We start from the raw sequence: 57,150 nt of genomic DNA, 5'->3' as shown, positions 1-57,150 counted from the left end.
CTGTTCTGAATCCCGTTGGCCAGCGAGTTTATGTCCTGGTGCTGCCCCTGGTAGGAGGCCTTGGACATGGTGCTTGCCGCCGTGTCGCATACGTCGATCACCAGTGGCCGCATGTCCTGCGTGCCGCCGGAGACACCGGGGGTGTCCTCCAAGAGCTGGTCCAGGAGCCGGTGAACACGCTGTTCCAGCGGGGTGAGCCCGGCGAGCGCGGGATCCTCCTCGTCCTCCTGCCTGGCCTGCTCGATGAGCGCCTCGAACTCCTCGACCTGTTCCTCGAAGCGCCCGGGCATCAGCCGGAGAATCTCCTCCAGTCGCTGAGAGAGCCTGGCGTACTTCTCCGGGTCCGCGCGCCGGACCCTCTCCTCCAGGTGGAACCGGAGGGCGTGCCCCATCTCGGCCGCCGCCTCGCGCGGGGGCAGCTCGCGGACCATGTCGTCGAAGGCGGGAGAGGTGAGCGATACGGGCGGGATGACCTGCTCGATCTCCGGTCCCTCCAGATGGTCGGCGATCATGGACCGCACCTTGCGCCCGTAGCGACGCAAGGTGAAAGTCCCGCCCGTGTCATCCCGGTACAGGCGCCGGATGCGCTTCTGCAGCATGCCCCAGCGCCGTGCGTCCGGCAGATGGTCCAGCGCATCTTCGTGCGGGAGCACACGCTCCAGTACGGCAAGGAACTCGTGGAGCGCTTCGTCGAATCCGATGCGGACGGTCTCGTCCTCGAAGGACAGCACAGCGTTGCGCAGCCGGGCGAGGTCGGTGAGATCCGCGTCCGTGATGCCGTGTCCAGCGAGGAAATCGCGGACCCGATCAGCGGCAGGCGTCAGCTCCGCGACCTCCTCGGACAGGCTGCGCATGGTGTCGTCGACGTCGGTCTTCCGGTAGTCGGCGAGAGCGCTGGAAAGGTGCTCGAACACGCCGTAGTAGTCCACGACATAGCCGACCTTCTTGCCCGGCGCGGGCCGGTTGACCCGGGCGACGGCTTGCAGCAGCTCGGCGTCGCGGATCGGCCGGTCGAGGTAGAGCACCTGCTCGCGCGGCGCGTCGAAGCCGGTGAGCAGCATCGACTTCACGATCAGGAAGGCGATGGGACTCTCGGGATGGACGGGGTCGGGGACTGCGGCCTTAGACGGCCCCTTTTGCTCTGGCTCACCGGTCGGAATGTCCGACCACGGGGTGTCGGCACCAAGGCCGTCCTCCGGGATGTCGGGCTCGGGAACGTTGAAGGGCGCCGCGGCGACCCAGTCGGGCTCAGGCGGCAGCTGTGGGAAGGCTTCGTGAAAACGCTCGATGTACACCTTCTGCCGACTGGGGTCGGTCCAGTGCAGCCACTTTCGGCGCTTGCGCTCCGCCCCCGGGGAAATGACGGGCACGAAGTCGATTCGACGCAGAAGGGCCCGGTATTCGTAAGCCTGGTAAAGGTACCGGAGGCGCTCTGGCAGGTCCTTGAGCGGGATCCCCTGGACAGACTCGGGCTTGAACTCCGACAGTTCCGACAGGAGTTCGTCACGCGCCCGGCGCAGCGCATGGTGGTACTCGACGGCGGCCTTCCGGCTGACGGCCGCGACCTGGGCCTTGAACCCGCCGCTGGGCAGCACCCAGCGCACCCAGTGCTCCAGCATGTCCTCGGCCTTGGCGCAGATCACCGGCCACGACTCGGCGACGTCCCGCTCGGTGGGCCACTTGTTGAGCAGAGTCGCCTTTTCGTCTTCCGTGCGGTCGCGGATCAGATCCTCGAACGCACGGTCCAGGCCTTGCTTGTCCCGAACCTTGCCCTCGCCGGTACGCCCCTCGTACCGGATCCGGACGACGACACCGTCCTGTTCGGCCTCCTCCATGCGGTACTCGTCGAGGAAGCCCCTGTCCGGCCCGCCGCTGAAGATCCGGCGTGTGTCGGCCGCCTCGCCGGTCATGATCGGCGTACCGGTGAACCCGATCTTCGCGGCGTTGGGAATGGCCTTGCGCAGGGCCGCGTGCAGCACGCTGGTGTGCGAGCGGTGCGCCTCGTCGACGAGGATGAGGATGTCAGACGAGGTGTTGCACTCGGGGAACTTCGGGACCGGCGCCGCCTCTTGACGCCGCTTGCGGCCTTTCCTGGCGCGCTCGGCGTCCTTGTACTCGGCTACGACGTCCCGGTCGTCGCCGTCCCCCTCGGCCTCGGCGGCGAAGGTGAAGCCTCCCCCGTACTTCTGGATCATCGCGAAGACGACCCGACGGCCACCGTCCCGCAGCAGCCCCTCCATCTGGGTACGGGTCTCGGCGGTCTCGACGTCCGACTCACTCAGTTTCAGCGTCTCGGAGAGCTGATCCTGAAGCTGAGTACGGTCGGTGACGATGACGACCATGAACTCACTGAGCACCGGGTGCAGATGGACTCGGCGCACCAGGAAGGTCATGGTGAGGCTCTTGCCGGATCCCTGGGTGTGCCAGATGACACCGCCGCGCTCGTCGTCGAGGACAGGTCCGCCGCGGGCACGACCGGTGAGCAGCTTCCGCACGGCCTTCTCGGCCGCCCGGTACTGCTGATGGCGTGCGACTGCCTTGACGGTCCGCACGGCGCCGGAGTCGGTCTCGACGGGGAGCGGGATCACATAGTGGCGTACGAAGGTGAGGAGCGAGGCCGGTCGCAGAACCACACCGACGAGCTTGTGCTGTTCGGTGAGCTTGCGGGTCTCATCCGGCAGTTCGGACAGAAGGGTGCTGTTGCTCTCCGGGCTCACGCTGCGCCACGGGTGGAAGTGGTCGGGCGAGGAGGTGATGGTGCCGAGCTGGGCGGTCTCGCCTGTGGCGGCGACGAGCAGTTGCACGGTCCGGAACAGCTCCGGCACACCGCCGGGCAGCGGCAGGTCCGTACCCGACCGCTCGTCGTCCTCGATCGGGTCGCCCGCATAGTGCCGCAGGTCGAGCACAGCGCTGCGGACGGGCTCGGCGAGGTCGGGGCTCTTGCACTCGACGGCGACGAGCGGGATGCCGTTCACGAACAGGACGATGTCGAGTATGGACACGTCCCCGGAACGGTTCTTGACGCGGAGCTGGTCGACGACGGTGAAGTCGTTGAGCCCCACGTGGTCCGGGTGCCACTCGATGTACTGGACGGTGGCGGAGGCACCACCGTGCGCGGCGGAGGGGGCGGTGAGGACAAGTCCGCTGAGCAGCAGGTCGGTGGCGGCGAAGTTGGCCTGGGCGATGCCCTGACCCAGCGGCACGGAGGCCAGCTCCGCGATGGAACGGGCGACGTCGGTGTCGTCCATCCACGGCATACGGTCGCCTGCGAGGAGGTTGATGCGTCGCAGGGCGGCGTCGAGCCGGTCGACGAGCAGAGGCGTACCGGCGTCGAGAGTGCCGACGTCCGCCCCCGGGACATGCGTCCACCCCATGGCCTTGAGCTGGTCGACGAACGGCCGCTCCGCCTCTTCGCGCTCCACCTGAACCACCATGCCCCGCCCGCGCCCTTCGCCCGCCGTCCACGTTGCCCGCTCAAGTGATCCATTGTGCGCGTTGAGCGGGGCGGAGGGGAGGGATTCGGCCGCGTCGGGCAGGGCGGGGCGGGTGGCTCAGGCTTCCCGCACGGGGGCGTCGAGGTCGGGCAGGTCGTCCGGGACCTCGTAGGCCGGCGCGGGGAGCCGGGCGCCGCGGCTCTCGGCGATCCGGTGCACGTCGGTCAGCGACTCGCTCATCCGGGCAAGCAGGAAGCGGAGTTGGGCGGGGGTGGCCCGCCGATCGTCGAGCATGTCGGCGGCGTGGCCGAGGAGGTCGGTGGCCATCTCCAACTGCACGCTCTCGACGTTGTCGGCGACGCGGGAGAGATAGCCGGTTCCGTCGGTCAGGAGATAGCAGCGCTTGCCTTCCGGGCCCGCCCAGGGCAGCAGCCGCACCCCGCTCGTCCCCTGCTTCACGCGGTCACCTCGACTCCGTGGATGACACGCGGCCCTACGTCGATGCCGTGGACGGCGAGCCACAGCGCACGCCGCCGGGCCCGCTGCCGCCGGGCCCGCTGCCGCCGGGCCTCCTCGCGCCGCTCGTGGGCGACGAGGTAGGGACGGACGAGAGCGTGATCCTCACCGCGGAGAGGGCGGGAGCCGGGGCGGTGGGCGGTCGGACCAGGTGCGTGACGGGTCAGTGCCTCTGTGGGCTTCGGGGTGGTCGTGGTACGCCGACGGCGCCCGGAGCCGGGGAGCAGGAGCCGGAGCAGCGGCTCGAAGAGACGGGCGATACGGTGATTCATGTCGTCAACTCCGTTGGGATGGTTGATGGCCACGCCCCCGGACCGGTCGCTCGGTCGCGGGGGTCTCGCGTTCTGTAGCGATCCGTTCACAGAGTGAGACGTCACGGTCTAGGCTCGCCAGGGGGTTGAGTGTGACCAGGCATTTGTCACAAGGGAGTTGGCCATGACCAACACGTACGGTGACTGGCTGAAGCATCAGCGCGAGGCGGCAGGGCTGACGCAACAGCAACTGGCCGACATGACGGTCATGACCCGTTCGCACATCGCCCACATCGAGGCGGGGCGCCGGGTGCCGTCGAAGGAGGATGCGCGGAGGCTCGACAAGGCCCTGAACACGGGGGATGTGCTGAGCAGCTTCCTGCCGCAGGAGGACGGCACGATTGCCGACTACTTCGAGTCGGCGCGCCAACTCGAACAGCAGGCAACGATGATCCGCGAGTTCGCGCTGAGTTTCGTGCCCGGCATCCTTCAGACAGAGCGGTACGCACGTGCGGTACTGGGCACGACGTTCCCTCCCCGGAGTGACGAGGAACGTGACAGGCACGTTGTCACACGGCTTGAGCGCGCGAAGATCCTCAGCAACCCAGTAACGCCCGTAGTGTGGGCACTGCTGGACGAGACGGTGCTACGCCGACCGGTCGGCGGCCCCGAGATCATGGCCGAACAGGTCGCGTACATCGTCAAGTTGGTCGAGACCAAGCGCGTGCGCGCTCACATCCTGCCGCTCGGCTTGGGAGTTCACCCGCTCATGCAGAGCATGCTGTCGTTGTGGTGGTTCGAGGATCAACCTCCGGCCGCGTACAGCGAGGGGCTGGCCATCGGCAAGGTGCACGACTCCCCAGCTGTGGTCCAGCGGCTGCAGGGCGCCTACGATCTCGCACTGAGCGACGCACTGCCGCTGCACGAGTCCCTTGTCCTGATGAGAGCAATTGCAAAGGAATACGGACACCATGGCTGAGCCCACCATCTCGGACTCCTCCGCGTTGAGCGGATGGCGCAAGTCGTCGTACAGCGGGAACGAGTCGGGGAGCTGCGTCGAAGTCCTGGACGGATATCCGTCCGGCGTCCCCGTCCGTGACTCCAAGGCCCCCGACGGCCCCGCGCTGATCTTCCCGGCCCCCGGCTGGTCATCGTTCGTGGCAGCCGTCAAGGGCGGCGAACTCTCGGCCTGACCATGCAGCAGCGGCACCAACTGGCACATTCGGGCCAGCTCCGAGAGCCGCGACCAACTGGGCTGGGGACCAGAGTGGCCCAAACCCGCCTATTACAAGGGCGCCCTCCCCAGCAGCACCCTCAGACTCGCCCCGTCAGCAAATCATCCACGAGTCCCGTCTTCAGGGCTCGCAGCTTCGCCAGTTCCGCCCGCTCACCCTCGATCTGCTCGTCACATGCGTATAGCGCGTCGACGATCCGTCGCTGCTCGGTTGGATCCGCCGGCATATCGATCTCCAGCTCGCACAACCGCGTGGGATTGACGTTTACCTGCTGGACTGCGACAGTCGAAATCGACCGGACGCGCTGGCGAATCAAGGGATGCATCAGCCACTCGACGAGATACTCAGGGATCAGCCGGGAGGGGTCCGGATTAATCCGCACTAGGTACGACGCGAACGTGGCACGCGGAATCTCGCTGCGCCACATCCCCGACTTACCGATGTGATCGATGCTGTTCGTGCGGTTGAACAGGACGTCTCCGTGCCGCAGTTCGAGTCTGTGCGGTACGAGCACTGGGCAGTACCGGAGTTCCGAGAGTTCCGGCTTACCGTCCTCAAGGTTGTTCATGCGCAGAACGGGAATGCCTTGCGAATCTCGACTGAGCGCTTCCGAAGTCCCGTATTCGACCTTGGGGACGACTTCCTTCAGACGCGTTCGGGTCCAGCCGGGTTGCACCTCCCTACCATCAGCCGAGGCCATCGAAGCGAACAAAACTCCTTGCCTCATGCCTCGTAGCTTCGCAATTGACGCCCCGATAGCACGTTCATGTACCGATACGACACGGACGACCTCAACGATTCGCCGCTGCTCATCAATCGGGACGTCCGGAATCAGCAAACTACCAAGCATTCCACCGGAGATCTTGACCATACTCTCAGACGTACCCTGCGCCATGATCGCAATGCGCTGCCGGATACGTGGAGCACGCAGCACCAGCTCCAGAAACTCGGGCAAGTAACGAGGGGAAGTCCGCAAACGCATCATCAGGTCGGGATAAATACAAGGTCCCCCCACGTCACGATAGATGCCCGCCAACCCCACTAGATTCCGCGTATTGGCCCGGCTGATCAGGAGATCACCGTCCCGCAAGAGGGCGGAATGCGAGCCGTACGTAGCGGACGGCGCGTTCTTGAGCTGGCTCGGCTGAAAACCTTCGCCAGTCAGGCAGCCCAGACCGAGCATCCTCACACCAGTCCAGGCCTGGCTTTCCACAGGAGAGACGCCGTTCCGGATTGGCTCCGCAAGCACTTCTGCCAGGGGGATCTGCCCCCAACCGTTAGAGCGCATAGCCAAGCTCCTCAAGGAACCGATCCAACGTCGCCGCCGCCTTCTCCCGCCCCTCCCGAATCTCCCTCAACGAAACCGCGTACTTCCCCTCCCAAACCCCATAGGTCTCCGACAACTCCCGCCGCCGCCGCACCACATGCCCATCGAGCTTCCCGGCAAGGTCACCCCGCAGCAGATCTAGCACCACCCGCCGCTCCCCCTCCGGCCCCAGCGCCTCTCGCGCCCGGAACAACCTCGGTGTGTCCTCCCCCAGCTTGGGCTGGTCACCCGGAGTCCGTTCGAACCAGAAGTCCGCCTCAAGCCGCCTGATCAGCGCGCCCACCTTCGCGCGCTCCTTCTTCACCGAGGCCAGCTCAGCCAACTGCTCGGCGTTCAGCGCGACTTCCTCGCGTGTGACAGCGGCCCCGTCACCTTCGTCGCTCTCACCGTCCTCCGAGGACTCCGGCTCGGCGTTCAGTTCCTTCCACCGCGCGTCCAGGTCTGCCTTCCGCGCATCCGCCGCCGCCAGCTCCTCCAGGAAGTCCGGGGCGATGGCCGCGACCACCTTGTGGTCGTACGCCTGCCGCCGCTCGGCCGCCGTCCGTTTCCGCAGCTTCCGCGTCTTCGGGTCCTGTTCCGGTGCCAGCATCGTCTCGACGTTCTCCACCCAGCCGTCGACGACCCCCGCGAACCCGTTCTCCGACAGCGCGAGCAGGTCGTACTTGGCCTCGTGCCACCAGCCGGCCACCGCGCCCGCCAAGGCGTACCGGTCCAGCAGCCCCACGCCGCCCAGGTCTTCCACGAACGACTTCATCAGCGCGCCGCGCAACTCCATCAGCGCAGCCTTCCGCTCCGACGGTGTCGTGTCGGCCAGGCGCTCCGGTGTAGCCGCGACCGCCTCCAACTGCCGGGCCTCCGCCGCCCACCACTTGTCGAACACCGTCCGCTGAGCTTCCTCACGCGGAAGTGCTAGCTCCGCCAGCCGCGTCGTGTCCGGCCGCTGCCCCTCCGGCAGGAAGTCCACGTACTTCTCGTCGACGGGGTCCCGCTCCGCGAACAGGTCGGTCAGAGCAATCCCGTACGAGTCGAGCAGTTCCTTCTTCGCCTCGATCTCCGCCCTGGGCATGCCGCCCACCAGATGCGCCCGCACGTCCTGCGGCTCCGGCGGCGGAGCATTGTCCACGTAGCGGCGGATGTTGAGGTTGTCGTGGTTCTCGCGCAGTTCCTCCCGGGTGACCACCCGGGAGAAGCCCGGTACCTCCGCGTACGAACGAAACGTCGTAACGATCTTCTCGGCGTGCTCCGGCAACAGGATGTTTTGCGCCCGCTCCGCGTGGAACTCACGGTCCGCGTTGATGAACAGCACCTTGCCCGCCCGCGCCGCATCCTTCTTGCCCGGTGGACGCAGGACCAGGATGCAGGCGGGGATGCCGGTGCCGTAGAAGAGGTTCGGGGCGAGGCCGATGACCGCCTCGATCGCGTCCTCCTCCAGGAGGGCCGTGCGGATCTCCTGTTCCCCACCCCCACGGAACAACACACCGTGCGGCATGACGGTGATGACCATGCCACCGCGACCCTCACGCTTCGTCTCCCACAGCATGTGCTGGAGGAACATCAGGTCGGCCTTGCCGCGCTCGCTGGTCGTCCCGTAGGTCGTGCGCTGTGTCCGGTGGGCGAGGTCCGTCAGAACGTAGTCCATGGAAAACGGCGGGTTGCTGAGCACCCCGTCGAAGCGGTCCGCGTCCGACTTCGGTACGTGCGTCGGTTCGGCGAGCGTGTCACCGGTGCTCAGGTCGAAGCGCCGTACTCCGTGCAGGACCATGTTCATCGTCGACATGATCCAGGAGCCGCTGTTGGCGTCCTGGCCCGCGAAGAACATGTCGCCGGTGTCGCCGCCGTGCTCCTCGACGTACTCCTTGGCGTGGATGAGCATGCCGCCCGAGCCGACGCAGGGGTCGTAGATCCGCATGCCCTGCCGGGGGCCGAGCAGCTCGACCATCATGCGGACGACCGCGCGGGGGGTGTAGAACTCGCCGCCCTTGCGTCCCGCCGAGTCCGCGAACTCCTTGATCAGGTATTCGTAGGCCGCACCGATCAGGTCGGGGAACTCGAAGTCGTCCGTACGCAAGCGGACACGGCCGAAGTGCGCGATCAGCAGCTTCAGCCGCTGGTCGGCGAGCTTAGCCGCACCTGCCGCCGCGCCGGAGCCACCAATGCGGTTGAAGTCGAGGTGGTCGAAGAGGCCTTTGAGCTTGGAGTTCTGGCCCTCCAGCGCCTGCAGGGCGGGGCGGAGCCGGTCCTCGGTGATGTTGTGCGTGGCCGACGAGACCCACTTCCAGCGGGCGTTCTTCGGCACGAACAGCACATCCCGTTCGCTGTACTCCGACTCCTGCTCCAGGTAGCCGGCCAGCATCTCACCGGTGAGGCCGAGTTCCCTCGCCGCCTGCTCCTCGATCTGCTCGCGCGCCGCCTCGAACTCGTCGTTAGCCCGCTTCAGAAAGAGCAGACCGAAGATGTAGTCCTTGTATTCAGAGGCGTCCATCGTGCCGCGGAGGATGTCCGCAGCGGCAAACAGGTGCCGCTCCAACTGCGCGAGCGTGAGCTTGGCCACGTACGACTCCCAACGTCCTGTGGTGACGTAGGAACCCTACGGCGAGTGCGTCCTCTGCTGAAATCCGCTTGCCGGTGTCGATCGCGATTCACGCCCGACGGACTCATGAGCGGTCCGAGGCGGTCAGTACGAGGCGATTCCGAGGCCCTGCTCCACGAATTCGTGGACGTCGGTGTATGGGTCCCGGTGCAGCAGCGACACGTGGTCGCCGTGCTGTGCGTTCATCTGAAGGGCGCGCTTCCTCGCGTCCTCGTAGCGGCCCGTGATCTGGTGCGGCAGGACCAGTTTGATGTTCGCGGAATCCTTCGAGGTCTTCGCGAAGGGCAGTCTTGTCGTCACCTGGCCGCACACCCCGCCGAACGTGCCGGTGACCGGCTTGTGGTGGAGCAGGCGCCACACCTCGAAACACGGATGCGAGAAGGCGACCCGGACATTCCCTTCCCGGGCCTGCTTCAACGCCGTCTCGATGCCTTCGTGCTCGTCCCGGTCGAAAATGCACCACACCTGCGGCAGGTACTTCTCGTCCAGTCCACTGCGCTTCGCCTGCCGTGTCTCGTCCCGCATCAGCCGGACGGCTGCCTCCACCAGCTTGAGCGGCTTGCGCTGGGACCCGGGAGCGGAGGTGTTCGCTATCCGGACCTCGACGGTCATCGTCGCGTCGGCCGGGACTCCATGCTGCTTGATGATCTCGATGTACGAGGGCTCGGTGACCAGCCCCTCGGTGAAGACGTGGACGACTCTCTTGCGCCGCCCGCGGCGCTGTGCCGGACCCAGCGAGTCCTTCCCCCTCGTCCTCGCCATCAGCTCTGCCCCACCTCGTGCTCGCCGTACTCGCGGGCGGCCAGGAGCCGCCTGGCGATCTGGCCCTCCACAAGCGAAGGGACGGCACCGAACGCGCCGGCCAGGTACGACTTCATCAGGTCCTCGTCCTTCCCCGGCTCCGCGGCTGTCAGCGGATAGAGCTCCGTCGCCCCGTCCTTGTCCTTCTCCGTGAGCCACACCTGACCGGGCTCCAGCAGACGTCCGCCGCTCGGGGTGGTGAGCACCGACGGGTCGTGCGAGGTGAACGCCAGCTGTGCGCCGTTCGGGTTGGCATAGGGGTCGTGGAAGAGGCGGACGACCTCGGCGGCGAAGCGGGGGTGCAGGCTCGCGTCCAGCTCGTCAACGAGCAGCACCGCACCCTCGTCGAGGGCCAGCAGCATGGGGCCCAGCAGCGCGAACCAGGAACGGGTGCCGAAGGACTCCTGCTGCCAGTCGAATGCCACCTCGCCAGCAGCTGAGCGATGGACGAGCTTCACTGTCGGCCGCCCTCGGCCGTCCTCGGCGACTTCGGTTCCTGTAATGCCGAGATCTGCCACGCGCAGCAGTTCCTCGATGCGCCGGGCTCTGGCCCCGGACAGCTCCTGCCTGGTGAACGCCTCCCGCTGAGTCCGCTCGTCCTCCGGGTTGATCAGCCATAGGTTGCGGCGGAACCAGTGGAAGAGGGGCGACAACTGCGGGTGGTTGTCAGTACCTGCTGTGGACAGCAAGAGGGCGTTCGGCCGGGTCCGCCGGACGAGCTGCGCCCGGTCCTTGACCCGGCTGCCGGGCCACTCGTACGCCTCCCCGCGGGACGCGTCCCGGTCAAGCCAAACCTGGCGGTGCCCACGCGGATAACTGTGCAGCCATTCGGCCTCGACACGTGCCCTACCCAGCTCGAACCCGTACGTCCAGCGCACCCCGTCCAGGACGAGGTCGACCTCGAAGAAGCTGGGTTCGTTCGCTGCCTTGGACTCCAAGGCGAAGACCGTTCGCGGAATCCCGTCGTACGAGGCCCAGCGGGCGTAGGAGTTAAGGACCGCGCTGCGCATGTCGACCAAGGCGGCCAGAACGTTCGACTTGCCCGAGGCGTTGGCGCCGAAGATGCCGATCAGTGGGAGCACACCTACGGACCTGCCTCCGGCCAGCTCCACCTGCCGGACGGCCGCGCGCGTCTCATCGTCGGACACGACGAAGGACAGCTCCTGCTCATCGCGCAAGGACCGTACGTTCGCCACGCGGAACCTCAGCAGCACACCGTCCTCCTCTCGCGGCTCAGACTAGTCGCCGGGACCGACAGTGCCGACCTGAGGTTGCCCGTGACCTCCGGGAACATACCCGCTTCGGAAAGTCTGCGTGGCCGAATGGGTGATCAACTCTCCGAGCCGTGAGACTCTCCCTCCCCGACGTAGTCGTCGTCCTTGCCAGATGGTGCTGATCGCGCCGGCGGCGATCCGGGGCGTCCGCGAAACGGGTGTGGGGCCACGGCGCGGCGACCGTGGCCGCCCTGGTCATCGCCCGCACTCCGGTCACGTGAGGTGTCAACTCGCGTAGACAACGGCTGATTTGCCGTTTCCCGTCACCCGATGGACACGCGCCATCCATTTACACGGCTACATGTGCATGTCACTCTCCCGGATGTCCCCCTCGTTCCACTCGCGTAGAACGGACACTCCCCGATGCCCGTGAGATCCATACGCCGTTGGAAGTCCCTGGCGCTGGCCGTGTCGGCCGTGATGGTCGGACTCACCGCCCCGGCGCTCACCGCGACCCCGGCCGCGGCCACCACGACCGCGTACGACAGCACGTACTACAAGAACGCGATCGGCAAGACCGGCACGAGCCTGAAGAGTTCGCTGCACACGATCATCAAGCCGCAGACGAAGATCTCGTACTCCGCCGTCTGGGAGGCGCTGAAGGTCACCGACCAGGACCCGAACAACAGCGGCAACGTCGTCCTGCTGTACTCGGGCATCTCACGCAGCAAGTCACTCAACGGCGGCGACGTCGGCGACTGGAACCGTGAGCACGTCTGGGCCAAGTCCCACGGCGACTTCGGCACCTCGACCGGTCCGGGCACCGACCTGCACCACCTGCGCCCCGAGGACGTCCAGGTCAACGCCATCCGCGGCAACAAGGACTTCGACAACGGCGGAAGCGGCTTCACCAACTCCGGCGGCAGCCTGACCGACTCCAACTCCTTCGAGCCGCGCGACGCCGTCAAGGGCGACGTGGCCCGCATGATCCTCTACATGGCCGTCCGCTACGAGGGCAACGACGGCTGGCCGAACCTGGAGCCCAACGAGTCGGTCAGCAACGGCAGCGTCCCCTTCCACGGCCGCCTCTCCGTCCTGAAGGCCTGGAACGACATGGACCCGCCGGACGCCTTCGAGGAGCGCCGCAACGACCTCATCTACTCGAACTACCAGGGCAACCGGAACCCGTTCATCGACCACCCGGAGTGGGTCGAGGCGATCTGGTAGGTCAGCCGTCGAGGTGCGTGGGCGCGAACATCCGCAGCACCGCCGGGAGGACGACCACCGAGGGGCCGGGCTCGCGCAGCGCCTTGGCCAGGTCGGCCTCCAGCGTCTCGGGGGTCGTACGTACCCCCGGGACGCCGAACGACTCGGCCAGCGCCACATAGTCCGGCCGGACCAGCTCGGTCCCCGCGGTCGTGCCGAAGGCGTCCGTCATGTACTCGCGGAGGATGCCGTAGCCGCCGTCGTCGACGATGAGCCACGTCACCGGAAGGTCGTACTGCTTCGCCGTCGCCAGTTCGGCGACGGAGTACAGCGCCCCGCCGTCGCCCGACACGGCCAGCACCGGCCGGGTCGGGTCCGCGGCCGCCGCGCCCAGCGCCGCCGGGAAGCCGTAGCCGAGGCCGCCGGCGCCCTGGGCCGAGTGCATGTGGTTGGGGCCCTTGGCGTCGAAGGCGGACCAGGCCCAGTAGGCCAGGATGGTCATGTCCCAGAAGGACGGGGAGTCGGCGGGCAGGGCCTTGCGGACCGACGCCAGCACCTGCTGTTCCAGGGTGAGTTCCTGGGCGGCGATGCGCTCACCGACTCGGGACAGCAGCTCCCGCACCCGTTCCGGCGCCGTCGGGTCCTCCCGGCGCGACGCCGTCTCCAGCAGCGCCTGGAGCGCCAGGCGGGCATCCGCGTGGATGCCGAGCGCCGGATGGTTGGACTCCAGTTTGCCCAGGTCCGCCTCGATCTGGACGACCCGGCCGCGCGGCTTGAACGTGTGGTAATTCGAGGAGAGTTCGCCGAGGCCGGAGCCGACCACCAGGAGTACGTCCGCGTCCTCCAGGAAGTCGGTGGTGTGCCGGTCCTCCAGCCACGACTGGAGGGACAGCGGGTGGGTCCACGGGAACGCGCCCTTGCCGCCGGGGGTGGTGACCACGGGGGCCTGCAGCAGTTCGGCGAGCTGCCGCAGCTTGCCGCTCGCGTCCGCCCGTACCACTCCCCCGCCCGCGATGATCGCCGGGCGGGAGGCCCTGGAGAGCAGATCGGCGGCGACCGCCGTCAGTTCGGGGCGCGGCGGCAGTTCCTCGGGGAAGGCGTCGCCGCCCGTCACCACCGGGAGCGAGGTCGGGGCCAGCAGCACGTCCTGCGGGATCTCCACCCACACCGGGCCGTGCGGGGCGCTCAGCGCCGACTTCCAGGCCGCCTCGATCGCGGACGGGATCTGGGACTGGGCGCGGACCGTGTGGACGGACTTCACCACGCCGCGGAACGAGGCCGCCTGGTCGGGGAGTTCGTGCAGGTAGCCGTGGCGGCCACCGCCGAGCCCTGCCGTGGGGATCTGGCTGCTGATCGCCAGCACCGGGGCCGAGGCGGCCGCCGCCTCCTGGAGCGCCGCCAGTGAGGTCAGCGCCCCCGGCCCCGTCGACAGGAGCAGGGGCGCGGCCTCGCCGGTGATCCGGCCGTACGCGTCCGCCGCGAACCCGGCGTTGTTCTCCACGCGCAGGCCGATGTACCTCAGATCGGAGCGGCGCAGCGCGTCGAACATGCCGAGGGCGTGCTGGCCGGGCAGGCCGAAGACGGTCGTCGCGCCGAGGCCCGCCAGCGTCTCCACGACCAGGTCTCCGCCGATGCGGCCCGGCGGAGGGTTCAGGGCGGCCTCCGTTTGGGCGGCGGTGGGGCGGAGCACCAGGTCGTGGTCGTGGGTCACTTCGCGCGTGCCTCTGCAATCTGACGGGACATGATCGTGGTCAGTTCGTACGCCGTGTGGGACGCGGCCACCGACGTGATCTCCGCGTGATCGTACGCGGGCGCGACCTCGACGACGTCAGCGGAGACCAGGTTGCAGGAGGCGAGGCCGCGGAGGATCTCCAGCAGCTCGCGGGAGGTCATGCCGCCCGCCTCGGGGGTGCCGGTGCCGGGGGCGTGGGCCGGGTCGAGGCAGTCGATGTCGATGGAGATGTAGAGCGGGCGGTCCCCGATGCGCTGGCGCAGCTGGTCGGCGATCTCGTCGGCGCCGCGGCGGTAGACGTCCGAGGAGGTGACGATGCCGAAGCCCATCTTCTCGTCGTCGGTGAGGTCCTGCTTGCCGTAGAGCGGGCCGCGGGTGCCGACGTGGGAGAGGGCGGAGGTGTCGAGGATGCCCTCCTCGACGGCGCGGCGGAAGGGGGTGCCATGGGTGTACTCGGCGCCGAAGTAGGTGTCCCAGGTGTCGAGGTGGGCGTCGAAGTGGAGCAGGGCGACCGGGCCGTGCTTCTTCGCCACCGAACGCAGCAGCGGCAGCGCGATGGTGTGGTCGCCGCCCAGGGTCATCAGGCGGGCGCCGGTGCCGAGGAGGTCGTCGGCGGCGGCTTCGATCGTCTCGACGGCCTCGTTGATGTTGAACGGGTTCACGGCGATGTCGCCGCCGTCCGCCACCTGGGCGAGGGCGAACGGGGAGGCGTCCTGCGCGGGGTTGTACGGGCGCAGCAGCCGGGAGGCCTCACGGATGGCGTTGCCGCCGAAGCGGGCGCCCGGCCGGTACGAGACGCCCGAGTCGAAGGGCACGCCGACCACGGCGACGTCCGCGGTGCCGACCTCGTCCAGGCGCGGCAGCCGGGCGAAGGTCGCGGGTCCGGCGTACCGCGGGATGCGGGAGGAGTCGACGGGGCCGCGGGGCGTCTCGTTGCTGCTCATGGTCGGATGCCTTTCTTGTTGGCCCTTGGGTGGTGGTCGGCCCTGGTGTGGCCTTGTGGTGATCGGCCCTTGCGGTTGGCCTTGTGGTGGTCGGCCCTTGGCGTGTGACCGTGGGTGTTCAGCCCTCGGCGTGTGACCGTGGGTGTTCAGCCCTCGGCTTGCCCTGGTCCGTGCCGTTCTACGCGGGTGACCAGCTTCGACCCTAGGTGGCCCGGCAGCCAGTGCGAAGTGTACGTTTCATCCATTCCCGCCGGGAAGAATGGAGGAACCGTCCAGCATGTCCACCGCGGCCGCCGCGCCGGCCCCCGCCGCTCCTCCCACACCCCCGGTGCCGCTCTCGGCGCTGCTGGCGCGTGAGGACCTCGCCCTGCGTCAGATCGCCGGGCCGACCGGCCCCGCCGTGGTGATCCACTGGGCGCACGCCTCGGAGATGGCGGACCCGTACCCGTACCTCCTGGGCGGCGAGCTGCTGCTGACCGCCGGGGTGCACATCGCCGGGACCGAGGGCTCGGACGCCTCCTTCGACGACTACGTCTCCCGGATCGTCGCGGCGGGCGGCGCGGCCCTCGGCTTCGGCCTTGCGCCGGTGCACGAGGCGGTGCCGCCGGCGCTGGTCGCGGCCTGCGAGGCGCAGGGCCTGCCGCTGCTGGAGGTGCCCCCGCAGACCCCCTTCGCGGGCGTCGCGCGGGCGGTCTGGCAGCTCATGGCACAGGCCCGGCACGCCGAACTGCGCCGCGTCACCGAGGCCCAGCAGAGCCTGGCCGCGGCGGCCTCCCGCCCGGACCCGGTGCCGTCGGTGCTGCGGCAGCTGGCCCGGCGGGTCGGGGGGCGGGCGGTGCTGTTCGGGCCGGACGGCGGGCTCCTCGCCGAGGCGGGGCGACAGCAGGGCGACGCGGTGAACGCGGGACGACAGCGGACCGACGCCGTAATCGCAGCACGCCAGCAGACCGACGCCGCAAACACAGCACACCAACAGACCAACGCCGCAAACACAGCACGCCAACAGACCGACACCGCAAACACAGCACACCACCAGACCGACGCCGTGAGCGCAGGGCTGGCCGCGCTCGCGCGGGTCGTGACCGGCCGTTCCTCCGCCACCGCGACCGACACCGTCGCCGGCAGCCACCTGGCCGCGTACGCCCTCGCCCCGGGCCACGGCAGCGGGTTCGTCCTCGCGGTGGCCGCACCCCGCCGGGACCCGTCCGACCACACGATCGCCTCCGTCGCCGCCGTCCTCCTCTCCCTGCTCACCGGCTCCCTCCTCGCCGGCGAGCAGGTCAGCGGCACGGACGCGGCCCGCTCCTCCGCGCTGGTGCGCATGCTCCTGGGCGCTGCCCCGCACGAGGTGGCGCCGCTCCTCGGTACCGGCGCCTGGCACGTGGTGCACGCCCACCCCGCCGCCCGTACCGCTCCCGACGCCGTCGCCGCCTCCGCCCTCGGTACGGCGCTCGGCTCCCCCCTCGTCGACCTGGCCGACGACGTCGTACGCGTCCTCGTCCCCGCCGAGCGCGAACCGGCCCCCCAACCCGGCTGGACCCTGGGGGTGAGCGACGCCGCGCAACCGGCGCAGTGGCCGGCCGCCGACCGGCAGGCCGCCCGCGCCCTGGCCCGCGCCCGGGCGACCCGCGCCCCGCTCGTCCGCCACCGCGTCCGGGCCGCCCTCACCGACCTGGTCCCGCGCGACGAGGCCGAGGCACACGCGCGTACCCTCCTCGCGCCGGTCGCCGATTCCCCCGCACTCGTCGACACCCTGCGCACCTGGCTCTCGCTGCACGGCAGTTGGGACCGCACCGCGGTCGCCCTGTCCGTGCACCGCAACACCGTCCGCCAGCGCATCGCGAAATGCGCGGCGCTGCTGGACACCGACCTCGACGACCCGGACGTACGCATGGAACTCTGGTTCGCGCTACGGAAATGACCGCGCGCGAGCGACCCGCGCGCGTCACCCCGCCCGAGTGACCCGCGTCCCAGCGGCCGGGACACCCGGCACGCCCACCGGCGTCTGCCTCACAATGGGACACATGCCGATACCCGGGACACCCAGCCGCGCCGAGCTCGTCGAACACCTCGTCAGGACCCGTATCGCGGGCGCCGTAGCCACGCCCCGCGAGAACAACCTCTCCCACTACCGCAAGCTCGCGAACGGCGACCGCAACTTCTGGCTCGGCCTGGAGCTCGGCGACCGCTGGACCGACGAGCAGGACGTGCTCGCGGTGATGGCGGAGCGGGTCGGTGTGAACGACGATCCCGAGTACCGCTTCGGCCAGGACACCATCGACCCCGAGCTGACGGTCGACGCCCTGCAGCGGCTGGCGGGCCGGCTGCGCAAGGCGGCCGACGGCGGTCAGCGGGTGCTGTTCGCCACCGGCCATCCCGGCGGCCTCCTCGACGTGCACCGCGCCACCGCCGCCGCCCTGCGCACGGCCGGCTGCGAGATCGTGGTCATCCCGGACGGGCTGCAGACGGACGAGGGGTACGTCATGCAGTTCGCGGACGTGGCGGTGCTGGAGCACGGCGCCACGCTGTGGCACACCCACTCGGGCGAGCCGATGAAGGCCATCCTCACGGCCCTGGAGCGGCTCGGCGCCCCGCTGCCCGACCTGGTCGTCGCCGACCACGGCTGGGCGGGCTACGCCGGTCAGCACGGCGTGGACTCCGTCGGGTACGCCGACTGCAACGACCCGGCCCTCTTCCTCGCCGAGTCCGAGGGCACCCTCCAGGTCGCGGTTCCGCTGGACGACCATGTCCTCAGCCCGCGCTACTACGACCCGATGACGGCGTATCTCCTGGCGGAGGCGGGGCTGGCGTAGGGCCGCTGCGGCCCCCTCAACGCTCCCGGGGGCTGCGGACCACGCCTTCCTGGATCACCGTGACGGCGAGCCGGCCGTCCTGCGTGTAGATGCGGGCCTGGCCGAGGCCGCGGCCCGCGGAGGCGGACGGGGACTCCTGGTCGTAGAGGAGCCACTCGTCGGCGCGGAAGGGGCGGTGGAACCACATCGCGTGGTCCAGGGAGGCCCCGACCACGTCGCCCACGGCCCATCCGCCGCGCCCGTGGGCGAGCAGGACCGAGTCGAGCAGGGTCATGTCGGAGACGTAGGTGGCGAGGACGACGTGCAGCAGGGGGTCGTCGCCGAGCTTGCCGTTGGCGCGGAACCAGACCTGGGAGTGCGGTTCGCGCGGCTCGCCGAAGCGGCCGTAGGGGGGTTCGTCGACATAGCGGAGGTCGACGGCGGCGCGTGCCTCCAGGAACCGTTCGACGACCTCGGGGGCGAGGTGTCCGTAGCCGCGCAGCCGCTCCTCGGAGGTGGGGAGCGTGACGGGGTCGGGGGCGTCCGGCATCGGGGTCTGGTGGTCGAAGCCCTCCTCGTACGTCTGGAAGGAGGCGGAGAGCGCGAAGATCGGCTGTCCGTGCTGGACCGCGACGACCCGGCGGGCCGTGAAGGAGCGGCCGTCGTTCATGCGGTCGACGGTGTAGACGATGGGCGCGCCCGGGTCCCCCATGCGCAGGAAGTACGCGTGCAGGGAGTGGGCGAGCCGGTCCTCGGGGACCGTGCGTCCGGCGGCGACGAGGGCCTGGGCCGCGACCTGCCCGCCGAAGACGCGGGGGACGACGGCGGACCGGGACCGGCCGCGGAAGATGTTCTCCTCGATCTGCTCCAGGTCGAGCAGATCGAGGAGATCCTGTAGTGCCTGGCTCATGGTGATGGTTGTACCGGCCAGTGTTTTCCGGGACCTTACAGACCCATGTCCTTGGCGATGATCGACTTCATGATCTCGCTGGTGCCGCCGTAGATGCGGTTGACGCGGTTGTCCGCGTACAGGCGGGCGATGGGGTACTCGTTCATGAAGCCGTAGCCGCCGTGCAGCTGGAGGCAGCGGTCGATGACGCGGTGCGCGACCTCGGTGCAGAACAGCTTGGCGCTGGCGGCCTCGGCTGCGGTGAGTTCACCGGCGTCCAGGGCCTCCAGGGCGCGGTCGGCGACGGCCTCGGCGGCGTCCACCTCGGCCTGGCAGGCGGCCAGCTCGAACTTGGTGTTCTGGAAGGAGGCGACGGACTTGCCGAAGACGGTGCGCTCCTGGACGTACTCCTTGGCGAACCGGACGGCGGCCTTGGCCTGCGCGTAGGCGCCGAAGGCGATGCCCCAGCGCTCGGAGGCGAGGTTCTGGCCGAGGTAGTAGAAGCCCTTGTTCTCCTCGCCGAGCAGGTCCTCGACCGGGACCTTGACGTCGACGAAGGCCAGCTCGGCGGTGTCGGAGGTGCGCAGGCCGAGCTTGTCGAGCTTGCGGCCGATGGAGTAGCCCTCGGACTTGGTGTCCACGGCGAACAGGGAGATGCCGTGGCGGCGGTCCTCGGCCGTGGGCGCGGCGGTGCGGGCGCAGACGATGACGCGGTCGGCGTGGACGCCGCCGGTGATGAAGGTCTTGGCGCCGTTGAGGACGTAGTGCGTGCCGTCCTCGGAGAGCTTGGCGGTGGTCTTCATGCCCGCGAGGTCGGAGCCGGTGCCCGGCTCGGTCATGGCGAGCGCCCACATCTCCTCGCCGGAGACGAACTTCTCCAGGTAGCGCTTCTTCTGCTCGTCGGTGGCGAGCATCTTGATGTAGGGCAGGGCGAGCAGGACGTGCACGCCGGAGCCGCCGAACTGGACGCCCGCGCGCGCGGTCTCCTCGTAGAGGACGGCCTCGAACTTGTGCGTGTCCAGGCCGGCGCCGCCGAACTCCTCGGGCACGTTGATGCCGAAGATGCCCAGCTCGCCGAGCTTGTAGTAGAAGTCGCGCGGGGCCTGGCCCGCCGCGAACCATTCGTCGTACACGGGTACGACCTCGGCCTCGATGAAGGCGCGGATGGTCTCCCGGAACGCCTCGTGGTCCTCGTTGAACACAGTACGGCGCACGGCCGCCCTCCTCCGCCTACGAATATCTAAGCGCTTGCTCACTCAACCGTACCGGCGGGTATCCACAGGCGTCCAGATGTACAGCGCCGTAACGCTCGTCACTCACCCGACGTGCCGTACCGGCGGAACGCGGATGTCTCCACCGTCCACGGCCCAAAGGGCACCGAGTCCCCGAAGATGTACGGGTCCTTGCGGCCGTAGCCGGCCCTGCACGGGTCGGAGTGGACCTCGATGGTGCCGGTGCGGGGGCCGACGATCATGCAGTGGGGAATCCCCATGGCGGCGTACTCCCCGAGCCTGTCCCCGCAGCCGCCGTCCGGGCCGGACGGCGGGACGACCTCGACGACGGCGAGCACCTGCGCCGCGTCAACGGCGAGACCCTCCTCGTCGAGCACCCCCTCCGGGATGACCACGGCGTCCGGGCACCGCATACGGCCGATCGACGGGTGCTCGACCAGAGGGCCGTTCGCACAGATGTAGCCGCGATGAGTCGTGACGAGCTGCTCGTCGAGCTGGTTGCGGATGCGGTGCACCGTGCCCGCATGGCGCTTCGAGCTGCGCCTCATGGCCAGGACCGGGCCTGCGGGGCCGATCTCGGCGACCCAGGCCCCTTCAAGGCTCTCCGCATGGGCCCCGAGCCGCTCGGCAATGGCGCGCATCTTCGCGTACTCCACGGCCCGAGGGTACCGAGGACTACTCCACCCCCGCCGCCCCGAACGCCCCCCGCGCCATCCGATGCAGCAGTTCCGCCGTCGTCCCCCGCCCCGGCAGGGACCCCGGCCGCCCCAGGTGCGGGGTCGAGTTCAGCAGGCCGAAGACCGAGTGCACCGCCGAGCGGGCCGTCGGCTCCGCGAGCTCCGGGTAGACCTTGCGGACCACGTCCACCCACAGCTCCACGTACTGCCGCTGGAGCTGGCGGACCAGCTTGCGGTCGCTGTCGCGCAGGCGGTCCAGCTCGCGGTCGTGCAGGGTGATCAGAGGGCGGTCGTCGAGCGCGAAGTCGATGTGGCCCTCGATGAGGGAGTCGAGGATCTCGTCCGGACCCGCCCCGTCGGCCTCGGCGAGACGCCGCTTCGCGCCGGTCAGGAGCTGGCCGCTGATCCCCACCAGCAGCTCCGCCAGCATGGCGTCCTTGCCCGCGAAGTGCCGGTAGAGGCCGGGCCCGCTGATACCGACCGCGGCGCCTATCTCGTCGACGCCGACACCGTGGAAGCCGCGCTCGGCGAAGAGCCGCGCGGCCTCCTTGAGGATCTGCTCGCGGCGGGTGGGGGCGTCGGTTCTGGTGGCCATGGAAGCAATTCTAGACAGGGAGGTTAGCGGTCGTTAACCTGAAGGAAATGCGTTAACGCTCATTAACTGGTCGACCACTGGTGAGGGGACCGCAGGATGTTCGAGGCACCGGAGCTTCACAGCGCGGCAGATCCCGCGTCGGAGGCCTGGCGGGCCAACGAGGAAGCGCACCGCGCGCTCGTCGAGGAGCTGCGCGGCAAGCTCGCCGCGGCCCGGCTCGGCGGCGGCGAGAAGGCGCGCGCCCGGCACACCGCGCGCGGGAAGCTGCTCCCGCGCGACCGTGTCGACACCCTCCTCGACCCCGGTTCGCCCTTCCTGGAGCTGGCGCCGCTGGCCGCCGACGGGCTGTACGACGGCCAGGCGCCGGCGGCCGGGGTGATCGCCGGGATCGGCCGGGTCAGCGGGCGCGAGTGCGTGATCGTCGCCAACGACGCCACCGTCAAGGGCGGCACGTACTACCCGATGACCGTCAAGAAGCACCTCCGCGCCCAGGAGGTGGCCCTGGAGAACCGGCTGCCGTGTCTGTACCTGGTCGACTCCGGGGGCGCCTTCCTGCCCATGCAGGACGAGGTCTTCCCCGACCGCGAGCACTTCGGGCGGATCTTCTACAACCAGGCCCGGATGTCCGGCGCGGGGATCCCGCAGATCGCGGCCGTCCTCGGCTCGTGCACGGCCGGCGGGGCGTACGTCCCGGCCATGAGCGACGAGGCCGTCATCGTCCGCAACCAGGGCACGATCTTCCTCGGCGGCCCCCCGCTGGTGAAGGCGGCCACCGGCGAGGTCGTCACGGCCGAGGAGCTGGGCGGCGGCGAGGTCCACGCGCGCGTGTCGGGCGTCACCGACCATCTCGCGGAGGACGACGCGCACGCCCTGCGGATCGTCCGGACCATCGTCTCCACGCTTCCCGCGCGCGGGGCGCTGCCCTGGGAGGTGCGGGCGGCCGTCGAGCCGAAGGTCGACCCGGCCGGGCTCTACGGCGCCGTGCCCGTGGACTCCCGCACCCCCTACGACGTGCGCGAGGTCATCGCGCGCGTGGTCGACGGCTCCCGGTTCGCGGAGTTCAAGGCCGAGTTCGGGCAGACCCTGGTCACCGGCTTCGCCCGGATCCACGGCCACCCGGTCGGCGTCGTCGCCAACAACGGCATCCTGTTCTCGGAGTCCGCCCAGAAGGGCGCCCACTTCATCGAGCTGTGCGACCAGCGGGGCATCCCGCTGGTGTTCCTGCAGAACATCTCCGGATTCATGGTCGGCCGGGACTACGAGGCCGGGGGCATCGCCAAGCACGGTGCCAAGATGGTCACGGCCGTCGCCTCCACGCGCGTGCCGAAGCTGACGGTCGTGATCGGCGGCTCGTACGGCGCGGGCAACTACTCGATGTGCGGCCGCGCCTACTCCCCCCGCTTCCTGTGGATGTGGCCGAGCGCCAAGATCTCCGTCATGGGCGGCGAGCAGGCCGCCTCCGTCCTCGCCACCGTCAAGCGCGACCAGCTCGAAGCGCGGGGCGAGGCGTGGGCGGCGGAGGAGGAAGAGACCTTCAAGGCGCCGATCCGGCAGCAGTACGAGCGCCAGGGCAACGCCTACTACGCCACGGCCCGCCTGTGGGACGACGGGGTCATCGACCCCCTGGAGACCCGCCAGGTGCTGGGCCTGGCACTGACGGCCTGCGCCAACGCGCCCCTGGGTGACCCCCAGTTCGGCGTCTTCCGGATGTGAGGGGCTCTTACCGATGACCATGTTCGACACCGTGCTCGTGGCCAACCGGGGCGAGATCGCCGTCCGCGTGATCCGTACGCTGCGCTCGCTGGGCGTGCGCTCGGTGGCCGTCTTCTCCGACGCCGACGCCGACGCGCGGCACGTACGGGAGGCCGACACCGCCGTACGGATCGGCCCGGCGCCGGCCGCCGAGAGCTATCTGTCCGTCGAGCGGCTGCTGGACGCGGCCGCCCGCACCGGCGCCCAGGCCGTCCACCCGGGCTACGGCTTCCTCGCGGAGAACGCGGGCTTCGCGCGCGCGTGCGCCGAGGCCGGGCTCGTCTTCGTCGGGCCGCCGCCCGAGGCGATCTCCCTGATGGGCGACAAGATCCGCGCCAAGGAGACGGTGCAGGCCGCCGGAGTCCCCGTCGTCCCCGGCGGCCGCGACCCCGAACTCGCCGTGGCCGCCCGCGAGCTGGGCGCGCCCGTGCTGCTCAAGCCCAGCGCGGGCGGCGGCGGCAAGGGCATGCGCCTGGTGCGCGACCTGACCCTGCTGGAGGAGGAGATCGCGGCCGCCCGCCGCGAGGCCCGCGCCTCCTTCGGCGACGACACGCTCCTGGTCGAGCGGTGGATCGACCGCCCCCGGCACATCGAGATCCAGGTCCTGGCCGACGGCCACGGGAACGTCGTGCACCTGGGCGAGCGCGAGTGCTCCCTCCAGCGCCGCCACCAGAAGATCATCGAGGAGGCGCCCAGTGTCCTCCTCGACGAGGAGACCCGGGCGGCGATGGGCGAGGCCGCGGTCCAGGCGGCCCGCAGCTGCGGCTACCGGGGCGCGGGCACGGTGGAGTTCATCGTGCCCGGCGGCGACCCGTCCGCGTACTACTTCATGGAGATGAACACCCGCCTCCAGGTGGAGCACCCGGTCACCGAACTCGTCACCGGTCTGGACCTGGTGGAGTGGCAGCTACGGGTGGCGGCGGGCGAGCGACTGCCGTTCGGGCAGGACGACATCACGCTCACCGGGCACGCGATCGAGGCCCGGCTGTGCGCCGAGGACCCCGCGCGCGGGTTCCTCCCCTCCGGGGGCACGGTGCTGATGCTGCGCGAGCCCCAGGGCGAGGGCGTGCGCACCGACTCGGGGCTGAGCGAGGGCACCGAGGTGGGCAGCCTGTACGACCCGATGCTGTCCAAGGTGATCGCGTACGGCCCGGACAGAGCGACCGCCCTGCGCAAGCTGCGCGCGGCCCTCGCGGAGACGGTGACGCTGGGCGTGCAGACGAACGCCGGGTTCCTGCGCCGGCTGCTGGCCCATCCGGACGTGGTCTCGGGCGAGTTGGACACGGGGCTCGTCGCGCGCGTGGTGGACGAGCTGGTCGACACCGACGTACCCGAGGAGGTGTACGAGGCGGCGGCCGCCGTACGGCTCGACGCGCTCAGGCCGCGCGGCGACGGCTGGACCGACCCGTTCTCGGTGCCCAGCGGCTGGCGGCTGGGCGGCACCCCGAAGCCGGCCGGCTTCCACCTCCGGGTCCAGGAGCCCGTCGAGCACGTCCCGCGCGGCACCCACACCGTCACCGACGACCGCGTGGCCGTCACCCTCGACGGCGTCCGGCACGCCTTCCACCGGGCCGGTGACTGGATCGGCCGCGACGGCGACGCCTGGCACGTCCGCGACCACGACCCGGTGGCGGCCTCGCTCACCGGCGCCGGGGCGGGCGGCGCCGACTCCCTGACCGCCCCCATGCCCGGCACCGTGACCGTGGTGAAGGTCGCGGTGGGCGAGGAGGTGACCGCCGGTCAGAGCCTGCTGGTGGTGGAGGCGATGAAGATGGAGCACGTCATCTCCGCCCCGCACGCGGGCACGGTCGCCGAGCTGGACGTCTCACCGGGCACCACGGTCGCCATGGACCAGGTCCTGGCAGTGATCGCACCGCACGAGGAGGCGCAGGCATGACGCTCCCCATGGTCGTACCGGCCCCGGACCTACCCGCGCGCGTCCGGATCCACGAAGTGGGCGCCCGCGACGGCCTGCAGAACGAGAAGAGCACTGTTCCTACGGAGGTCAAGGCGGAGTTCATCCGCCGGCTGGCCGACGCGGGCCTGACCACGATCGAGGCCACGAGCTTCGTCCACCCCAAGTGGGTGCCTCAACTCGCCGACGCGGAACAGCTGTTCCCGCAGGTCGCCGACCTGGACGCGGCCCTCCCGGTGCTCGTGCCCAACGACCGCGGCCTGGACCGCGCCCTGGCCCTCGGCGCCCGCCGCGTCGCCGTCTTCGCCAGCGCCACGGAGTCCTTCGCCAAGGCCAACCTCAACCGCACGGTCGACGAGGCGCTGGCGATGTTCGCCCCGGTGGTGACGCGGGCGAAGGCCGAGGGCGTGCACGTGCGCGGCTATCTGTCGATGTGCTTCGGCGACCCCTGGGAGGGCCCGGTCCCCCTGGACCAGGTGGTCCGGGTCTGCGCCGAACTGCTCGCGCTGGGCTGCGACGAGCTGAGCCTCGGCGACACCATCGGGGTCGCGACCCCGGGCCATGTGACCGCGCTGCTGACGGCCCTGAACGACCGTGGGGTGCCCACCGACCGGCTGGGCGTGCACTTCCACGACACCTACGGCCAGGCCCTCGCCAACACCCTGGCGGCCCTGCGCCACGGCGTCACCACCGTCGACGCCTCCGCGGGCGGCCTCGGCGGCTGCCCGTACGCGAAGTCCGCCACCGGAAACCTCGCCACCGAAGACCTGGTCTGGATGCTGCACGGCCTCGGCATCGAGACCGGAGTCGACCTCGGCCGCCTCGTCGCCACCAGCGCGTGGATGGCCGGACACCTGGGCCGACCGAGCCCGTCCCGCACCGTACGAGCCCTCTCCCACAAGGAGTGACCCCGATGAACCACAAGCTCTCCCCGGAGCTCGAAGAACTGCGCCGCACGGTGGAGGCGTTCGCTCACGACGTCGTGGCCCCCAAGATCGGCGACTTCTACGAGCGGCACGAGTTCCCGTACGAGATCGTGCGGGAGATGGGCCGCATGGGCCTGTTCGGGCTGCCGTTCCCCGAGGAGTACGGCGGTATGGGCGGCGACTATCTGGCGCTGGGCGTGGCGCTGGAGGAACTGGCCCGCGTCGACTCCTCGGTGGCCATCACGCTGGAGGCGGGTGTCTCGCTGGGCGCGATGCCGATCCACCTCTTCGGCACCGAGGAGCAGAAGCGTCAGTGGCTGCCCCGCCTGTGCTCGGGCGAGATGCTCGGCGCGTTCGGGCTGACGGAGCCGGACGGCGGCTCCGACGCGGGCGCGACACGCACGACGGCCCGCCTGGACCCGGAGACGGACGAATGGGTGATCAACGGCACGAAGTGCTTCATCACCAACTCCGGTACGGACATCACGGGCCTGGTGACGGTCACGGCCGTGACGGGTCGCAAGCCCGACGGCAAGCCCCTCATCTCCTCGATCATCGTGCCGTCGGGCACCCCGGGCTTCACGGTCGCGCCCGCCTACTCCAAGGTCGGCTGGAACGCCTCCGACACGCGTGAGCTGTCCTTCTCCGACGTCCGTGTCCCGGCGGCCAACCTGCTGGGCGAGGCGGGCCGCGGCTACGCCCAGTTCCTGCGCATCCTGGACGAGGGCCGGATCGCGATCGCCGCGCTGGCGACGGGACTTGCCCAGGGCTGCGTCGACGAGTCGGTGAAGTACGCCCGGGAGCGGCACGCCTTCGGCCGGCCGATCGGCGCCAACCAGGCCATCCAGTTCAAGCTGGCCGACATGGAGATGCGCGCCCACACGGCCCGTCTGACCTGGCGCGACGCCGCCTACCGACTCGTGGCCGGGGAGCCGTTCAAGAAGGAGGCGGCCCTCGCCAAGCTGTACTCCTCCACGATCGCCGTGGACAACGCCCGCGACGCGACACAGATCCACGGCGGCTACGGCTTCATGAACGAGTACCCGGTGGCCCGAATGTGGCGCGACTCCAAGATCCTGGAGATCGGGGAGGGCACGAGCGAGGTGCAACGGATGCTCATCGCACGGGAGTTGGGCCTGCCGACCGCGTCCTGACGACGGGCCGGGAGCGTCGGGAGTGCGCCACGAACGCGCTCCCGGTGCCCCACCGCTTCAGGCCGACTCGGCCAGCCGCTCCTCCGCGAAGGCGGGATCACCGACCCGCCCCTCGCCGAGCAGCCCGAGTTCCTGCGCACGGGCCCCCAACGCCACCCGCCCCGGAGCGCTCCAGCGTTCCATCAGCCGGTGCACCCGCCGCTGGACCGTGCGATGCCCGATGCCCAGCCTGCGGCCGATCGCGGCGTCACCGAGCCCCCGGTGCAGCATGCGGACGATCGTCAGGTCCGTCTGATCTAGCTGGCCAGGCCTCACAGAAGCACTCAAGGTAACAATCCCCCCACAGAGCGGAACCACAACTACCTCTTAGGTCACCCTAAGCACTCGCCTTCCCCGCCGCTCCATCAAACAATCACCCAAAGTACTCACAACACCCGACACCCGGCTGGCGTGATTACGCCAAATCCCAGCGGGAGCCAACCGGTCACCGCCGCAGCGCATCCGCCGCTTGCACGGCCTTCTTCAGCGCCCGGCCCGCCTCCTTGAGCTCCTGGGCGTGCTTGTCGGCCAGTTGCTCCTGAATCCGGGACTCCTCCTCGAACCAGATCTCGGCCACCTTGTGCGTGTCCCGGCACTTCAGGTCGGCCAGCGCGGTGGCGATCTCCTCCGCGGTGACCGTCGGCTGGGCGAAGGCGGGATCGCTCGGGGCGTCCATCGGCTCGTCGTAGGTGTAGCCGCTGTCGGCCATGCACGCCGCCCAGGACCGGAAGACCTTCCGCACCGGCTCGGTCCGCTGCGCCTTGGTGTACGCCTCGTTGCTCAGATCCGTGGCGAGGGTCGACACAGGTGTCGCCGAGCCGTGGACCCGGCGGTGGGCCTCGCCGCCGCAGCCGCCCTCGGGCAGCTTCTCACCGGCGACCGACCCGGCGACCGCCCCGGCCTGCTGCCCGGTCATGGCCGCCTCCTCCTCGGGGCCGAGCACGGACGCCTCCATCAGCCGCCGCACCTCCCGCTGGTAGGCGCTCATGTCACCGGCGGGCTTGTACCCGTACGTAGCGGCGACGTCCCGGTCGTGAATGCCGTACCGCAGGTCGGTGAGCGTCTTCGGGCCGATCTTCGGAAGCGGCTCGGCGGGCCGGTAGTCGAAGCCGTACCTCTTCATGCACGCCGACTTCGCCTGCTCGACGCCGTCGAAGAGCAGGTCCTCCTGGTCCCCGTCCGGCAGGTAAGCCTGAAGCGGGAGCACCCACCCGGCCGGGTTCGCGGAATCGACGGCCCGGCCCGCAGCCGACACATCCCCCGCACCCGTACCCCTATCCGCACCCGCACCCGCACCCGCGTCCCGCCCCCCACACCCCGCCACCAGAGGCAGGGCCACCGCGAAGGCCAGCCAGAAGCGCACCCGGCGGGGCGCGCACCCGGCCCGCGTCATTCTCAGCACCACTGGAAGGAGGCGTTGTCGTTGTAGGTGTTCACCAGGTTCTTGGACGTCGGCACCGGAGTGGCCGGCGGGAGGCTGTCCTTGGCCCCGTTGAACCAGCTGTTGTAGTAGACACAAGCGCCGTACGAGGTATGCGCGTTGTGGGCCGAGGCGGCATTGTTCTTCACGTTCTGCAAAGAGCCGGCGGCCCCGGTGTTGCAGAACTTCATGGGCTTGTATCCCTGACCGGTGTACACCGAGTCGAAGTTGCCGACCGCGTAGCCGAAATCGGCGTATGCGCCCTTGTTGTTGGAGTTGTAGTACAGCTTGAACTTGAAGTTGTTGCCCGACTGGCAGCTCAGCCAGTAGTTGTCGAAGTCCGTCTGGTCCGAGGCGTACGCCGACGCCCCCGAGAACGTCAGCAGCCCGGCGGCGGAAGCAGCGACAAGAGCCTTGGTGAAGGTACGCATGAACATCCCTTTCAGCTGAGTATCCCGCTCAGCACCACTGGAAGGAGGCGTTGTCGTTGTAGGTGTTCACCAGGTTCTTGGACGTCGGCAGCGGAGTGGCGGGCGGCAGGCTGTCCTTGGCGCCGTTGAACCAGCTGTTGTAGTAGACGCAAGCGCCGTACGACGTGTGCAGGTTGCGCGCCGAGGCGGCGTTGTTCTTCACACCCTGACCCGATCCGGCGGCACCGGTGTTGCAGAACTTGTAGGCGACCGTGCCGGAGCCGTAGATCTCGACGGCTCCGAAATTGCCGACCGCGTAACCGAAATCGCGGTATGCGCCCTTGTTGTTGGAGTTGTAGTACAGGCGGAACTTGAAGGTGTTGTACGACTGGCAGCCCAGCCAGTAGTTCTCCTCGTCCTGGGGCGTCGACGCGTTCGCGGGCGCTCCCGAGAACATCAGCAGTCCGGCGGCAGAGGCCACCGTCAGGGCCTTGGCAAGCGTGCGCATATCCATCTCCTCGGGGATCGGCGAGCGTAGATCGTGGCACCGCGGGATGGGACTTCCAATGACTCTGGCGCCATTACGCCATTCCGCCCGGCCCAAGTCGCGGTCCCTCTGGCGTGATTGCGCCAGAAACCTTTCACCCCTTCCACCGCCCGCCCCGGCTGACAAAGAATCAGCAGCCGCCCTGCGTTTCCCTCCAGCGAAAGCGAGCTTCGGCATGGCCGACGAGATGGTGCTCCGCGCCCAGCGGTTCATCAATACGACGTATCCCAACATGCTCGGGATCGACCGGCTGGAGGAGAACGGCCAGACGAGCTGGACCGTGATGTACGCGCTCACCCGCGCCCTGCAGCTGGAACTCGGAATCAGCTCGCTCTCCAACAACTTCGGGCCGACCACGCTCAACACGCTGAAATCGAAGTATCCGGTGCTGAACGACGGGACCGTTCCGTCGGCCAATTTCGCCCGTATCATCCAGTCCGCGCTGTACTGCAAGGGGTACGACGGCGGCGAGATCGACGGCAAGTACAACGACCGTGTCGCCGCCTCGATCAGGAAACTGAAGAGCGACATGGGCGTGCTTTCGTCGTTCTCGGACCCGGACAGCCTCTACCCGAAGGTCTTCAAGGGCCTGCTCAATATGGACCCGTATGTCGTGGTGGGCAGCGGAAGCACGAAGATCCGGGAAATCCAGCAGTGGCTGAACAGCCGTTACATAGGCCGCGCGGACTTTTTCATCGTGCCGTGCGACGGGCACCACTCCCGGACCGTGGCCTCGTCCATGCTGTACGCCATCCAGTACGAGCTCGGCATGGCCGACGGCGTCGCCAACGGCAACTTCGGCCCGGGCACCAAGGCGGGCCTGGCCGACCACACCCTCTCCGAGGGGTCGGCGGGCACCTGGCCGCAGCTGTTCAGCGCGGCGCTGATCCTCAACGGGCGCTCGGCCACCCCGTTCACCTCGGTCTTCAACAGCACGGTCGCCAGTGAGACGGCCGCGTTCCAGTCGTTCGTGAAGCTACCGGTCACCGGCAGGGGCGACTTCTCCACCTGGGCCTCACTGCTGGTCTCGTACGGCGACCAGAACCGCCGGGGCGAGGCCTGCGACGGCGTCACGAAGATCACCGCGGCCCGCGCGGCGACCCTCAAGGCCGAGGGTGTGAAGTACATCGGCCGCTATCTGATCAACCCGACCGGAGGCCGGCCCTACGAGAAGGAGATCCAGGCCGGCGAGTTGCAGACCATCGCCGAGAACGGCCTGCGCTGCTTCCCGATCTGGCAGACCTACGGCCGGGACGCCAAGGGCTTCAGCTATCCCTCCGGCAGCGCGGACGGACTCGCCGCCATCGCCGCAGCCCAGCGCCACGGCTTCAAGAACGGCGCCCGCATCTTCTTCGCGGTCGACTTCGACGCCTATGACTACGAGGTCACCAACAACATCCTGCCGTACTTCAAGGGTGTCGAGGACGCCATGGCCATGTCCGGCAACCCCTACCGGATCGGCGTCTACGGGCCGCGCAACGTGTGCATCCGGGCGTCCGAGGCGGGCCACGCCACGGCCAGCTTCGTCTCGGACATGTCCAGCGGCTTCTCCGGCAACTACGGCTACCCGCTCCCCGCCAACTGGGCCTACGACCAGATCGTCACCCGGTGGCTGGGCACGGGCGACGGCGCCATCGAGGTCGACCACAACATCGCCTCGGGCCGCGACATCGGCGAGGGTTCGTTCAACCCGTCGTTCCTGGACAACGACCCGGACACCGCGTTCGACTTCACGTCCTACTACACGGCGCTGACTTCCGACGTCAGCACGTACATGGAACAGATCGGGTTCCCGGACTCCGACGCCAGCCGTATCTTCACGCACACCGAGTGCCTTGAGACGATCATGGCGCACGACACCCTGGTCACGCAGCTGTCGAACAGATACAACATGCGCAAGGCGCTGATCCAGACCTCGGCCTACTGGGAGATGCGCCACTACGACGTGGTCGACCTCACTGTGGACGCCGCCGTCACCTACTACCACACCGGAGTCGGGGGCGGGGTGGTCCCCAAGCGCGACTCCTCCACCGGCATCGCGCAGATCAGCGGCGAGGTGGGCATCCGGGCCTGGAACCACTGCATCCAGGCCGGCCTGGTCTCGGGCACCGTCCTCGACCCGGCCAAGGACGCCGACATCTGGACGATGTGGCAGAAGGTCAACCAGGACAACGCGCACTCGGTCCGGACCGTCGCCCTGATCCACCTGTGGGACGCCTCCGGCAAGGCCGGCGGCCAGAACCCGCCCGACGGCGAGTCCACGCTGCGCCCCATGAGCCTGGACTACAACCAGTCCGAGATCTTCCAGGTCCTGCGCCGCTACCAGGGCTGGGGCGACGAGGCGGAGGAGCACGCCGGCAAGCGCATGGCGCTCTACCAGCTCTTCGAGAAGTACAACGGACTCTCCCGGAGGTAAGTCCGAACACACCCGCAGTCAGGAGCATCGTGGCAATGGACCCGTACGAGGGACACAACCCTCTCGTCCTTCTGCTCGTCATTCTCGTCGCCCTGGGGGCCGCGGCCACGCTGGCCGTCGTCGGCTGTGCCACGCTGGCCCGCCACGGCGTCAGACGCTCGGGCCTGCTGGTCCAGTTGCGCTCGTGCGCGGCGCTGGCGGGGGCCGGTGCCGCCCTGCTCTACGCCTGGGGCGCGCTGCACCTGATGCTGCTGGACGAGACGGGACGGGACCTGGGCTGCAAGGAGGCGGTGGGTACGGCGCAGGCGTGGGACATCGACTCCTACCGGCCCACCTACATCCCCCTCGGCCTCGGCTGCCACCTGAAGAGCGGTACCACCTATTCGATCGGCGTGCCCGGCTATGTCAACCCGGCGGTGGGCGCACTCGCCTTCACCGCCGTCGCGCTGGGCGGATTCAGCCTGCTGGAATCCGAGCGCCGGGCCACCCGGGACTTCAAGAGAGAGACAAGGCGTCCATGACATCGCATTCCCGCCGCACCTTCCTCGCCCGAGCCACCGTGCTGGCGGGCGCCACGGCCGTGGCGAGCCTGCCCTTCTCCGAGTACCTCACCTCGCCCGCTCACGCGGCGGACCGGTGGGCCGAGCCGAAGCACGTCCGGGACGCGGCCCGCCGCGCCCTGGCCCGTGCCGAGCGCACCCAGTCGGGGAAGCCGAGCCCCAACGGCTGGGAGATGGAACTGACCACCGACAAGGGCGGGGCCGTGTGGACCCGGCCGGTCCCCGGCACCCCCGTCGAGGGCGTCACCGTACGGATCGGTGACGTGGAGACGGTGCTGGTGCATGTCATCCGCCGGTTCCACTACGAGGTTGAGGAGCTGCGCAAGGGCGATGTGGTCGGCTGGCGCAGCCCGGATGCGGTGCGCCGGAAGCTGGCCGAGGCCAACCAGGCCTCCGGAACCGCGGTGCAGATCCGTCCGGGCCACTACCCGAGCGGCGTCGAGGGCGGCTTCTTCGCCCCGCAGCGGATGGTGATCCGTGACATCCTCGCCGAGCTCGAAGGGGTGGTGCGCTGGGGCGGCGACGACCGGACACCCGACGAGTCGCTGTTCTACCTCGATGTGAAGCCGGGCAGCCCGCTGCTGGCCAAGGTGGTGGCCAAGCTGCGGGGTTGGGAGAAGGAGCCCGGCAAGGGCGCCGGCGCCCCGGTGGACGTGCGGTCCGGCAAGCGCCGGGATGCCGCCAGGGAGTTGGCCCGCGAGCAGCGGTCGGCGGCCTGACCGTACAGCTGAGGCCCAACCACCGTTGACCACAACGGGGTTGGGCCTCAGCTGTACCCGGCATTGGGCCTCAAAGGCGAGGCACAGGTTGTACGTCCGGGGACCCGCCCCCTGGACAACTGCTGAGGTTAGGCTAACCTACCTTCGAATTGTCCGGCGGGCGCTCCGCCCTGTTCGAAAGCGGCCACACCTATGTCCAACGCCCGAGCCACCCACCTCACCCGCCGGGGCATCCTCGCCGCCGGTGGCGCCCTCGGCCTCGGTGCCGCACTGGCGGCCTGCGGAGGCGACGACGCGAAAAGCGATGGCTCCGGCGAGGGGACGACCGCCGCGAAGTCCGGCCCCTGGTCCTTCAAGGACGACCGCGGCACCACGGTGAAGCTCGACAAGGTGCCGGCGAACATCGTCGCCTTCACCGGTGTCGCCGCCGCCCTCCACGACTACGGCACCTCGGTCAAGGGCGTGTTCGGCCCGACCACGACCGCGGACGGCAAGCCCGACGTCCAGGCCGGCGACCTCGACGTCAGCAAGGTCACCGTCCTCGGCAACGAGTGGGGCAAGCTCAACATCGAGAAGTACGCGGCCCTCTCCCCCGACGTGCTCATCACCACCACGTTCGACGACGCGGGCACCCTCTGGTCGGTGCCGGTGGAGTCCGCGGACAAGGTCGCCAAGCTCGCCCCGAGCGTCGCGATCTCCGTCTACGACCGCCAGCTGACCGAGCCGCTCCAGCGCATGTGGGAGCTGGCCGAATCGCTCGGCGCGGACATGAAGTCCGACGAGATCGCCGAGTCGAAGAAGAAGTTCGAGGCCGCCGCCGCCCGCCTGCGCGCCGCCGCCAAGGCCAAGCCGGAGATCAAGGTGCTGGCCGGTTCCGCCGCGGACACCGTCTTCTACGTCTCCGGCACCAACTTCTCCATCGACCTCGAGTACTTCAAGGCGCTCGGCGTGAACTTCGTCGAGCCCTCGGAGAAGGCGAAGGAAAAGAGCGGCGGCTGGTTCGAGGCGCTCAGCTGGGAGAACGTCGACAAGTACGACGCCGACATCATCGTGATGGACGACCGCTCCTCGACCATCCAGCCGGCCGACATCACCGAGGCCACCTGGAAGAAGCTCCCCGCGGTCAAGGCCGGCCAGGTCATCCCCCGCTCCCCGGAGCCGATCCTGTCCTACGACAAGTGCACCCCGCTGCTCGACAACCTCGCCGAGGCCATCGAGAACGCCAAGAAGGTCAGCTGACCCCCTGATCCCAGCCCCCTGAATCCCGCTCAGGAGCACTCATGCCCACGGCCGTAGCCGTCGCGTTCCGTTTCTTCTCCCTTCAGGTCGTACGGACGAGGCGGCTCGGCCCGTCCCTGGTGCGGGTCACCTTCGCCGGGGACGAGCTGCGCGACTTCCACTCCGACGGCCACGACCAGTCGCTGTCGCTGTTCCTGCCGCACCCGGGGCAGGAGGCGCCGGTCGTTCCGGTCGAGCTCGGTGACGGCTGGTGGCAGGGGTGGCGCGATCTCCCGGAGGACGTACGGGCGGTGATGCGCTCGTACACCCTGCGCGCGCTGCGGCGCGACCCCGACGAGATCGACATCGACTTCGTGCTGCACGGCGTCGAGCCCGGCGCCGCGGTGCCGGCCGGGCCCGCCTCCCGGTGGGCGGCGGACGCGGCGCCCGGCGACCGGGTCCTGCTCATCGGGCCGTCCGTCGCGGACAACCGGGCGATCCGGTTCCGGCCGCCCGCGGACACCGATCTGGTGGTGGTCTGGGGCGACGAGACGGCCGTACCCGCGGTGTCCGCGATCGTCGAGCAGCTGCCGGCCGGCACCCGCGCCCGGGTCTGGCTGGAGGTGCAGCACGCCGAGGACATCCAGGACCTGGCGACCGGGGCCGACGTCCGGATCGACTGGCTGGTCCGCGAGGACCGGGACATCCAGGGCTCCCCCATGGCCCTGGATGCCCTGCGCGCCGCCGAACTGCCGTCCGCCGAGCGGCCGTACGTCTGGATCGCGGGCGAGTCCGGCTGTGTGAAGGAGCTGCGCCGCCACTTCGTGAACGAGCGCGGCATCGACCGCCGCCGGATCACCTTCGTCGGCTACTGGCGCCAGGGGCTCACCGAGGAGCAGTTGCGCGAGGCCGGCGAGTGATGCGCCGGAAGTGACGACTGTCACCGGTGGGGCGGGTTCTGCCCTACCCATACACGGATCAATTTAGGTTAGGCTAACCTAAGTTGATCGCCCTGAGTCGATCCGCACTCCCCCCACTCCGCTACGCCCGTCCCGCACGGACTTCCCCTCGGAGGACCCCCCATGCGCTCGCACCTGCTCAACGACACGACCGCGGAGCAGTACCGCCGCTCCGTGACCGAAGGAATCGAGCGGGTGGCCGCCAAACTCGCCACCACCGACAGCCCGTTCACCGGAGTCACGGTCGACGCCCTCGCGCCCACCATCGACGCGATCGACCTCGACAAGCCGTTGCACGACACCGCCGCGGTCCTCGACGAGCTGGAGGACGTCTACCTCCGGGACGCGATCTACTTCCACCACCCCCGCTACCTCGCCCACCTCAACTGCCCGGTCGTCATCCCGGCCGTGCTCGGCGAGGCGATCCTCTCCGCCGTCAACTCCTCCCTGGACACCTGGGACCAGTCGGCCGGCGGCACCCTCATCGAGCGCAAGCTCATCGACTGGACGGCCGCCCGCATCGGCCTCGGCCCGGCCGCCGACGGCGTGTTCACCTCCGGGGGCAGCCAGTCCAACCTCCAGGCTCTGCTGCTGGCCCGCGAGGAGTCCAAGACCGACTCGTTCGCGAAACTGCGCATCTTCGCCTCCGAGGTCAGCCACTTCAGCGTGAAGAAGTCGGCCAAACTCCTCGGCCTGAGCGCCGATTCGGTGGTCTCCATCCCCGTCGACCACGACAAGCGCATGCAGACCGTCGCCCTCGCCCGCGAGCTGGAGCGCTGCGCCAAGGACGGCCTCGTCCCCATGGCCGTCGTCGCCACCGCCGGCACCACCGACTTCGGCTCCATCGACCCGCTGCCCGAAATCGCCGAGCTGTGCGCGCAGTTCGGCACCTGGATGCACGTCGACGCCGCCTACGGCTGCGGCCTGCTCGCCTCCGTGAAGCACCGCGGCCGGATCGACGGCATCGAGCGCGCCGACTCGGTCACCGTGGACTACCACAAGTCCTTCTTCCAGCCGGTGAGTTCCTCCGCCGTCCTGGTCCGCGACGCGGCCACCCTGCGCCACGCCACCTACCACGCGGAGTACCTCAACCCCCGCCGCATGGTCCAGGAGCGCATCCCCAACCAGGTCGACAAGTCCCTGCAGACCACCCGCCGCTTCGACGCGCTGAAGCTGTGGATGACGCTCCGCGTGATGGGCGCCGACGGCATCGGACAGCTCTTCGACGAGGTCGTCGACCTCGCGGCCGAGGGCTGGCGACTGCTCGCCGCCGACCCGCGCTTCGACGTCGTCGTGCAGCCCTCGCTCTCCACGCTGGTCTTCCGCTACATCCCGGCCGCCGTGACGGACCCGTCCGAGATCGACCGGGCCAACCTCTACGCCCGCAAGGCCCTGTTCGCCTCCGGTGACGCGGTGGTCGCGGGCACCAAGGTCGGCGGCCGCCACTACCTGAAGTTCACCCTGCTCAACCCCGAGACCACGACGGCCGACATCACCGCCGTCCTCGACCTGATCGCCGGCCACGCCGAGCAGTACCTGGGAGAGTCCCTTGACCGCGCTTCCTGAATCCACGAGCAAGACCTACGACTTCGTGGGCATCGGGCTCGGCCCGTTCAACCTGGGCCTCGCCTGCCTCACCGAGCCGATCGCCGAACTCGACGGCATCTTCCTGGAGTCGAAGCCGGACTTCGAGTGGCACGCCGGGATGTTCCTGGAGGGCGCCCACCTCCAGACGCCGTTCATGTCGGACCTGGTCACCCTCGCCGACCCGACCTCGCCGTACTCCTTCCTCAACTACCTGAAGGAGAAGGGCCGGCTGTACTCGTTCTACATCCGCGAGAACTTCTACCCGCTGCGGGTCGAGTACGACGACTACTGCCGCTGGGCGGCCAGCCGGCTGAGCAGCGTCCGCTTCGGCACGACGGTGGCGGAGGTGACGTACGAGGACGAGCTGTACGTGGTGCGGACCGAGGCCGGCGAGGTCTTCCGCGCCCGCCACCTGGTCCTCGGCACCGGCACCTCCCCGCACTACCCGAAGGCCGTCGAAGGCCTCGGCGGCGACTTCTTCCACAACTCCCGCTATGTGCAGCACAAGGCGGAGCTCCAGAAGAAGGACTCCATCACGATCGTCGGCTCCGGCCAGTCCGCCGCCGAGATCTACTACGACCTCCTCGCCGAGATCGACGTCCACGGCTACCGGCTGAACTGGGTCACCCGCTCCCCGCGCTTCTTCCCGCTGGAGTACACCAAGCTCACGCTGGAGATGACGAGCCCGGAGTACATCGACTACTACCGCGCGCTCCCCGAGGACACCCGCTACCGGCTGACCGCCCAGCAGAAGGGCCTGTTCAAGGGCATCGACGGCGACCTCATCAACGAGATCTTCGACCTGCTCTACCAGAAGAACCTCGGCGGCCCGGTCCCCACCCGCCTGCTCACCAACTCCGCCCTCACCGGCGCCCGGTACGAGAACGACACGTACACGCTCTCCTTCCGCCAGGAGGAGCAGGAGAAGGACTACGAGATCGAGTCCCAGGGCCTGGTCCTGGCCACCGGTTACGCCTACGCCGAGCCCGAGTTCCTCGCCCCGATCCAGGACCGCCTGGTGCGCGACTCCCACGGCAACTTCGACGTCGCCCGCAACTACGCCATCGACGTCACGGGCCGCGGCGTCTTCCTCCAGAACGCCGGCGTCCACACCCACAGCATCACCTCGCCGGACCTGGGCATGGGCCCGTACCGGAACTCGACCATCATCCGTGAGCTGCTCGGCACCGAGTACTACCCGGTCGAGAAGACCATCGCGTTCCAGGAGTTCGCCGTATGAGCACCACCGACACAGGCACCTTCACCTTCCGCCCCCTCGACCCCCTGAAGGACGCCGAGCTGCTGCACGCCTGGGTCACGCACCCCAAGGCGGCCTTCTGGATGATGCAGGACGCCAGGCTGGAGGACGTCGAGCGCGCGTACATGGAGATCGCGGCCGACGAGCACCACCACGCCCTGCTGGGCCTGAAGGACGGCGTGCCCGCCTTCCTGATGGAGAAGTACGACCCCGCCCACCGCGAACTGGTCGGCCTGTACGAGGCGCAGCCCGGCGACATCGGCATGCACTTCCTCACACCCGCCACCGACCGGCCCGTGCACGGCTTCACCCGGGCCGTCATCACCGCCGTGATGGCGCACCTCTTCGAGGACCCGGCGGTGCGACGGGTCGTCGTCGAGCCGGACGTGTCCAACACGGCCGTCCACGCCCTGAACGAGGCCGTCGGCTTCGTGCCCGAGCGCGAGATCCAGAAGCCGGAGAAGAAGGCGTTGCTGAGCTTCTGCACCCGGGAGCAGTTCCTGGCCGCGACGGCGGTGACCGCATGAGCCTCGCCGACTCCGTCGCCCATCTCTCCCCCGAGCGCTGGGAGAAGGCCAACCGCCTGCTCGTCCGCAAGGCCCTCGCCGAGTTCGCGCACGAGCGGCTGATCACGCCCGAGGCCGCCGGCGAGAACCAGTACGTCGTCCGCAGCGACGACGGTCTGACCCGCTACCGGTTCAGCGCCGTCCGCCGCGCCCTGGACCACTGGCAGGTCGACGCCGACTCCATCACCCGTCACCGCGACGGCGCCGAACTCCCCCTCGCCGCGCTGGACTTCTTCATCGAGCTGAAGCAGTCCCTCGGCCTGAGCGACGCGATCCTGCCGGTCTACCTGGAGGAGATCTCCTCCACCCTCTCCGGCACCTGCTACAAGCTCACCAAGCCGCAGGTCCCGGTCGCCGAACTGGCGAGGAGCGGCTTCCAGGCCGTCGAGACCGGCATGACCGAGGGCCACCCCTGCTTCGTCGCCAACAACGGCCGCCTCGGCTTCGGCATCCACGAGTACCTGTCGTACGCCCCGGAGACCGCGAGCCCGGTCCGCCTGGTGTGGCTGGCCGCGCACCGCTCACGGGCGGCGTTCACCGCGGGCGTCGGCATCGAGTACGAGACCTTCGTACGGCAGGAGTTGGGCACGGAGACGGTCGAGCGCTTCTACGGCGTGCTGCGCGACCGGGACCTCGACCCCGCCGACTACCTCCTCGTCCCCGTCCACCCCTGGCAGTGGTGGAACAAGCTGACGGTGACCTTCGCCGCCGAGGTGGCCCGCGGGCACCTGGTGTGCCTGGGCGAGGGCGACGACGAGTACCTGGCCCAGCAGTCCATCCGGACCTTCTTCAACCGGACCAGCCCCGAGAAGCACTACGTGAAGACGGCCCTGTCCGTCATCAACATGGGCTTCATGCGCGGCCTTTCGGCGGCGTACATGGAGGCCACCCCGGCCATCAACGACTGGCTCGCCCAGCTCGTCGACAACGACCCGGTGCTCAAGGGGACGGGCCTGTCGATCATCCGCGAGCGGGCCGCCGTCGGCTACCGGCACCTGGAGTACGAGGCGGCGACGGACCGCTACTCGCCGTACCGCAAGATGCTGGCCGCACTGTGGCGGGAGAGCCCGGTGACCTCCCTGCGGGACGGCGAGTCGCTCGCCACCATGGCCTCGCTGCTGCACGTGGACCACGAGGGCGCGTCCTTCGCGGGCGCCCTGATCGAGCAGTCCGGCCTGGCCCCCACCGAGTGGCTGCGCCGCTACCTGAAGGCGTACTTCACCCCGCTGCTGCACAGTTTCTACGCCTACGACCTCGTCTACATGCCGCACGGCGAGAACGTCATCCTCGTGCTGAAGGACGGCGTCGTGGAGCGCGCGATCTACAAGGACATCGCCGAGGAGATCGCGGTCATGGACCCGGACGCGGTACTCCCGCCGGCGGTCGAGCGGGTGCGCGTGGACGTTCCCGAGGACACCAAGCTGCTGTCGATCTTCACGGACGTCTTCGACTGCTTCTTCCGCTTCCTCGCCGCGAACCTCGCCACCGAGGACATCCTGTCCGAGGACGACTTCTGGCGCACGGTCGCGGACGTCACCCACGAGTACCAGGCGTCGGTCCCCGAACTCGCCGACAAGTTCCAGCAGTACGACATGTTCGCCCCCGAGTTCGCCCTGTCCTGCCTCAACCGCCTCCAACTGCGCGACAACCAGCAGATGGTGGACCTGGCGGACCCGGCGGGCGCACTGCAGCTGATCGGCACGCTGAAGAACCCGATCGCGGGTCTGTAGGCCGCGTGCAGGGCCGTATGCAGGCCCCCCACCGACAGACGGGCACCCAGGGGTACGGTCCCCCGGGGTGCCCGTCCGCACGGCACGGACCGCTCTCCGCCAAGACCGGTGAAACAATCGCCCCATGGCGGAAATCATCCAGAAGGACGGCACTTGGGCCTTCGACGGGGACGCCCTGCGGCTGACACCGGGAAGGGACAAGAACGTCAGCCTCCTGCGCAAGGCGCTCGGTGAACTCGTCGTACCTCTGGGGGCGTTGGCGGGTGTCTCGTTCGAACAGGGCAAGAAGACCGGGCGGCTCAGACTGCGGCTGCGCGACGGCGCCGATCCGCTGCTGCACGCCACCGGCGGCCGCCTCACCGAGCCCCACGACCCCTACCAACTCCTCGTGGAGTCCGACCGCTACGGCGTCGCCGAGTACTTCACGGACGAGGTCCGCAACGCCCTGCTCCTGGACCGGGTCCCGGCCGACCCGGTCACCTCGTACCTTCTCCCCGGCCCGTCCGTGCCGCTCTCCGTCTCCGCCGGTGACGGCACCGCGAGCTTCGACGGCGAGCGCGTGCGGCTGGAGTGGAACTGGAAGACGGAGGACGCCAAGGCCGCCGCGGGCTCGCGCAGCCTGCGCCTGCCCGACATCCTCGCCGTGGAGTGGCATCCGGCGGCCGGCCTGGAGAACGGCCACCTCCGCTTCACCGTGCGCAACGCCCCGACCAAGGCGCCGCCGAAGTACGACCCCAACGCCGTGGAGCTGTGGGGCTTCAAGAAGGACCCGCTGATGGCCCTGGTCGCGGCGGCCGTCCAGGCCCGCCTGCCGCATCCGTCCGCGGCCGCCGCCACGGACGGACGACCGCAGGACCCGGCGGACGCCCGCGCGCTGCCGCCCGCCTCCGAGGACGACCACGACGCCCTGCTGCGCCGACTGCGGGAACTCGGCGAGCTGCATCGGACGGGGGTGCTGACGGACGAGGAGTTCACCCTCGCCAAACAGGCAATACTCAAACGTATGTGAACCTATCGGACACGACCTGCCCGGAATCGGGCAGGATTCTTGCGAAAGCATCGCCCGTACCCCAGGATCTACCGGGTGCACGACGAACTCGTTGATCATCTGACGCGGTCCACGCCCCTGAGCCGGGGCGAGGCGCTGCGGGTGGTCCAGGACGTGCTCGCCTACTTCGACGAGACGACCGAGCAGTTCGTCCGTCGCCGCCACCGCGAGCTCCAGGCCCAGGGCCTGGTGAACGCGACGATCTTCGAACGGATCGCGGCGGACCTGAAATACCGGGCGGTGGCACCGCCGGAACTCACACTCCGGCAGCTGCGCCGGATCGTCTACGGCTGAGTCGTACGGGCGACTCGTACGGCCGAGAAACGGAATACCCCTGTATGTGCGGAATCGTCGGATACATCGGCAAGCGTGACGTGGCCCCGCTGCTGCTCGAAGGCCTCCAGCGCCTGGAGTACCGCGGCTACGACTCGGCGGGCGTCGTCGTCTCCTCCCCGAAGACGCCGACCCTGAAGATGGTCAAGGCCAAGGGCCGGGTCCGCGACCTGGAGGCCAAGGTCCCGGCGCGCTTCAAGGGCACCACCGGCATCGCCCACACCCGCTGGGCCACCCACGGCGCCCCGTCCGACGTCAACGCCCACCCGCACCTGGACGCCGAGGGCAAGGTCGCCGTCGTCCACAACGGCATCATCGACAACGCCTCCGACCTGCGCCGCAAGCTGGAGGCGGACGGTGTCGAGTTCCTCTCCGAGACCGACACCGAGGTCCTCGTCCACCTCATCGCCCGCTCCCAGGCGCCCAAGCTGGAGGACAAGGTCCGCGAGACCCTGCGGGTCATCGAGGGCACCTACGGCATCGCCGTGATGCACGCCGACTTCGGCGACCGCATCGTCGTCGCCCGCAACGGCTCCCCGGTCGTCCTCGGCATCGGCGAGAAGGAGATGTTCGTCGCCTCGGACATCGCCGCGCTGGTGACCCACACGCGGCAGATAGTGACGCTGGACGACGGCGAGATGGCCACGCTGAAGGCCGACGACTTCCGCACGTACACGACCGAGGGCACCCGTACGACGGCGGAGCCCACCACCGTGGAGTGGGAGGCCGCCTCCTACGACATGGGCGGCCACGACACCTACATGCACAAGGAGATCCACGAGCAGGCCGAGGCCGTGGACCGCGTCCTGCGCGGCCGGATCGACGACCGCTTCTCCACCGTGCACCTCGGCGGCCTGAACCTGGACGCCCGCGAGGCGCGCCGGATCCGCCGCGTGAAGATCCTCGGCTGCGGCACCTCGTACCACGCGGGCATGATCGGCGCCCAGATGATCGAGGAGCTGGCCCGCATCCCCGCGGACGCCGAGCCGGCCTCGGAGTTCCGCTACCGCAACGCGGTCGTGGACCCCGACACCCTCTACATCGCGGTCTCCCAGTCCGGCGAGACCTATGACGTCCTCGCGGCCGTACAGGAGCTGAAGCGCAAGGGCGCGCGGGTCCTGGGCATCGTGAACGTCGTCGGCTCGGCGATCGCCCGCGAGGCGGACGGCGGCATCTACGTGCACGCGGGCCCCGAGGTCTGCGTGGTCTCCACCAAGTGCTTCACCAACACCACGGTCGCCTTCGCCCTCCTCGCCCTGCACCTCGGCCGCACCCGCGACCTCTCGGTCCGCGACGGCAAGCGCATCATCGAGGGCCTGCGCAGGCTCCCCGCCCAGATCGCCGAGATCATGGAGCAGGAGGCCGAGATCGAGAAGCTGGCCAAGGCCTACGCCGACGCCCGCTCGATGCTCTTCATCGGCCGTGTCCGGGGCTACCCGGTGGCCCGTGAGGCCTCGCTGAAGCTCAAGGAGGTCTCCTACATCCACGCGGAGGCCTACCCCGCCTCGGAGCTGAAGCACGGCCCGCTGGCCCTCATCGAGCCCGCGCTCCCGACGGTCGCGATCGTTCCCGACGACGACCTCCTGGAGAAGAACCGCGCCGCCATGGAGGAGATCAAGGCCCGCAGCGGCAAGATCCTCGCCGTGGCCCACCAGCCCCAGGAGAAGGCCGACCAGACGATCGTCGTGCCGAAGAACGAGGACGAGCTGGACCCGATCCTGATGGGCATCCCGCTGCAACTCCTCGCGTACCACACGGCGTTGGCCCTGGGCCGGGACATCGACAAGCCGAGGAACCTCGCCAAGTCGGTAACGGTCGAGTAGCAGGCTTTCAGGGGCGCGGGGCTGTATCGATCTGCGGCTCCGCCGCGAGGGCGCGACAAGCCCCCACGCCCCCGCAGAGGCCACACAACGAGAACGGCCCCCACGTGATGCCACCAGTCACGGGGGGCCGTCTCCATGCGCCGGGGAGCCGCCCAACCCCCCGGCCCGCGCAGCTAACCGGTGGCCGTCACTCCCCGGCCGGCAGCACGACGCGGAACCGAAGTAGGCCAGTGGGCCAACGCCGCGGTCGCCGCATACCAGGCAACCGCACCCGCGGCGACGGCGAACCAGCCCCCGACCTTCGCGAGCCCGTCGTTCCCGGCGAACATCGCGATGGACAACAGGAGAAGGGAGACGAAGAACAACCCGTACGCGCCCTGACCGAGCTGGTCGCCACCGGCGAGCGTCAGGGACAGCGCCACGAGGGCGAACAGCAGCAGGAACAACCCGGCCGCGTTGGCGGAGACTTCCGGCGCCACGGCCCACGTGAACCACAGCGCACCGAGCGCCGTGAAGGCCGTACCGGAGGCGTTGTCGCGGTCACTGAAGGCCATCAGGCCGGCGACGAAGAGGGCAACTCCGCCCACGTACTGTGCGATTGATACGGCGTCAGCGGCCGTGACCCCGTTGATCACTTCGGTGTGCCCCAGCCCGAAGGCCAACAGGGTGACACCCAGGGCGAGTCGGCCGACCACGGTGGTGATTCCGCTTCCCGCAGAGACGTCGTTGTCCACGGCGGGCTCCCTTCTTGCATGTGCAGTCGTGCGGTGAGCGATATATGCCCTTCACAAGAGCACAAACACCTCTACGCGCGAGTAGATTTATGCGCTGCACACAGGGGACGGTGGGTACCCACGCCGCATCTCACCAGGGAGAACGGTGAGTTACGGAATGACAACGACGGGCCGCTGCGCCCGCTTGGCGAGCCGTCCGGCGACGGAGCCGAAGATGCGGCCGACGATGCCGTGGGTCGAGCCGACGACGATCGCGTCCGCTTCGTACTCCCGCCCGACCTCCTCCAGCTCGTGGCAGATGTCGCCGCCGCGCTCGACGAGGATCCACGGCACCTCGGAGAGGTACTCCGCACAGGCGAGCTCAAGGCCCAGCACCTCGGTGCGGTGATCCGGCACGTCCACGAAGACCGGCGGCTCGCAGCCCGCCCACACCGTGGTGGGCAGCCGGTTGGCGACATGCACGATGATCAGGCCCGAGCCGGAGCGGTGCGCCATGCCGATGGCGTACGCGAGGGCGCGCTCACTGGAGGTGGAGCCGTCGAAGCCGACGACGACACCGTGCTTGAAGGCGGGATCGCAGGAACGGCGTGGTTCTTCCGCCGCCAGGGGCTCGGCCGCCGTGGGATCGGCGACGGGCCGCTTGCGGTCCGCGGGTTCGAAGAATTCGTGACCGGCCATGGCTGTCTCGGCGTTGTGATCCTTGTGTGGGGGACGACAGGGTTCGGCGGAGCTGTGTCCGGGAATCATCTTCCCAACCCCATACCCCCAAGGGTACGGCGGCACGCCTCCTTAGCCCAGATCCCGCAAACGCTCTGCGGGGGTTCCAGGGAGCATGCACGAGGGGCGCCCGTAACGCAATGGTTGCTGTGCTGTACAGGCGGTTTGCACGGGATTCACATACCGGGGGCGCGGTATGCCCACGGAAGGCGGCCGGCGCTCCCACGGGAGACGGCCCGCACTCCCCGCGGGGGACGGGCCCGGCGGCACAGTGACCGACCGGTCGAACACGCGTTGAACCCGGTGAGCCGCCGACCACGGGAGCACGCCATGTCCGGACAGCAGCCCCAGGACACCACCACCGACGTGGTCCGCTGGGCGGCCTTCAGCTGCGTCCTCGTCCCCGTCGTCCTCCTCTGGTACGGCACCTCCCTGGCCGGCGCCACCGGCACCGCCCTGGGGCTCGCCGCCGTCACCGCCGTATGCCGGTTCCTGCTGCGCCAGTCCGAGCGCGGCGCGGCCCGGCTGCTCGCCGAGGAACACGCGTCCCGCCCGCCCCATCGGGGCCGCCACCACAGGGCCGGGGCGGGCTCGCACCGGGCCGGACGCCACTCCGGAGGAAATACACCGGGCGGCTGACCGGTTTCCATGCCCTCGGGCGAATCTTTTCAGCCAACTTCCGGCCATCGCGCATCCCTCGGCCGAACCACCCCCCAACCCCCGTTCCACCTGCACGGAAAGGGGGTACGGGGCCCCGCGCACCCTATGTGGATTGGCCACTGCCACAAGGCGCACTTCCCTGCGCACTCCCCGGATGCAACGCTTCGTGATCGAATGCTTTACGCCAAGTTGCCAAGTCGACAATGTGCCGGGTGCTGAACTGGTCACCTCGGCACCACGGGACACAGTAGATTCGATCTTGACTGTCTTACGGCGGGGGACTCGTGCAGGACCGAGGGGAAACGTGCAGGAGCGACACAACCGAGGAGCCGCGACCACCGAGGGGGGCTTAGCAGTATGAGCCACGACTCCACTGCCGCGCCGGAAGCCGCGGCCCGGAAGCTTTCCGGGCGACGCCGCAAGGAGATCGTCGCGGTGCTGCTGTTCAGCGGCGGTCCCATCTTCGAGAGTTCCATACCGCTGTCGGTGTTCGGTATCGACCGCCAGGACGCCGGCGTGCCGCGCTACCGCCTGTTGGTGTGCGGCGGCGAGGAAGGCCCGCTGCGGACCACAGGGGGCCTGGAACTCTCCGCACCACATGGCCTGGAGGCGATCTCGCGCGCGGGCACGGTCGTCGTGCCGGCCTGGCGCTCGATCACCTCGCCACCGCCCGAGGAAGCGCTCGACGCACTGCGCCGGGCGCACGAGGAAGGCGCCCGCATCGTCGGGCTGTGCACCGGCGCCTTCGTCCTCGCCGCGGCGGGCCTGCTGGACGGCCGCCCCGCGACGACACACTGGATGTACGCGCCGACGCTGGCCAAGCGCTATCCGTCGGTGCACGTGGATCCGCGAGAACTCTTCGTGGACGACGGCGACGTCCTGACGTCCGCGGGAACGGCCGCGGGCATCGACCTCTGTCTCCACATCGTGCGGACGGACCACGGCAACGAGGCGGCCGGCGCCCTGGCGCGCCGCCTGGTGGTCCCGCCGCGCCGGTCGGGCGGCCAGGAGCGCTACCTCGATCGGTCTTTACCGGAGGAGATCGGCGCCGACCCGCTCGCCGAGGTCGTCGCCTGGGCGCTGGAGCACCTCCACGAGCAGTTCGACGTGGAGACGCTCGCGGCGAGGGCGTACATGAGCCGACGCACCTTCGACCGCCGCTTCCGCTCGCTGACGGGTTCGGCCCCTCTTCAGTGGCTGATCACGCAGCGGGTGCTCCAGGCACAGCGCCTGCTGGAGACGTCGGACTACTCGGTGGACGAGGTCGCGGGCCGCTGCGGCTTCCGTTCGCCGGTGGCGCTGCGCGGGCACTTCCGCCGCCAGCTGGGCTCGTCGCCGGCCGCGTACCGGGCGGCGTACCGGGCCCGCCGACCGCAGGGCGACAGGCCGCCGATGGACGTCGACACCGCGCCCGGACCCACGCCCACGCTGCACCCCGAGGGCGGCGGACCCGTCCCGCTGCAGACCCGCCGCACCGCGGCGGCGAACGCCGTCGGCCCCGCGGCCACCTCGTCCCTGGCCACGGCCGCGGACAACGGCCGTGAGGCGTACGCCGGAAGCCGCGCGAGCCTGCCGGGGCAGCGCAGCGGAGCGTGACCTCGTGAACGCCGGACGGGCAGTCCCAGCCCGTCCGGCCTCGCGGCGTTCCAGCCCGCCCGGCGCCGCGGCGTTCCAGCCCACCCAGCCCCGCGGCGCTCCAGCCCGCCCGGCGCCGCGGCGTCCCAGCCCACCCAGCCCCGCGGCGTCCCAGCCCGTCCGGCCTCGCGGCGTTGCTGACGCGGGCACCACAGAACGCGACGTCAGCCGTAGGGTGGTCGCATGAACGATCGCATGGTGTGGATCGACTGCGAGATGACCGGCCTCTCGCTGTCCGACGACGCGCTCATCGAGGTGGCCGCCCTCGTCACCGACTCCGAGCTGAACATTCTCGGCGAGGGGGTGGACATCGTCGTCCGGCCGCCGGACGCGGCCCTGGAGACGATGCCGGAGGTGGTGCGTCAGATGCACACCGCGTCCGGACTGCTCGACGAACTCGCCGGCGGTACGACGCTGGCGGACGCCGAGGCGCAGGTCCTCGCCTATGTCCGCGAGCACGTCAAGGAGCCGGGCAAGGCCCCGCTGTGCGGCAACTCCGTCGGCACCGACCGCGGCTTCCTGCTGCGGGACATGCCGACGCTGGAGGACTACCTCCACTACCGGATCGTGGACGTGTCGAGCATCAAGGAGCTGGCCCGGCGCTGGTACCCGCGGGCGTACTTCAACAGCCCCGAGAAGAACGGCAACCACCGGGCGCTCGCCGACATCCGTGAGTCGATCGCCGAACTGCGGTACTACCGCGAGGCCGTCTTCGTACCCCAGCCCGGCCCGGACTCCGAGACCGCCAAGGGCATCGCCGCGAAGTACGTTCTGCCTGCTCAGTAGCCGCGCGCGGGGCCCGGAACGGGGCCCCGCAAAAGGCGGGCGCGAGCACCCCTTCGGACCCTGTACACTTTTTCTCGGCCGGTCGGAAAGCCCCAAGGCGAACAGCCGGTCATGGTGGGTGTAGCTCAGCTGGTAGAGCACCTGGTTGTGGTCCAGGATGCCGCGGGTTCGAGTCCCGTCACTCACCCTGAGCGATCAGCCGGTGGCCTCTCGGAGGTCACCGGCTGATTGCGTTGCGGGCCGCCGCGCACGCTCCCGAGAATGACCGCCTCCCTGCACACCCCGTGCCTCGACCTCCTGGGTCGTCGGCTCGCGGCGCCCTGGCAGGGCCGTGGCCCGGCCCTCGGAGGCGTCCCGCGCCCTCGTCGCCCAGCTCGCCGAGCAGCCTGACGCCCCCACCGTCATCGCCCACGTCCACGTCGGCCGCTCCGCCTCCGCGGCCGTCGCGCGGGCCGCCGGGTCGGCCCCGACCGACGAGCGGCAGGACGGCGAGATCCGCTGGCGGCTGCGGCCATCACCGCAGGCAGGGCGTATCGTCGCCTTATGGGCCGGCCGGAAGACTGGGAGGCTCATCATGAGGTCGCGACGAACTCACCGGTGGCGCCTGCTGACGTGGCTCGTCCTCGCGTTCAACCTGGCGATGCTGCTGTGGCTCGTGGTCGCCCTGGACGCCGCCGAGAACGACACCGAGACCTGCGTCGGCGACCTGTGCCGCGAGGCCAACGACCCCGCCAGCGCGACCGGCACCTGGCTGGTCGTCCTCGTATGGCTGACGGGCACAGTGCTCCTGACCGCCGCCTGGCTCATCACCCACCACACCGAACGCCCGAGCCGCGGCCCCCGCCGCGGCTGGCACCGCTGAAGCCCCCGGCTCCGTGGCCAGGACGCCCCGGCGTCGCTTCATCCCCCGAACACCGCGGCACGGCGGGCGACGATCCCGCTCCGGCCGCGGATCGATCACCCCGCCCCCCGAGGCGACACCCCGGGCTCAGGACGAGGCCCGCTCCGCCAGCTCCGTGGCCAGCACCATCTGGCGTCGCCTCAGCCCGCGGGAGACCGCGGGGCGGCGGTCGGCGATCTCTTCCAGGAGCAGGTCGATCATGCGGCGGCCCATCTCCTCGATGGGCTGGCGGACGCTGGTGAGGGGCGGGTCCATGTGGCGGGCGATGGCGGAGTCGTCGTAGCCGACCAGCGCCACGTCCTCGGGGATGCGCACGCCCCGCTCGCGCAACACCTGACGGGCGCCCGCGGCCATCACGTCCGAGCCGGCGAAGACGGCGTCGAGGTCGGGGCGGCGTTCCAGCAGGGCAGTCATCGCGCGCCGGCCGCCCTCGTCGGTGAAGTCGCCCGGTTCGATCAGCCGCTCGTCCACGGTGTGGCCCGCGTCGCGCAGGGCGTCGCGGTAGCCGTCGACGCGGCGCTGGGCGCCGTAGACGTCCAGGCGGCCGGTGATGTGAGCTATCTCCCGGCGGCCGCGGGAGAGCAGGTGCTCCACGGCCTGGCGGGCGCCGCCGTAGTTGTCGGAGTCCACCGAGGTGAGGGTCTCGGCGGCGGATCTCGGGCCACTGATCACGGCCGGTATCTCCAGTTGGGCCAGCAGGTCGGGCAGCGGGTCGTCGGCGTGCACCGAGACCAGCAGGACGCCGTCCACGCGGTGCGCGGCCAGGTACTGGGCCAGGCGCTGCCGCTCCCGGTCGCTGCCCGCGAAGATCAACAGCAACTGCATCTCGGTGTCGGAGAGTTCGGCGCCGACGCCCTTGAGCATGTCCGAGAAGTACGGTTCCGAGAAGAAGCGGGTCTCCGGCTCGGGGACGACCAGGGCGATCGCGTCGGTGCGGTTGGCGGCCAGGGCGCGGGCGGCCGTGTTCGGGACGTAGCCGAGTTCGGCGACCGCGGCTTCCACGGCGGCACGGGTGGCGTCGCTGACCCGGGGCGAGCCGTTGATCACCCGGGAGACCGTGCCCCGCCCGACACCGGCGCGCGCGGCGACCTCTTCGAGGGTGGGACGCCCACCGCTCCGGCCCCGCGCTCCGTGGCTTGCCATGGGCTCCGCCTTTCGCCGTCGTCGTGTCGCTGGCCTGGAATTTAACAGTCCCGTGCGGGACTGTGGCCTTCCCCCGGCAGTCGCCCTCCCGACACCGGGTCCACCGGACCGCGCGACCCGGCCGCCCACCGGGTCGCAGTTAACAGCCCGATAACTGAACGCATCTCTCCGCTCCCGTGCCCTTGACACCCCCGCCCGGACCGACGACTCTTCAACACATCACTTGTGGGAGCGCTCCCACGGTACCTGACACATACACATCCCGCACGTTCCCCGCCCGAGCCGCAGCGAGAACTAACGGGCCCAACATTGCAGTTGGCCGGGGGGTCGGCACGTCAGGGCAACAGGAGGACGACATGCGAGCACGTACCCGAATCCGCCGCAAGGCGGTTGTCCTCGCGGCGGTGGCGTCGCTGGGCACCGGGCTGCTGGCCGGCTGTGCCGACGACGGCAACGGCGACGACAACGACTCGTCGTCGGGGAGCGGCGGCGGCAAGACCAAGATCACGCTCGGTCTGTTCGGCACCGCCGGTTTCGAGGAGGCCGGTCTGTACAAGGAGTACGAGAAGCTCAACCCGGACATCGACATCCAGCAGACCGTCGTCGAGCGCAACGAGAACTACTACCCGGCGCTGCTGAACCACCTCACCACCAACAGCGGACTCCAGGACATCCAGATGGTCGAGGTCGGCAACATCGCCGAGATCGTCCAGACCCAGTCCGACAAGCTGCTCGACCTGTCGAAGTACGGCAAGAAGAGCGACTACCTGGAGTGGAAGTGGGAGCAGGCCACCACTGAGGACGGCCAGACGATCGGCGTCGGCACCGACGTCGGCCCGATGGCCATCTGCTACCGCAAGGACCTCTTCCAGAAGGCCGGCCTGCCCACCGACCGCGAGGAAGTCGGCAAGCTGTGGGCCGGCAGTTGGGACAAGCTCGTCGAGGTCGGCAAGGACTACCAGAAGAAGGCGGGCGACAGCACCACCTTCCTGGACTCCCCCGGCGGCCTGCTCCAGGCCATCCTCAGCAGTGAGGAGGAGCGCTTCTACGACTCCTCCGGCGAGGTCATCTACAAGACCAACCCGGCCGTGAAGGCCGCGTTCGACCTCACCGCCGAGGCGGCCGAGGCCGGACTGGTCGGCAACCAGACGCAGTTCCAGCCCGCCTGGGACACCACGATCGCCAACGGCAAGTTCGCCGCGATGTCCTGCCCGCCGTGGATGCTCGGCTACATCAAGGGCAAGTCGAAGCCCGAGGCGGCCGGCAAGTGGGACGTCGCCCAGGCGCCCAGGTCCGGCAACTGGGGCGGCTCCTTCCTGACCGTGCCCAAGTCCGGCAAGAACGCGGAGGAGGCCGCGAAGCTGGCCGCCTGGCTGACCGCCCCCGAGCAGCAGGCCAAGCTCTTCGGTGTGCAGGGCAGCTTCCCGAGCACCCCGGCGGCCTACGAGTCGACCGAGGTGACCAGCGCCAAGAACGACATGACCGGTGACGCGCCGATCGGCGAGATCTTCGCCGAGGCCGCCGCGAACATCCCGGTCCAGACGATCGGCCCGAAGGACCAGATCATCCAGCAGGGTCTCACCGACAACGGTGTGGTCCTGGTCGCCCAGGGCAAGTCCGCCGAGCAGGCCTGGGACAACGCCGTGAAGACCATCGACAACGCCCTGGATCAGTGACCCGTATGACCACTGGGCACGACACCGCCGCCGCGTCCCCCGCAAAGGGGGGCGCGGCCCCGGGCCGCTCCTCCGGCGAGGGCCCGGTCACCGAGCAGGAGCGGCGGCGCCGGTCCCGGCTGTCCCGCCGCTGGCAGCGGGACGTGCGCTGGAGCCCGTACGCCTTCGTCTCGCCGTTCTTCCTGCTCTTCCTGGCCTTCGGCCTGTTCCCGCTCATCTACACGGGCTGGGCCTCGCTGCACCAGGTGGAGCTCACCGCACCCACCGACATGAAGTGGGTGGGCCTGCGCAACTACACGCGGATCTTCGACGACGACTTCTACTGGAACGCCGCGCAGAACACGCTGACGATCGGCATCATCTCGACCGTTCCGCAGCTGCTGATGGCGATGGGCATCGCCCACATCCTCAACTACAAGCTGCGCGCGTCGACCTTCTACCGGGTCGTCATGCTGGCCCCGTACGCGACCTCGATCGCCGCCGCCTCGCTGGTCTTCGTGCTGCTCTTCGGCCGCGACTACGGCATGATCAACTGGGCGCTGGGGACCGTCGGCATCGACAGCGTCGACTGGCAGAACGACACATGGGCCTCGCAGATCGCCGTGTCCACGATCGTCATCTGGCGCTGGACCGGCTACAACGCGCTGATCTACCTGGCCGCGATGCAGGCGATCCCGCAGGATCTGTACGAGTCGGCGGCGCTCGACGGAGCCAGCCGCTGGCAGCAGTTCTTCCATGTCACGCTGCCCTCGCTGCGCCCGACGATCCTGTTCACGGTCGTCGTGTCGACCATCGGCGCCTCCCAGCTGTTCGGCGAGCCGCTGCTGTTCGACGCGAACAAGGGCGCCTCCGGCGGCCCCGAGCACCAGTTCCAGACGCTCGGCCTGTATCTGTACGAGCAGGGCTGGGTCAACCAGCACCTGGGCCGCGCCTCCGCGATCGCCTGGACGATGTTCCTGATCCTCATCGTGATCGGGATCGTCAACTACGTCATCTCGCGCCGGCTGCGCGCCAGTAGTTAGGAGACCCGGCCGTGACGACGACCCTGACGAAACCCGACTCCCCCGAGGACAAGCGGCCGCGCGTGCGGCGGCCCAAGTCGGCTCGGGCCGGCGGGCAGATGCACGCCGGGCCGATCGCGTACATCATCCTCGCGCTGTTCACCATCGGCTCGCTGTTCCCACTGGTGTGGACGGCGATCGCCGCCTCGCGCGACAACCAGCGGCTGGCGGAGAACCCGCCGCCGCTCTGGTTCGGCTCCGGCCTGTTCGACAAGCTCGAAATCGCCTGGAAGGACGCCAACCTGGGCGAGGCCTTCCTCAACACCACGATCGTGGCGGGCATTTCCGCGGTGACGATCGTCGTGCTGTCGACGGTCGCCGGGTTCGCCTTCGCCAAACTGCGCTTCAAGGGCCGCAACGCCATGATGCTGATCGTGATCGGCACGATGATGGTGCCGCCGCAGCTCAGCATCATCCCGCTGTACATGATGGTCGCCAAGCTGGACTGGACCGACCAGTTGCAGGCGGTGATCTTCCCGTCGCTGGTGAGCGCGTTCGGTGTGTTCTTCATGCGGCAGTACCTGCTCCAGGCCCTGCCGGACGAGATCATCGAGGCGGCCCGGGTGGACGGCGCGAGCAGTTGGCGCGTGGTGTGGCACGTGGTGTTCCCGGCGGCCCGCCCCGCGATGGCCGTGCTGGGCATGCTGATGTTCGTGCAGACCTGGAACGACTTCCTGTGGCCGTTCCTGGTGCTCACCCAGACCGGCAATCCGACCGTCCAGGTGGCGGTCGCGGGACTGGGCCGCGGCTACACGCCCGACCAGTCCCTGATCATGGCCGGCGCGCTGCTCGGCACGCTGCCGCTGCTGCTCGTCTTCGCGATCTTCGGCAAGCAGATCGTGGGCGGCATCATGCAGGGCGCCGTCAAGGGCTGATGCCCCGCATTCGTCTCAGGGGGCCGGGTCACCGCCGCTCCGGCCCCTGTTTCTTCCTCCATTCCCCCCAACCCGTCGGTCTTCACGACCCCCTATGGGAGCGCTTCCATGCCTGAGTCCGCACAGCCGGTGAACCCGGTGACCTTTCCTCCCGCCTTCCTCTGGGGCGCGGCGACCTCCGCGTACCAGATCGAGGGAGCGGTGCGGGAGGACGGCCGTACGCCCTCGATCTGGGACACCTTCAGCCATACCCCCGGCAAGACGGCCGGCGGCGACACCGGTGACATCGCTGTCGACCACTACCACCGCTTCCGCGACGACGTGGCGCTCATGGCCGACCTCGGGCTGACCGCGTACCGCTTCTCGATCTCCTGGTCCCGGGTGCAGCCGACCGGGCGCGGGCCCGCGGTCCAGCGGGGCCTGGACTTCTACCGCAATCTGGTGGACGAGCTGCTCTCGCACGGCATCAAGCCCGCGATCACCCTCTACCACTGGGACCTGCCGCAGGAGCTGGAGGACGCGGGCGGCTGGCCGGAGCGGGACACCGCCTACCGGTTCGCCGAGTACGCGCAGATCGTCGGCGAGGCGCTCGGCGACCGCGTGGAGCAGTGGATCACCCTCAACGAGCCCTGGTGCAGCGCCTTCCTGGGCTACGCCGCGGGCGTCCACGCGCCCGGCCGTACGGACCCGGCGGCCTCCCTGCGCGCCGCCCACCACCTCAACCTGGCGCACGGGCTGGGCGCTTCGGCCCTGCGCTCGGTGATGCCGGCCCGCAACTCGGTGGCCATCAGCCTCAACCCCTCGGTGGTCAGGCCGGCGTCCGAGGACCCGGCGGACCTGGCGGCGCGGCAGCGCATCGACGACCTGGCCAACGGCGTCTTCCACGGCCCGCTGCTGCACGGCGCCTACCCGGAGACGCTGCTCGCGGCGACCTCCTCGGTCACGGACTGGTCCTTCGTCCAGGACGGCGACCTGGCCACGATCCACCAACCGCTCGACGCGCTGGGCCTCAACTACTACACGCCGACGCTGGTTTCGGCGGCGACCTCGGAGCCGGCCGGCCCGCGCGCGGACGGCCACGGGGCGGGCGCCCACTCCCCCTGGCCGGGCGCGGACGACGTGGCGTTCCACCAGACGCCGGGCGAGCGCACGGAGATGGGCTGGACGATCGACCCGACCGGCCTGCACGAGCTGATCATGCGGTACACCCGGGAGGCGCCGGGCCTGCCCCTGTACATCACCGAGAACGGCGCGGCCTACGACGACAAGCCCGACCCGGACGGCCGGGTCCACGACCCCGAGCGGATCGCCTATCTGCACGGCCACCTCGCGGCGGTCCGCCGGGCCATAGAGGACGGCGCGGACGTCCGCGGCTACTACCTGTGGTCCCTGATGGACAACTTCGAGTGGGCCTACGGCTACGAGAAGCGCTTCGGCGCGGTCTACGTCGACTACGGGACGCTGGAGCGCACCCCCAAGTCGAGCGCCCTGTGGTACGGCCAGGCGGCCCGCTCGGGGACGCTGCCGGCGGTGGAGACCCTCTAGAGCAGTGAAGACCATCCGGAAACGGGGGACGGGCGCGGCACCCGAGGGGGGTGCCGCGCCCTGGTCTTGTCGTGGCGGTTACCGGCGCACCTACTTGTAGGCCGCGAATGCCTTCGTGAAGGCGTTGGTCTCCTGGACGATCGAGCTGCAGGTGGCGTCGGCGTGGTTCTTGGCGCCGCCCGGGCACTGCTTGTCGCGGGTGGCGGACCACATCGACAGCCAGCCGATCCCCTTGGACCTGGCGAAGTCCACCAGTTGGGCGGCGTCGTCGACCTTGAAGATCTCGGTGGGCACGTCGTTGACGCCGATCATCGGAGTGACGGCGACGGCCTTCCAGGCGGCGCTGTCGCTCAGCCCGAGGACGCCCTTGATCTGGGCCTGCGTCGCGGTGGCGGCCTGCTCGGCGTAGGTGCCCATGTCGCCGCTGTACGCCGGGCCGTAGTCCATCGCCATGATGTTGACGGCAGAGATGTCGACGCCGTTCTTCGCCGCGTCGGCCAGCAGGTCCACGCCGGCCTGGGTCAGGCCCTCCGGCATCACCGGGAGGGTGAAGGAGACGTCCAGGCCGGGGTGCTGCTTCTGGAGCTTGGTGATGGCCTGGGCGCGGCGAGTGTTGGCCGCGGCGTCGGGCAGGGCGCCGCCCTCGACGTCGAAGTCGACCTTGGTGAGGTCGTAGGCGTCCACGACCTTGCCGTACGCCGTGGCCAGCGCGTCCGCCGAGGCGCAGGTCGTCGCGAGTTCGCTGCCGGCCGCGCCGCCGAAGGAGACCCGGACGTCGCCGCCCTTGGCGCGCAGGGCGCCGATCTGTCCGGCCACGGCGTCGCTCCCGAGGTCGGTGACGCCGCCCCACTTGGGTGTGCAGCCGCCGCCGTCGGTGACGAAGGCGAGGTTGTAGTGCTTGACGCCGGTGGCCGCGGCGGTGGCGAGCAGGTCGAAGGCCGGGTAGAGGGAGGTGTCGACGTAGGGGGCGAAGCCGGCGTTCGCCGGGGTGCCGCTGCCGGTGCTCTCCGAGGGGGAGGCGGTGGGGGTGGGCGTGGGGGTCTGGGTCGGCTCGGCCGTCGGGGTGGGGGTCGGTGTGGGGGTCGGGGTCGCCGTCTCCGTCGGGCGGCCGGTCGGATGCGGGGTGGCGCTGTCGTCCGCGGAGCACTTCGCGTCGTCGATGAGGCAGCCCGTCGGGTCGCCGGTGCCGTTGACGACGAAGCCGACGGTGACCGACTCGCCGGCCGCCAGACCGTCCTTGTCCCAGGCCGCCGGCTTCACGGTGACGTGCGCGCCGCTGACGCTCGACTCGGCGTTCCACAGCGAGCTCAGCTTCGTGCCCGGGGGCAGGTCGAACTCCAGGGTCCAGTCCGTCTTCGCCGCGCCGCTGTTGTTGGTGACGACGTACTGCGCGGTGTACCCGGTGGACCAGTCGCTGGTCCTCGTGTAGGCGGCGCCCACGCCGGCCGCCTGCGCGGTGCCGGTGAGGAAGACGGCGCCGCCACCCACCACGGCCGCGGCGACGAGGCCGCCCATCGCCTTGTTCCTGCCGCTGATTCCGCGCCGGTGCGTGCTCATCGCCTGCCTGCTTTCGCTGCTCACGGGGGGTGGGTGCGGCAGCTC

Annotated in this window: 50 protein-coding genes and 1 tRNA gene (1 of these 51 only partly in view); 30 read left to right on the top strand and 21 right to left on the bottom strand. The window is 69.6% G+C overall.

What is annotated here, in order from left to right; all coding sequences use genetic code 11:
- From ICC28_RS38920 to ICC28_RS38910, 3 genes are all read right to left on the bottom strand, one after another.
- Positions 1–3,434, bottom strand: the 5' portion of a protein-coding gene (locus ICC28_RS38920) for a type I restriction endonuclease subunit R (RefSeq protein ID WP_188293596.1). 127 nt of this gene lie to the left of the window's left edge; 3,434 of the gene's 3,561 nt are visible here — the first part of the coding sequence; the start codon lies at positions 3,432–3,434; its stop codon lies beyond the left edge, outside the window.
- A gap of 117 nt (positions 3,435–3,551) precedes the next feature.
- The gene (locus tag ICC28_RS38915; protein ID WP_188293595.1) at positions 3,552–3,893 is read right to left on the bottom strand and encodes a hypothetical protein; all 342 of its coding nucleotides are present in this window, start codon (positions 3,891–3,893) and stop codon (positions 3,552–3,554) included.
- Entirely contained in the window at positions 3,890–4,222 is a 333-nt protein-coding gene (locus ICC28_RS38910) for a hypothetical protein (protein WP_188293594.1), read from the bottom strand. Before ICC28_RS38910 ends, ICC28_RS38915 begins: the two co-directional genes overlap by 4 nt.
- Before the next feature lie 163 nt (positions 4,223–4,385).
- Here ICC28_RS38910 and ICC28_RS38905 point away from each other — a divergent pair, with 163 nt between their 5' ends.
- Both ICC28_RS38905 and ICC28_RS38900 read left to right on the top strand, forming a co-directional pair.
- Positions 4,386–5,180 (top strand): helix-turn-helix domain-containing protein, encoded by a 795-nt coding sequence (locus ICC28_RS38905; protein ID WP_188293593.1) that lies wholly within the window; start codon positions 4,386–4,388, stop codon positions 5,178–5,180.
- The gene (locus ICC28_RS38900; RefSeq protein ID WP_188293592.1) at positions 5,173–5,394 is read left to right on the top strand and encodes a DUF397 domain-containing protein; all 222 of its coding nucleotides are present in this window, start codon (positions 5,173–5,175) and stop codon (positions 5,392–5,394) included. Before ICC28_RS38905 ends, ICC28_RS38900 begins: the two co-directional genes overlap by 8 nt.
- Positions 5,395–5,515: 121 nt before the next feature.
- Here the strand turns inward: ICC28_RS38900 and ICC28_RS38895 are convergent, their stop codons facing one another.
- The 4 genes from ICC28_RS38895 to ICC28_RS38880 all read right to left on the bottom strand — a co-directional run bounded on the left by ICC28_RS38895 (position 5,516) and on the right by ICC28_RS38880 (position 11,368).
- Positions 5,516–6,724 carry a restriction endonuclease subunit S gene (locus ICC28_RS38895; RefSeq protein WP_188293591.1) on the bottom strand — a complete coding sequence of 403 codons (1,209 nt, stop codon included), beginning with the start codon at positions 6,722–6,724 and terminating at the stop codon, positions 5,516–5,518.
- Entirely contained in the window at positions 6,714–9,314 is a 2,601-nt protein-coding gene (locus ICC28_RS38890; RefSeq protein ID WP_188293590.1) for a type I restriction-modification system subunit M, read from the bottom strand. The genes ICC28_RS38895 and ICC28_RS38890 overlap by 11 nt, the downstream gene beginning before the upstream one ends.
- Before the next feature lie 123 nt (positions 9,315–9,437).
- Complete coding sequence (locus ICC28_RS38885; protein WP_188293589.1) at positions 9,438–10,115, bottom strand: RloB family protein; 678 nt, start codon at positions 10,113–10,115, stop codon at positions 9,438–9,440.
- Complete coding sequence (locus ICC28_RS38880) at positions 10,115–11,368, bottom strand: AAA family ATPase (protein WP_188293588.1); 1,254 nt, start codon at positions 11,366–11,368, stop codon at positions 10,115–10,117. The genes ICC28_RS38885 and ICC28_RS38880 overlap by 1 nt, the downstream gene beginning before the upstream one ends.
- A 423-nt stretch (positions 11,369–11,791) precedes the next feature.
- On the opposite strand from ICC28_RS38880, the gene ICC28_RS38875 reads away from it, so the two are divergent.
- Positions 11,792–12,595, top strand: coding sequence for an endonuclease I family protein (locus ICC28_RS38875; protein WP_188293587.1), 804 nt, complete (start codon positions 11,792–11,794; stop codon positions 12,593–12,595).
- Position 12,596: 1 nt separating this feature from the next.
- Here ICC28_RS38875 and ICC28_RS38870 read toward each other — a convergent pair whose 3' ends face one another.
- Complete coding sequence (locus ICC28_RS38870) at positions 12,597–14,285, bottom strand: thiamine pyrophosphate-binding protein (protein WP_188293586.1); 1,689 nt, start codon at positions 14,283–14,285, stop codon at positions 12,597–12,599.
- Positions 14,282–15,250 carry an agmatinase gene (gene speB / locus ICC28_RS38865; protein WP_186287739.1) on the bottom strand — a complete coding sequence of 323 codons (969 nt, stop codon included), beginning with the start codon at positions 15,248–15,250 and terminating at the stop codon, positions 14,282–14,284. The genes ICC28_RS38870 and speB overlap by 4 nt, the downstream gene beginning before the upstream one ends.
- Before the next feature lie 277 nt (positions 15,251–15,527).
- On the opposite strand from speB, the gene ICC28_RS38860 reads away from it, so the two are divergent.
- The gene (locus tag ICC28_RS38860) at positions 15,528–17,171 is read left to right on the top strand and encodes a PucR family transcriptional regulator (protein WP_188293585.1); all 1,644 of its coding nucleotides are present in this window, start codon (positions 15,528–15,530) and stop codon (positions 17,169–17,171) included.
- A gap of 103 nt (positions 17,172–17,274) precedes the next feature.
- Positions 17,275–18,063: a phosphatase gene (locus ICC28_RS38855; protein WP_188293584.1), complete on the top strand. Its 789-nt coding sequence runs from the start codon at positions 17,275–17,277 to the stop codon at positions 18,061–18,063.
- Between the two features lie 16 nt (positions 18,064–18,079).
- Here the strand turns inward: ICC28_RS38855 and ICC28_RS38850 are convergent, their stop codons facing one another.
- From ICC28_RS38850 to ICC28_RS38835, 4 genes are all read right to left on the bottom strand, one after another.
- Positions 18,080–18,952 (bottom strand): acyl-CoA thioesterase, encoded by an 873-nt coding sequence (locus ICC28_RS38850; protein WP_188293583.1) that lies wholly within the window; start codon positions 18,950–18,952, stop codon positions 18,080–18,082.
- 35 nt (positions 18,953–18,987) lie between these two features.
- Positions 18,988–20,145 carry an acyl-CoA dehydrogenase family protein gene (locus ICC28_RS38845; RefSeq protein WP_188293582.1) on the bottom strand — a complete coding sequence of 386 codons (1,158 nt, stop codon included), beginning with the start codon at positions 20,143–20,145 and terminating at the stop codon, positions 18,988–18,990.
- A 98-nt stretch (positions 20,146–20,243) separates the two neighbouring features.
- On the bottom strand, positions 20,244–20,819 hold the full coding sequence (locus ICC28_RS38840; protein WP_188293581.1) for a Uma2 family endonuclease: 576 nt from the start codon (positions 20,817–20,819) through the stop codon (positions 20,244–20,246).
- Positions 20,820–20,838: 19 nt separating this feature from the next.
- On the bottom strand, positions 20,839–21,435 hold the full coding sequence (locus ICC28_RS38835; RefSeq protein ID WP_188293580.1) for a TetR/AcrR family transcriptional regulator: 597 nt from the start codon (positions 21,433–21,435) through the stop codon (positions 20,839–20,841).
- A 96-nt stretch (positions 21,436–21,531) separates the two neighbouring features.
- Between ICC28_RS38835 and ICC28_RS38830 the strand changes: the two genes are divergently transcribed.
- The 4 genes from ICC28_RS38830 to ICC28_RS38815 are packed head-to-tail and all read left to right on the top strand — an operon-like array spanning position 21,532 to position 27,182.
- Positions 21,532–23,148: a carboxyl transferase domain-containing protein gene (locus tag ICC28_RS38830; RefSeq protein ID WP_188293579.1), complete on the top strand. Its 1,617-nt coding sequence runs from the start codon at positions 21,532–21,534 to the stop codon at positions 23,146–23,148.
- A 19-nt stretch (positions 23,149–23,167) separates the two neighbouring features.
- Positions 23,168–25,084, top strand: coding sequence for an acetyl/propionyl/methylcrotonyl-CoA carboxylase subunit alpha (locus tag ICC28_RS38825; protein ID WP_188293599.1), 1,917 nt, complete (start codon positions 23,168–23,170; stop codon positions 25,082–25,084).
- On the top strand, positions 25,081–26,010 hold the full coding sequence (locus ICC28_RS38820; protein ID WP_188293578.1) for a hydroxymethylglutaryl-CoA lyase: 930 nt from the start codon (positions 25,081–25,083) through the stop codon (positions 26,008–26,010). Before ICC28_RS38825 ends, ICC28_RS38820 begins: the two co-directional genes overlap by 4 nt.
- Before the next feature lie 5 nt (positions 26,011–26,015).
- Entirely contained in the window at positions 26,016–27,182 is a 1,167-nt protein-coding gene (locus ICC28_RS38815; RefSeq protein ID WP_188293577.1) for an acyl-CoA dehydrogenase family protein, read from the top strand.
- 57 nt (positions 27,183–27,239) lie between these two features.
- Here the strand turns inward: ICC28_RS38815 and ICC28_RS38810 are convergent, their stop codons facing one another.
- The 4 genes from ICC28_RS38810 to ICC28_RS38795 all read right to left on the bottom strand — a co-directional run bounded on the left by ICC28_RS38810 (position 27,240) and on the right by ICC28_RS38795 (position 29,559).
- Entirely contained in the window at positions 27,240–27,452 is a 213-nt protein-coding gene (locus ICC28_RS38810) for a DNA-binding response regulator (RefSeq protein ID WP_223190693.1), read from the bottom strand.
- 214 nt (positions 27,453–27,666) lie between these two features.
- Positions 27,667–28,476 (bottom strand): hypothetical protein, encoded by an 810-nt coding sequence (locus tag ICC28_RS38805; protein WP_317454175.1) that lies wholly within the window; start codon positions 28,474–28,476, stop codon positions 27,667–27,669.
- 140 nt (positions 28,477–28,616) lie between these two features.
- Positions 28,617–29,072, bottom strand: a complete 456-nt coding sequence (locus ICC28_RS38800) for a hypothetical protein (protein ID WP_188293574.1) — start codon at positions 29,070–29,072, stop codon at positions 28,617–28,619.
- Between the two features lie 28 nt (positions 29,073–29,100).
- Complete coding sequence (locus ICC28_RS38795) at positions 29,101–29,559, bottom strand: hypothetical protein (RefSeq protein ID WP_188293573.1); 459 nt, start codon at positions 29,557–29,559, stop codon at positions 29,101–29,103.
- Positions 29,560–29,773: 214 nt separating this feature from the next.
- On the opposite strand from ICC28_RS38795, the gene ICC28_RS38790 reads away from it, so the two are divergent.
- The 12 genes from ICC28_RS38790 to glmS all read left to right on the top strand — a co-directional run bounded on the left by ICC28_RS38790 (position 29,774) and on the right by glmS (position 43,815).
- Complete coding sequence (locus ICC28_RS38790; protein ID WP_188293572.1) at positions 29,774–32,014, top strand: glycoside hydrolase domain-containing protein; 2,241 nt, start codon at positions 29,774–29,776, stop codon at positions 32,012–32,014.
- A 35-nt stretch (positions 32,015–32,049) separates the two neighbouring features.
- Positions 32,050–32,535, top strand: coding sequence for a hypothetical protein (locus tag ICC28_RS38785; RefSeq protein ID WP_223190699.1), 486 nt, complete (start codon positions 32,050–32,052; stop codon positions 32,533–32,535).
- Positions 32,532–33,293: a twin-arginine translocation signal domain-containing protein gene (locus ICC28_RS38780; protein ID WP_188293570.1), complete on the top strand. Its 762-nt coding sequence runs from the start codon at positions 32,532–32,534 to the stop codon at positions 33,291–33,293. The genes ICC28_RS38785 and ICC28_RS38780 overlap by 4 nt, the downstream gene beginning before the upstream one ends.
- A 192-nt stretch (positions 33,294–33,485) precedes the next feature.
- The gene (locus tag ICC28_RS38775; protein ID WP_188293569.1) at positions 33,486–34,532 is read left to right on the top strand and encodes an ABC transporter substrate-binding protein; all 1,047 of its coding nucleotides are present in this window, start codon (positions 33,486–33,488) and stop codon (positions 34,530–34,532) included.
- A gap of 41 nt (positions 34,533–34,573) precedes the next feature.
- Positions 34,574–35,431, top strand: coding sequence for a siderophore-interacting protein (locus ICC28_RS38770; RefSeq protein ID WP_188293568.1), 858 nt, complete (start codon positions 34,574–34,576; stop codon positions 35,429–35,431).
- Positions 35,432–35,593: 162 nt separating this feature from the next.
- A complete protein-coding gene (gene desA / locus ICC28_RS38765) occupies positions 35,594–37,036 on the top strand; it encodes a lysine decarboxylase DesA (RefSeq protein WP_188293567.1) in 1,443 nt (480 codons plus the stop codon).
- Entirely contained in the window at positions 37,020–38,297 is a 1,278-nt protein-coding gene (locus ICC28_RS38760) for a lysine N(6)-hydroxylase/L-ornithine N(5)-oxygenase family protein (RefSeq protein WP_188293566.1), read from the top strand. The genes desA and ICC28_RS38760 overlap by 17 nt, the downstream gene beginning before the upstream one ends.
- Positions 38,294–38,842: a GNAT family N-acetyltransferase gene (locus tag ICC28_RS38755; RefSeq protein WP_188293565.1), complete on the top strand. Its 549-nt coding sequence runs from the start codon at positions 38,294–38,296 to the stop codon at positions 38,840–38,842. Before ICC28_RS38760 ends, ICC28_RS38755 begins: the two co-directional genes overlap by 4 nt.
- A complete protein-coding gene (locus tag ICC28_RS38750; protein WP_188293564.1) occupies positions 38,839–40,611 on the top strand; it encodes an IucA/IucC family protein in 1,773 nt (590 codons plus the stop codon). The genes ICC28_RS38755 and ICC28_RS38750 overlap by 4 nt, the downstream gene beginning before the upstream one ends.
- A gap of 124 nt (positions 40,612–40,735) precedes the next feature.
- Positions 40,736–41,620 carry a DUF4429 domain-containing protein gene (locus ICC28_RS38745; RefSeq protein ID WP_188293563.1) on the top strand — a complete coding sequence of 295 codons (885 nt, stop codon included), beginning with the start codon at positions 40,736–40,738 and terminating at the stop codon, positions 41,618–41,620.
- Positions 41,621–41,695: 75 nt separating this feature from the next.
- Positions 41,696–41,953: a hypothetical protein gene (locus ICC28_RS38740; protein ID WP_188293598.1), complete on the top strand. Its 258-nt coding sequence runs from the start codon at positions 41,696–41,698 to the stop codon at positions 41,951–41,953.
- A 44-nt stretch (positions 41,954–41,997) separates the two neighbouring features.
- Positions 41,998–43,815 carry a glutamine--fructose-6-phosphate transaminase (isomerizing) gene (gene glmS, locus ICC28_RS38735; RefSeq protein WP_188293562.1) on the top strand — a complete coding sequence of 606 codons (1,818 nt, stop codon included), beginning with the start codon at positions 41,998–42,000 and terminating at the stop codon, positions 43,813–43,815.
- A gap of 173 nt (positions 43,816–43,988) precedes the next feature.
- On the opposite strand, the gene ICC28_RS38730 is transcribed toward glmS, so the two are convergent.
- Both ICC28_RS38730 and ICC28_RS38725 read right to left on the bottom strand, forming a co-directional pair.
- Positions 43,989–44,549: a GPR1/FUN34/YaaH family transporter gene (locus ICC28_RS38730; protein ID WP_188293561.1), complete on the bottom strand. Its 561-nt coding sequence runs from the start codon at positions 44,547–44,549 to the stop codon at positions 43,989–43,991.
- A gap of 150 nt (positions 44,550–44,699) precedes the next feature.
- Complete coding sequence (locus ICC28_RS38725) at positions 44,700–45,227, bottom strand: universal stress protein (protein WP_188293560.1); 528 nt, start codon at positions 45,225–45,227, stop codon at positions 44,700–44,702.
- 369 nt (positions 45,228–45,596) lie between these two features.
- On the opposite strand from ICC28_RS38725, the gene ICC28_RS38720 reads away from it, so the two are divergent.
- From ICC28_RS38720 to ICC28_RS38700, 5 genes are all read left to right on the top strand, one after another.
- Positions 45,597–45,905, top strand: coding sequence for a hypothetical protein (locus ICC28_RS38720; RefSeq protein WP_188293559.1), 309 nt, complete (start codon positions 45,597–45,599; stop codon positions 45,903–45,905).
- 378 nt (positions 45,906–46,283) lie between these two features.
- Positions 46,284–47,522: a helix-turn-helix domain-containing protein gene (locus tag ICC28_RS38715; protein WP_188293558.1), complete on the top strand. Its 1,239-nt coding sequence runs from the start codon at positions 46,284–46,286 to the stop codon at positions 47,520–47,522.
- A 222-nt stretch (positions 47,523–47,744) separates the two neighbouring features.
- The gene (orn, locus tag ICC28_RS38710; protein WP_188293557.1) at positions 47,745–48,347 is read left to right on the top strand and encodes an oligoribonuclease; all 603 of its coding nucleotides are present in this window, start codon (positions 47,745–47,747) and stop codon (positions 48,345–48,347) included.
- Between the two features lie 114 nt (positions 48,348–48,461).
- Positions 48,462–48,534 (top strand) — tRNA-His (locus ICC28_RS38705).
- Between the two features lie 144 nt (positions 48,535–48,678).
- Positions 48,679–49,209, top strand: coding sequence for a hypothetical protein (locus ICC28_RS38700; RefSeq protein WP_188293556.1), 531 nt, complete (start codon positions 48,679–48,681; stop codon positions 49,207–49,209).
- Positions 49,210–49,335: 126 nt separating this feature from the next.
- On the opposite strand, the gene ICC28_RS38695 is transcribed toward ICC28_RS38700, so the two are convergent.
- On the bottom strand, positions 49,336–50,391 hold the full coding sequence (locus tag ICC28_RS38695; protein ID WP_188293555.1) for a LacI family DNA-binding transcriptional regulator: 1,056 nt from the start codon (positions 50,389–50,391) through the stop codon (positions 49,336–49,338).
- A gap of 356 nt (positions 50,392–50,747) precedes the next feature.
- Between ICC28_RS38695 and ICC28_RS38690 the strand changes: the two genes are divergently transcribed.
- The 4 genes from ICC28_RS38690 to ICC28_RS38675 all read left to right on the top strand — a co-directional run bounded on the left by ICC28_RS38690 (position 50,748) and on the right by ICC28_RS38675 (position 55,548).
- A complete protein-coding gene (locus tag ICC28_RS38690) occupies positions 50,748–52,067 on the top strand; it encodes an ABC transporter substrate-binding protein (RefSeq protein WP_188293554.1) in 1,320 nt (439 codons plus the stop codon).
- A 5-nt stretch (positions 52,068–52,072) separates the two neighbouring features.
- Complete coding sequence (locus ICC28_RS38685; RefSeq protein WP_188293553.1) at positions 52,073–53,089, top strand: carbohydrate ABC transporter permease; 1,017 nt, start codon at positions 52,073–52,075, stop codon at positions 53,087–53,089.
- Positions 53,090–53,100: 11 nt separating this feature from the next.
- Positions 53,101–54,003: a carbohydrate ABC transporter permease gene (locus ICC28_RS38680; RefSeq protein ID WP_188293552.1), complete on the top strand. Its 903-nt coding sequence runs from the start codon at positions 53,101–53,103 to the stop codon at positions 54,001–54,003.
- Positions 54,004–54,111: 108 nt separating this feature from the next.
- Positions 54,112–55,548 carry a GH1 family beta-glucosidase gene (locus ICC28_RS38675; protein ID WP_188293551.1) on the top strand — a complete coding sequence of 479 codons (1,437 nt, stop codon included), beginning with the start codon at positions 54,112–54,114 and terminating at the stop codon, positions 55,546–55,548.
- Positions 55,549–55,638: 90 nt separating this feature from the next.
- Here ICC28_RS38675 and ICC28_RS38670 read toward each other — a convergent pair whose 3' ends face one another.
- The gene (locus ICC28_RS38670; protein ID WP_188293550.1) at positions 55,639–57,105 is read right to left on the bottom strand and encodes a cellulose binding domain-containing protein; all 1,467 of its coding nucleotides are present in this window, start codon (positions 57,103–57,105) and stop codon (positions 55,639–55,641) included.
- Positions 57,106–57,150: the final 45 nt, after the last annotated feature.

Origin of the sequence: Streptomyces sp. TRM68416, assembly GCF_014596915.1 — a bacterium.
Classification (GTDB): Bacteria; Actinomycetota; Actinomycetes; order Streptomycetales; family Streptomycetaceae; genus Streptomyces.
The sequence above is the reverse complement of the archived record's forward strand: the minus strand, read 5'-3'. Positions and strand labels throughout refer to the sequence as shown.

What these genes read in the sequence shown, in the direction of transcription:
- ICC28_RS38825 (WP_188293599.1), top strand. Translation starts at nt 23,168, where the DNA reads ATGTTCGACACCGTGCTCGTGGCCAACCGGGGCGAGATCGCCGTCCGC.
- ICC28_RS38910 (WP_188293594.1), bottom strand. Translation starts at nt 4,222, where the DNA reads ATGAATCACCGTATCGCCCGTCTCTTCGAGCCGCTGCTCCGGCTCCTG.
- ICC28_RS38690 (WP_188293554.1), top strand. Translation starts at nt 50,748, where the DNA reads ATGCGAGCACGTACCCGAATCCGCCGCAAGGCGGTTGTCCTCGCGGCG.
- ICC28_RS38725 (WP_188293560.1), bottom strand. Translation starts at nt 45,227, where the DNA reads ATGGCCGGTCACGAATTCTTCGAACCCGCGGACCGCAAGCGGCCCGTC.
- ICC28_RS38905 (WP_188293593.1), top strand. Translation starts at nt 4,386, where the DNA reads ATGACCAACACGTACGGTGACTGGCTGAAGCATCAGCGCGAGGCGGCA.
- ICC28_RS38790 (WP_188293572.1), top strand. Translation starts at nt 29,774, where the DNA reads ATGGCCGACGAGATGGTGCTCCGCGCCCAGCGGTTCATCAATACGACG.
- ICC28_RS38810 (WP_223190693.1), bottom strand. Translation starts at nt 27,452, where the DNA reads ATGCTGCACCGGGGGCTCGGTGACGCCGCGATCGGCCGCAGGCTGGGC.
- ICC28_RS38895 (WP_188293591.1), bottom strand. Translation starts at nt 6,724, where the DNA reads ATGCGCTCTAACGGTTGGGGGCAGATCCCCCTGGCAGAAGTGCTTGCG.
- ICC28_RS38860 (WP_188293585.1), top strand. Translation starts at nt 15,528, where the DNA reads ATGTCCACCGCGGCCGCCGCGCCGGCCCCCGCCGCTCCTCCCACACCC.
- speB (WP_186287739.1), bottom strand. Translation starts at nt 15,250, where the DNA reads ATGAGCAGCAACGAGACGCCCCGCGGCCCCGTCGACTCCTCCCGCATC.
- ICC28_RS38785 (WP_223190699.1), top strand. Translation starts at nt 32,050, where the DNA reads ATGGACCCGTACGAGGGACACAACCCTCTCGTCCTTCTGCTCGTCATT.
- ICC28_RS38815 (WP_188293577.1), top strand. Translation starts at nt 26,016, where the DNA reads ATGAACCACAAGCTCTCCCCGGAGCTCGAAGAACTGCGCCGCACGGTG.
- ICC28_RS38875 (WP_188293587.1), top strand. Translation starts at nt 11,792, where the DNA reads ATGCCCGTGAGATCCATACGCCGTTGGAAGTCCCTGGCGCTGGCCGTG.
- ICC28_RS38695 (WP_188293555.1), bottom strand. Translation starts at nt 50,391, where the DNA reads ATGGCAAGCCACGGAGCGCGGGGCCGGAGCGGTGGGCGTCCCACCCTC.
- ICC28_RS38900 (WP_188293592.1), top strand. Translation starts at nt 5,173, where the DNA reads ATGGCTGAGCCCACCATCTCGGACTCCTCCGCGTTGAGCGGATGGCGC.
- ICC28_RS38885 (WP_188293589.1), bottom strand. Translation starts at nt 10,115, where the DNA reads ATGGCGAGGACGAGGGGGAAGGACTCGCTGGGTCCGGCACAGCGCCGC.
- ICC28_RS38775 (WP_188293569.1), top strand. Translation starts at nt 33,486, where the DNA reads ATGTCCAACGCCCGAGCCACCCACCTCACCCGCCGGGGCATCCTCGCC.
- orn (WP_188293557.1), top strand. Translation starts at nt 47,745, where the DNA reads ATGAACGATCGCATGGTGTGGATCGACTGCGAGATGACCGGCCTCTCG.
- ICC28_RS38780 (WP_188293570.1), top strand. Translation starts at nt 32,532, where the DNA reads ATGACATCGCATTCCCGCCGCACCTTCCTCGCCCGAGCCACCGTGCTG.
- glmS (WP_188293562.1), top strand. Translation starts at nt 41,998, where the DNA reads ATGTGCGGAATCGTCGGATACATCGGCAAGCGTGACGTGGCCCCGCTG.
- ICC28_RS38820 (WP_188293578.1), top strand. Translation starts at nt 25,081, where the DNA reads ATGACGCTCCCCATGGTCGTACCGGCCCCGGACCTACCCGCGCGCGTC.
- ICC28_RS38745 (WP_188293563.1), top strand. Translation starts at nt 40,736, where the DNA reads ATGGCGGAAATCATCCAGAAGGACGGCACTTGGGCCTTCGACGGGGAC.
- ICC28_RS38675 (WP_188293551.1), top strand. Translation starts at nt 54,112, where the DNA reads ATGCCTGAGTCCGCACAGCCGGTGAACCCGGTGACCTTTCCTCCCGCC.
- ICC28_RS38795 (WP_188293573.1), bottom strand. Translation starts at nt 29,559, where the DNA reads ATGCGCACGCTTGCCAAGGCCCTGACGGTGGCCTCTGCCGCCGGACTG.
- ICC28_RS38835 (WP_188293580.1), bottom strand. Translation starts at nt 21,435, where the DNA reads ATGGCCACCAGAACCGACGCCCCCACCCGCCGCGAGCAGATCCTCAAG.
- ICC28_RS38715 (WP_188293558.1), top strand. Translation starts at nt 46,284, where the DNA reads ATGAGCCACGACTCCACTGCCGCGCCGGAAGCCGCGGCCCGGAAGCTT.
- ICC28_RS38830 (WP_188293579.1), top strand. Translation starts at nt 21,532, where the DNA reads ATGTTCGAGGCACCGGAGCTTCACAGCGCGGCAGATCCCGCGTCGGAG.
- desA (WP_188293567.1), top strand. Translation starts at nt 35,594, where the DNA reads ATGCGCTCGCACCTGCTCAACGACACGACCGCGGAGCAGTACCGCCGC.
- ICC28_RS38720 (WP_188293559.1), top strand. Translation starts at nt 45,597, where the DNA reads ATGTCCGGACAGCAGCCCCAGGACACCACCACCGACGTGGTCCGCTGG.
- ICC28_RS38800 (WP_188293574.1), bottom strand. Translation starts at nt 29,072, where the DNA reads ATGCGTACCTTCACCAAGGCTCTTGTCGCTGCTTCCGCCGCCGGGCTG.
- ICC28_RS38855 (WP_188293584.1), top strand. Translation starts at nt 17,275, where the DNA reads ATGCCGATACCCGGGACACCCAGCCGCGCCGAGCTCGTCGAACACCTC.
- ICC28_RS38770 (WP_188293568.1), top strand. Translation starts at nt 34,574, where the DNA reads ATGCCCACGGCCGTAGCCGTCGCGTTCCGTTTCTTCTCCCTTCAGGTC.
- ICC28_RS38670 (WP_188293550.1), bottom strand. Translation starts at nt 57,105, where the DNA reads ATGAGCACGCACCGGCGCGGAATCAGCGGCAGGAACAAGGCGATGGGC.
- ICC28_RS38850 (WP_188293583.1), bottom strand. Translation starts at nt 18,952, where the DNA reads ATGAGCCAGGCACTACAGGATCTCCTCGATCTGCTCGACCTGGAGCAG.
- ICC28_RS38750 (WP_188293564.1), top strand. Translation starts at nt 38,839, where the DNA reads ATGAGCCTCGCCGACTCCGTCGCCCATCTCTCCCCCGAGCGCTGGGAG.
- ICC28_RS38685 (WP_188293553.1), top strand. Translation starts at nt 52,073, where the DNA reads ATGACCACTGGGCACGACACCGCCGCCGCGTCCCCCGCAAAGGGGGGC.
- ICC28_RS38755 (WP_188293565.1), top strand. Translation starts at nt 38,294, where the DNA reads ATGAGCACCACCGACACAGGCACCTTCACCTTCCGCCCCCTCGACCCC.